The organism is Pseudomonas rhizophila, assembly GCF_003033885.1.
Classification (GTDB): Bacteria; Pseudomonadota; Gammaproteobacteria; order Pseudomonadales; family Pseudomonadaceae; genus Aquipseudomonas; species Aquipseudomonas rhizophila.
On record NZ_CP024081.1, the window covers coordinates 5,781,893 to 5,839,563 of the forward strand.

Consider the following 57,671-nt stretch of genomic DNA (forward strand, 5'->3'; position numbering starts at 1 on the left):
CCGAAGCCATCGATGGGGTTCTCAAAGCCCATGGGCTGGAAGCGGGCCGATATTTTCTGTGTGTCGGCACCCTGGAGCCACGCAAGAACCTGTCGCTGGCCCTGCGCGCCCACGCCAGGCTACCCGAATCCGTCCGTCAGACTTTCCCTTTGTTCATCGTAGGAATGAGCGGATGGCAGCGCGCACAACTCAGCGACGAGTTGAAAAATGCCCTGGCCGGAGGTCATGTTTGTCTCGCGGGCTACTTGCCCGACGAACAGGTTGCCCAGCTATTGGCAGGGGCACGTGCACTGATTTTTCCGTCGCGCTATGAAGGCTTTGGCCTGCCGGTGCTCGAAGCCATGGCCAGCGGCACCCCGGTGATTACCACCCGCTGCTCGGCGATGCCGGAAGTGGCCGGGGCGGCCGGCAATTATTGCGACCCCGACGATCCCCAAGGCATGCGCGAAGCCATGGGCCAGTTGATCGAAGATCGCCTGCATTGGCAGGCGTGTCGTGAAGCCGGGTTGCAACAAGCAGCGCTTTTTTCCTGGCAACGGTGTGCACAGGTGACCGCCCAGGCGTATCGCCAGGTTCTGGGAGGTTGAATGCGAGTCCTGCACTTTTACAAAACCTATCTGCCTGACTCCATGGGCGGCATCGAACAGGTTATTTTCCAGCTGTGCGACAGCAGTGACCGATTGGGCATCGATAACACCGTGCTGACGCTGAGCAACGATCCAGCGCCGGGTCCGATCAGCATCCGACAGCATAAGGTTCATCAGGCCCGGATGGACTTCCAACTGGCCTCCACCGGGTTTTCCTACAGTGTTTTCAAGAAATTCCGCGAGCTGGCTGCCGAAGCAGACGTAATCAACTACCACTTCCCCTGGCCATTCATGGACCTGGTGCATTTTTGCAGCGCCCTGAAAAAACCCTATGTGGTCACCTACCATTCGGACATCGTGCGTCAGCGGCACCTGCTGAAACTGTATCGCCCCCTGATGCGACGCTTCTTGAACGGCGCGGATCGCATCGTCGCGGCATCACCTAACTATGTGCATACCAGCGACGTGCTCAAGGAGTACCGCGATAAGACCCAGATCATTACCTATGGCTTGAACAAAGCCAGTTATCCACAGCGTGACGCTGAACGCATCGCGCAGTGGAAGGCGAAATTGGGCGAGCGCTTCTTTCTGTTCGTGGGGGTGATGCGTTATTACAAGGGCCTGCACATTCTGCTCGACGCCCTCAAAGGCGTGGATTATCCGGTGGTCATCGTCGGTGCAGGCCCGCTGGAGAAAGAACTTCATGCCCAGGCACAGGCGCTGGGCCTGCGCAACCTGCACTTCCTCGGACGCCTGGACGATGAAGACAAGGTGGCATTGCTGGAGCTGAGCTACGCCATCGTGTTCCCTTCACACCTGCGCTCTGAAGCGTTTGGCATCTCCCTGCTCGAAGGCGCGATGTATGGTAAACCGATGATTTCCAGCGAGATCGGCACCGGCACCAGCTACATCAATATCCACAATGAAACCGGCCTGGTGGTGCCCCCCAGCAACCCCGAAGCTTTCCGGGAAGCGATGCGTACCCTGTGGGACAACCCGGCACAGGCCAGGGAAATGGGCATCAGGGCCGAAGAGCGTTACCGGCAGTTGTTCACCTCCGAGGAGATGGGCCGCAAATGGCTGCAACTGTATGAGGCGTTGCTGGAGCAAAAGGCGCTTTCCTACGCGTAACACTCGCCGATGAGGCGAGTGGATAAATCCCCTCGCCTCAAGGCGGCTCAGTGCATTTCAGACGTGCTGTTGCAACCCGGCAACCGTACGCGGCATACCGACGAACCCGGGCAAGGCCTCGATCCGCCCCAGCCATGCACGTACGTGGGGGTAGTCTTCCAGAGACACATTGCCCTCCGGGGCATGGGCGATGTAGCTGTAGCCGGCAACATCGGCAATCGTCGCAACGTCACCTGTCAGATACGCGCTGCTGCTCAAGTGTTGATCAATGACCTTGAGCAGGCTGTGGGAACGGGCGATCACCTCCTCTGCGTTGTAAGGCGCGCCGAATACCGTAATCAATCGCGCCGCGGCCGGCCCCGCATGGAGCGGCCCGGCCGCCACCGACAACCAGCGCTGCACCCGGGCGACGCCGACCGGATCCGTTGGCAGCCAGTGGCCCTTGCCATACTTGCTTGCCAGGTACACCAGGATGGCGTTGGAATCGGCCAGCACCATACCGTCATCGTCAATGACCGGGACTTGGCCAAAGGCATTAATGGCCAGGAAATCTGCCTGTTTTTGTTCGCCTTTGGCCAGGTCAACAAAAACCACCTCGACGGGCAACCCGAGCAAGGAAAGCATCAACTGAACGCGATGCGCGTGGCCGGAAAGCGGAAAGTGATAAAGCTTGATGGGATTCATGGTCGACTCCGTTGCAAGTGACGCCATCAGCAGAACGGCGTCGATGGGGTCATCTTCCGCTTCGACTGAAGACTAGAGAATCACCCGAATATGCAATCCATTGTTTCAAACAGCGAAACAATGTCTCAGCCTTTCAAGGCCGGGTGCTCACGCAATGCACGGACGGTAAAGTCAACAAAACTGCGTACTCGCGCCGGCGCTTTGCGTCCACCTTGGTACACCACATGGATCGGCAGGGGCGGCAGTTCGAAGTCAGCCAGAACGATCTCCAGTTCCCCGTTGGCAACGTTGCCCGCCACCTGATAAGACAAGACCCGAGTCAACCCCAACCCCTGACAGGCCGCCGTGATTGCGGCCTGGTTGGCCGTGACCACCAGTCTCGGCGCGGGTCGCACAGAGAGCGGTTGCCCTGCGTCGATGAACGTCCAGTTTCTGATCTGACCGGTGGCCGATGAGGCGACTACCGGCATGTGCTCCAGATCCTGCGGGTGTGCGGGTCGGCCATGGCGAGCGAAGAGATCAGGGGAACCGCAAACCACCCGTCGTACTTCACCCACACGCACGGCGTGCTGACTGCTGTCGGGCAACTCGCCAATGCGTATGGCAATGTCGATGCCCTCCTCGACCATGCTGACGATACGGTCCAGCAATAAGGCATTGATGCCGACCTCGGGGAATTGCTGCAGGTAATCGACCAGCACCGGCGTGACAAACAACTGACCAAACAGCACCGGGGCGGTAATCGTCAATTGCCCGCGGGGCTGGGCGTGACTGCCGACCGCTGAATCCTCGGCTTCCTGCAAATCCGCCAGAATTCGGCGGCAGTCCTCGAGAAAGCGCTGGCCCGCTTCGCTCAGGTATACGTTGCGGGTGGTGCGCACCAGCAAGGGCGTACCGATACGCTGCTCCAACGCCGCCACGGCGCGTGTGACGCTGGCCGCCGACAGGCCCAGGCGTCGCGCAGCCGCCGAGAAACCGGAGTCCTGGGCCACGGCGACAAAAACCTGCATTTCCTGAAACCTGTCCATTCATCCCCCAATGAGAAACCTTGATACAAGTTGGCTGCGCACCTCAAATCAGCGCCGCACCGCCATTGTAGGGGGCTGCGCCAGCGAACCACAGCGCAACGCGATCGGGCATCGGCACATCGACCCGGTCAATTGCGACTATGCTTGGTACCATCGAGCATACTTTCATGACAACTTAATGACTCGAACCATGGCGTAGGTCTTGTGGACACGGGCTTGCTCGCAAGCCCGTGTCCACAAGATGCGTGCCTGACTGGCGTCCATCGGAAGGCCCCTTTTTGTGAATGTTTTTTACCGCGGCTTCACGCACCCCCTTGCCCCTCTCATCGCCCTGGCCGGATGTGTATTAATCATCCCCATGGGCCTGCGCCTCTCGCTGGGATGGTCCGATCCGCTGGGCTATCTGTCTGACCTAGGCATGGGCGGGTTGCTGGTCGTGCTGCTTTACCGTCGTCCCTGGTGGGTGGCATTACCCATTTTGCTGATCTGGAGCATGCTGACGCTGGCCAGCATCGAACTGGTCAGTGCTGTCGGGCGCATGCCCACCCCATCGGACCTGCATTACCTGACCGACCCGCAATTCGTCGAAAACTCCACCAGCGGCGGCTTCGCCCATCCCTGGCTGGCAGGGGTGCAACTGGCCGCGTTGATGGTCTGGCTGATCGTCCAATGGCCCCGCCGGTTGTATATGGCGCCTCGCTTGCCGCGCCACGCCTGGGCGCTGCCGGTAGTGCTTTTGCTGAGCCACAGTGTGGTGCAAACCTGGCGCCCCAGTGAGGCAGACCAATGGAACCTGTTCAATCTTCCCCACCAACTCGTCACGGCGGCCGTTGCCGCCGGGCAGGATCGAACCCAACTATGGCTTGAAGATGACACAGTGGTTCAAGCCCCGCCCATGGAGGGTCTTACCCGGCTCGATCTTGAAGGCCAGAAAATCCTGCCTGCACCGGGCCGGGCCCGCAACGTCCTGATCATCACCCTGGAAGGCGTTCCTGGCGCCTACGTGGGCGTCAACCGTCAGGCCCTGAAAAGCAGCTATCAGGAGGACCTGATGCCGCACCTCAGTGCCTGGGCCAAGCGCGGCATGAATACACCCGACTACGTCCTGCACAACCATCAGACCATTCGTGGTCTGTATTCGATGCTGTGTGGCGACTACGACAAATTCGACGACGGCACGCCCAAAGGCGTCGAGATGTTGAACCTGAGCCGGCGCAACCAGGCCTGCCTGCCGGCCCAGTTGCGCCGCAACGGGTTCTCCACGCACTTCCTGCAAGGTGCGGGCCTGCGGTTCATGGCCAAGGACCGGATCATGCCGCACATCGGCTTCGACACCACCCTGGGCATGGACTGGTTCACCAAACCTGCCTATCTGGAATTCCCTTGGGGCAAGGACGACAAGACATTCTTCGAGGGCGCGCTGGATTACGTCGGGCAACTGCAAAAGGCAAAGAAGCCCTGGATGCTTACGCTGCTGACGGTGGGCACGCACCAGCCCTACTCAGCGCCGGATGACTACCTGCAACGCTACGACACCACCAAGCAGGCGGCCGTCGGTTACCTGGATGACGCACTGGACAGCTTCATGTCGGGGCTGGAACGCCAAGGCGTGCTGAAAGACACCCTGGTGATCATCACCTCGGACGAATCCCACGGCATCGACGATGTACGCCTGGCGTCATCCTGGGGTTTCAACCTGACATTGGCGCCGGAGCCATTGCCCCGGGTCAAGTCGGGGGTCTACGGTCATGTGGACCTGAGCGCCTCGGTCCTCGATTACTTCGGTTTCAAAGTGCCCAAGTCATTGTCCGGTCGCTCGTTGTTCCGGGACTACGCAACGGGCCGGGAAATCATGTCGTTCACCAACGGCAAGCTGCGCTACCACGATGGCAAGAGCACTTTCACCGAATGCGATTTCCTGCAGCGCTGCCGCTATTACACCAGCGAAGGTTTCATCACGGAGCGCGCCACTTACGGCGGGCAATACAGCGGTCAACGGGCCAGGTTGATCAGCGCGCGGGCCACGGCCCTGGACCGCACCCTGCTCCATACACCGCTCAACCAGCATTATCAGTTTGGCAGCGCTGATCAAATCCCGCTTCCGGCCCAGATCACCAACGACTGGACCGACAATCTGATCGGCGCCCAGTACCTGGAGATGCCCAAGGGCTCACAGACCCGCGTCAGCCTGACCATCCGCGCCCTGGGTCCGGACAATGCGGCCTATATTTCCCTCAAGGCCAAAGAGTTCGAGCAGGATGTAGCGATCGACCTGCCGACGGAAGTGGCGGTGACGCCCGAACAGCCGCTGGTGATGAATATCCGTTTCGATAACCCGCAACCCCGCAAGGCCTTCTCTTTCCATCTGCTGGGGCACGGGGTGGGCGCCATCGAAATCAGTGACTTCAGTGTCGTGACCGAACTGCCGGAGCAGACAGAACCCTCGGATTACCTGAACCTCGTCCAGGAAGACAGTGACGCCCAGTCCAGTTGAATGAAATCGCGCAGCCAATGACCTACGCTGCGCCTTACATCGTCCTGGGCTGAATTGATCAATGAAGCAGGCTAATCCAGCAACCCATGCAGCTTGGCGTACTGCAACAGCATGATGGTCTTGCCGTCGCAGATATCCCCGGTTTCGATCATGCCCAGCGCCTTGTCGAGAGACATCTCCAACACTTCGATCTCCTCGCCCTCGGCTTCCAGCCCGCCGCCCTCATGCTGTTTATCTTCGTCGAAGTATTCGCCGACGAAAAAATGCAGGCGTTCTGTCACCGACCCTGGGCTCATGAATGCCTCGAACACCTTGCGTACATCCTGGACGATATAGCCGGTTTCCTCTTGGGTTTCCTTGCGGATGCAGGTGTGCGGGTCGTCGTTATCCAGCAGGCCGGCACAGGTTTCGATCAACAGACCATCGTGGTCATTGACGAAGGCCGGGAAGCGGAACTGCCGGGTCAGCACCACGGTTTGCTTGGCCTTGCTGTACAACAGGATGGTCGCGCCGTTGCCCCGATCGTAGGTCTCGCGGGCCAGTTCGCGCCACTGGCCATCGCGGCCGAGGTAGTCGTAGGTGGTTTTGCGCAGCACGTACCAGTTGTCCGAGAGCACTTCGACTTTCTTGATGCGCACGCGATCTTTGGTGTTTGCCTGTGTCATTCAGCCGTTCCATGTCCAGTGTCTGAAAGCGGCAGAGTGGCCCTAAAGGCCGACGGCCTGCCATGGTTGAGGCAGGCTAGCAGAGGCAGGATCGATCACTCCAGCCCGGTGGCAAACACCTTGCCGGGGTTCATCAACCCGGTCGGATCCAGCGTGCGCTTGATGGCACGCATCAACTCGATCTCCAGCGGATCCTTGAAATGGGCCGCCGCGTCCGGCTTGGCTTGCCCCAGACCATGTTCGGCACTGATGCTGCCATTGAAAGCGCTCGTCATCTGGTAGATGACCTGCATGATCGCTTGTTCCTGGGCCTTGAACGGGGCATCGGCATGCCCCAGCGGCTTGCTGATGTTGTAGTGCAGGTTGCCATCACCCATGTGACCGTAAGAAACAATGCGAACGCCGGGAAACGCCTGTTGCAAGGCGCTATCGGTACGCTCGATGAACGCCGGAATCTGGCTGACGGGCACGCTGATGTCATGCTTGAGGCTTGGACCTTCATGATTCTGCGCCTCGGAAATACCTTCGCGCAGAGCCCACAATGCCGCAGCCTGAGTCTGGTTGCTGGCGATCACGGCATCGATCACCCACCCGGTCTCAAATGCATGGCCCAGGCCGCTTTCCAGCAACAGGTCCAAAGGTGCGTCGGGCACCGTGTCGCGCAATTCGATCAGGGCGTACCACGGGTGCGGCCCTTGCAAGGGGTCACTGCAACCGGCCACATGATCCAGGACGAACTCCAGGCTCTGGCGCGACATCATCTCAAAGCCCGTCAGACGGTCGGCGCAGAGGCTGCGAACATGCCCGATCAAGTCCACCGCGGCCTGCGGCGTGGGCAGTGCGACCCAAGCGGTGGCCGTGCTATGGGTGGCCGGAAACAACTTGAGTACCGCCGCCGTGATAATCCCAAGCGTACCTTCCGAGCCAATGAATAGATGCTTGAGGTCGTAGCCGGTGTTGTCTTTGCGCAAACCTCGCAAGCCGTGCCAGACACGTCCATCCGGCAATACCACCTCAAGCCCAAGGGTCAGCTCGCGCATGTTGCCGTAACGCAGCACGGCCGTGCCGCCGGCATTGGTGGCCAGATTGCCGCCCACCGTGCAACTGCCTTCGGCCCCCAGTGACAGCGGGAACAAGCGACCGGCCTGGCTAGCGGCTTCTTGCAACTGCCGCAGAATCACCCCGGCCTCGACCGTTATGGTTTCATTGGCCAGGTCGATTTCGCGGATGCGCTTCATCCGAGTCAAGGACAGCACCACCTGACGACCAGACGAATCCGGGATCGAGCCGCCGCACAATCCGGTATTGCCGCCCTGCGGCACCAAGGCAACCCCGGCGTCATGGCAAAGCCGCACCACCGCCGCCACTTCTTCGGTTGTGGCCGGGCGCACCACCAGTGCGGCCCGGCCTTGGTAAGCGTTACGCCAGTCAGTCAGGTAGCTGTGCATAAGTTCAGGATCACGCACCAGCCCCGCCGCGCCGACCACTTGCTCGACGCTTTGGATCAACGTCTCCCAGGCCATCGGGTCGAGATCGGCCGAAGAGAGAGAATTGAGGTTTTGCATGACTGTCTCCGGCGTTTGAATTCGGCTGCTGCAGCGCACATCGTGCGTTGCAGCAGTGGAAGCGACCGATTGAGATGAACTAGCTGCGCATCAGCTCAATGGCGGCACTTTTCTTGTGACGGATCACCGTCACCAGGTGCCAGGAGACAGACGCCGCTGCGAGGGCCAGGAAGACCGCCGAGATCGGCGTGGTGAGGAAACCACTGAAGTTGCCATCCGAGAGCATCAGACCGCGCCGCAGGTTGGTTTCAGCCATAGGGCCGAGGATGAAGCCAATGATGAACGGCGCAATCGGCAGTCCACCTTTGACGAAGCCATAGCCCATCAGGCCGAACAGCAGCACCGCCCAGACGTCGAAGATGCGGCTGTTGAGGCCGAACGCACCGACTACGCAGAGCACCAGGATGATCGGCAACAGAATGTGCTTGGGCACCGCCAGCAACTTGATGAAGATGCGCAGTCCGTAGAACTCCAGCACCAACATCAGCAACGAAGCCAGAATCAGCGCGGCAAAGATGGTGTAGACCAGCGATCCCTGACTGATGAACAACAGCGGGCCAGGCTGGATGCCGTGAATCATGAAGCCGCCAAGCATCACCGCCGTGGTGGTGTCTCCGGGAATACCCAGGGTCAGAAGCGGGATCATCGCACCGCCAATACCGGCGTTGTTCGCGGTTTCACTGGCAACCACGCCCTCGATGGAGCCTTTACCGAATTCTTCCGGGTGCTTTGAGCGCTTTTTTGCCGCGATGTAGGAAACAATGTTCGAGGTACCAGCGCCGATGCCCGGCAGGATCCCGATGCCCAGGCCGATGAACGCCGAGCGGGTCGCGTTCGGCAATTGGCTGATGAACTCCTTTATGGAAAAACCAAACCCTTTCACGCCTTTCATGCTGATGTTCTGTGGCTTGGCACGGTGGCTTGAGCGGGCGCTCTCGGCGAATTTCAGCACTTCGGAGACCGCAAACATGCCGATCATGACGGTAAGCATGGCGAAGCCACCGTTAAGACTCGGCAGGTCGAACGTGAAACGCCGAATGGCGTCGACCGGGGCGATCCCGACGGTTGAAAAGGCAAAGCCCAAGGCGCCGGCGAACAGCCCTTTGACCAGCGAACCGGTGGACAGTGTGGCAATCAGGGTCAGCGAAAAAACGGCAATGGAGAAATATTCATGGGGACCGAAACTCAAGGCCACGTCCGCCAGGATCGGGGCGATAAACATCAACGCCGCAATGCTGAAAATCGTGCCCAGGAACGAGAACACCACGCCAATGCCCAGGGCTTTGACGCCCTGGCCCTTTTTCATCATCGGCGAACCATCGAACGTCGTGGCGATGGAGGCCGGCGTACCCGGTATGTTGAGCAATATCGCTGAAATCAGCCCCCCCGAGGTGGCGCCGACAAACAGAGCAACCAGCAGTGACAGACCCGTGGCCGGGCCCATCGAATAGGTCAGCGGCAAGCACAGGGCGATGGCCATGGTGGCCGAAAGGCCGGGCACCGCACCAAAGACGATCCCCACTGCAACGCCGAGGGTGATCAGGACAAATACGTAGGGCGAGAATACGGCACCGAAGCCTTGTTGCAGGAGCTCAATCATCACCGTCCCCTAGAAATCCAATAGACCGGTGGGCAGCATCAAATCGAAGCCCTCACGGAAGATCACAAAAATCAACGCTGCTGAAACGACCGCGATCACGGCATAAAGCCCGTGCTTGACCTTCTGATCCGCGGGGGTCAACACGATGAATTGGGCGTAGAGGTAAAGCGTGGTCATGATCACGAAACCGACAACTTCCAGCAGCGCGGTGAAGAGCGTCACCAGGGCGATGGATTTGATAACCGTCGGGTAATCGATCGATTCAGCGGCTTCGGCCGGCTCGACAGGCTCGGCACGTTGCTGGGGCAGTTTTCTCCAGGCCAGCAACTGCAACACGCCCAACAGGCACAGCGCGCCGGAAAGAATCCAGGGCACAAAAGCGGCGTCGACAAAACCGCGACGCGGCAGATTCGCGGTCAACAACATGTACGCCACACCAGCACCGAGCATCGCCAGGCCGGCGAACAATTCATTTCTTTTGTAGGTATCCATACAGGATCCTCTTTCACTTGAAGGGCCGAGCAAAGGGGCGCTGGCCAATTCGGTAAGCGCCCCATCCTGTTTCCCAGGATTTACTTGGCTTTACGCATTTCGTCCTTGAACTGCATGAAGTCGTCACGGGTCTTGGTCAGCGTAGCAATGGCTTCTTCGGTGCCCTGGAAGCTGACAGGCTGCTTGAAGGACTTCTTGAGCTCTTCAGCGTATTCAGGTTCTTCGGTGATTTTCTTCATGGTGTCAGCCATTTTCTTGACGATGGCCGGGTCTGTGCCTTTCGGGAAAGCGACGATGTAAGGCTTGTCCAGGACCAGGTCCACGCCTTGCTCCTTGAACGTCTTGACGTCACCCAGCAGCGGGTTGCGCTCTGCGTTAGGCTGCCCCAGAGCGGTCATCTTGCCGCTGGCAATGTAGTCCTGAACCGAACCATAGCTGATAGCACCCAGGTCAATGCGCTTGCCCAGCAAGGCCACCACTTTTTCCGAAACGGTGCCGCTGTCGACCATCTTCAGTTTGACGCCGGCGAGCTTCTCGAACATCAAGCCTTGCAGGTGCGAGAAGTTACCCATCTCGGTGCCGTAGGTGATGGTGCCTGGCTTGGCCTTGGCCTGTGAAATCAACTGATCGAGGGTGTCGATGCCCGAGCTTTTGGCAGAGACGAAAACAGCGCCTTTATCGACGCCCGCGATGCAGGAGACATCGAACGCATCGAAGCGATCTTCGGACAACCCTGCCACTTCGTTAACGATCATCTGACCGGTGTGGGTGAACAGAATGGTGTTGCCATCTGGCGCCGCGCTCTTGACCGCGTCGGCAGCGATGGTGCCGCCCCCGCCGGCCATGTTGGTGACGACCATGGACTTGCCGGTCAGCTTGGTGAAGTACTTGGCCATCATCCGTGCGTTGAAGTCGGTATCGCCGCCGGCGTTGGCAATGACCACCACCTGCACCGGACGTGTCGGCCAGTCGCTCGCATCAGCGGCAACGGCCGCTCCGGCGGTAAGGCTCAAGAAGGAAGCGACGAGAGAGGCGCATAGTGTTTTTCTCATTATTGTTCTCCAGAGATGCTGCCGTAGAAGGTGTTGGTAGGGAGTTGGGTATGGGTGTCGCGAGGATGAATCGGGCGTATTGCCAACCCGCGCGCAGTGGCAATGCCGTACTGGGGCGCAGCAGGAAGCGAACGATGCAAGGAATCTGGTTGAGTCGAACAAGTATGGCTGTCTGGAAAGCCATGGCCCGCTTGGCTGGGATGCATAAGCGAGAAGAGATGCGCCCTTCTACGGTTATGCAGAAAGGGCAGAGAGCGATGCTGATGAGCCGTCGGAGCGAATGGCATAGCAGGGCCTGCGTCGATTTTATTATTTTATGTCATACGTTGTCGTACGACTTGACCGATTATCGTCACCTAAAATAATTTTTGTCAACGCGGATATTCGTTGAATCGGTGAGAGAGGGAAGACGTGGCCTCATGTTTACGCTCATGAGGAGAAATGCGGGGGGTGACGATCAGACGAGCGGCGATCAGCGGTGCCGCTCAGGAGCCGGGGGGTGGAGGGCAGCAACCGGTGACGCCAGGGTGCAGAGGAGACGAAACCACCTCCGCGACCCCGGCTGCCAAGGCTTACTCCACTGTCACGGACTTGGCCAGGTTTCGTGGCTGGTCGACGTCAGTGCCCTTGAGTACGGCGACATAGTACGACAACAACTGCAGCGGGATCGTGTAGAGGATCGGCGACAGGATGTCGTGGATGTGCGGCATGTGCACCACGTGAGTACCTTCACCATTGGTCATGCCGGCCTTCTCATCAGCAAAGACAATCAGCTGGCCGCCACGGGCGCGCACTTCCTGCAGGTTGGACTTGAGCTTTTCCAGCAGCTCGTTGTTCGGCGCCACGGTGACCACGGGCATATCGTTATCCACCAGGGCCAGCGGGCCGTGCTTGAGTTCACCGGCCGGATAGGCTTCAGCGTGGATATAGGAAATTTCCTTGAGCTTCAGGGCGCCTTCCATCGCCACCGGGAATTGCGCGCCACGTCCCAGGAACAGGGTGTGGTTCTTCTCGGCGAACAACTCGGCGATTTTTTCCACGGTGCTGTCCATCGCCAGGGCTTCGCCCAGACGGGTCGGCAGGCGGCGCAGTTCTTCCACCAATGTTGCCTCAACACCCTCGCCCAAGGTCCCGCGCACCTGTCCCAGAGACAGGGTCAGCAACAGCAGGCCCACCAACTGCGTGGTGAACGCCTTGGTCGACGCCACACCGATTTCACGGCCAGCCTGGGTCAGCAGGGTCAGGTCGGATTCGCGCACCAACGAGCTGATGCCCACATTGCAGATCGCCAGGCTGGCGAGGAAACCCAGCTCCTTGGCGTTACGCAGGGCGGCCAAGGTGTCGGCGGTTTCACCGGACTGGGAAATGGTCACGAACAGGGTGTCGGGTTGCACCACCACTTTGCGGTAACGGAATTCGCTGGCGACTTCGACCTGGCACGGAATACCGGCCAACTCTTCCAGCCAGTAACGAGCCACCATACCGGCGTGGTAGCTGGTGCCACAGGCAACGATCTGCACGTTGCGAACCTTGGCGAACAGCTCGGCGGCCTGTGGCCCGAACGCCTGGACCAGCACCTGGCTCTGGCTCATGCGGCCTTCCAGGGTGCGTTGCACCACGGCCGGTTGTTCGTGGATCTCCTTGAGCATGAAGTGCCGGAACTCGCCCTTGTCGGCGGCTTCGGCGCCGTCACGGTATTGAACGGTCTCGCGCTCCACGGCTTTGCCGTCGATGTCCCAGATCTGCACGCTGTCGCGGCGAATTTCGGCGATATCGCCCTCTTCCAGGTACATGAAGCGGTCAGTGACCTGACGCAGCGCCAACTGATCGGAAGCCAGGAAATTTTCCCCCAGGCCCAGACCGATCACCAACGGGCTGCCGCTGCGGGCAGCAACCAGTCGATCCGGCTGTTCGGCACTGATCACCGCCAAGCCATAGGCACCGTGGAGCTCCTTGACGGTGGCCTTGAGCGCCGCAGTCAGGTCCATCAACTCCTTGAGCTTGTGATTGAGCAGGTGGGCAATGACTTCGGTGTCAGTGTCGGAGGTGAACACATAGCCGAGTGCCTTGAGTTGCTCACGTAGCGCTTCGTGATTCTCGATAATGCCGTTGTGCACAACCGCCAGGTTGTCGGAGAAATGCGGGTGGGCGTTACGCTCGCACGGCGCGCCGTGAGTGGCCCAGCGGGTGTGGGCGATGCCCAGGCGCCCCACCAGCGGCTCGGCGTCCAGCGCTTGCTCCAGCTCACTGACTTTGCCTGGGCGTCGCATGCGCTCAAGCTTCTCGTCGTTGGTAAACACCGCCACACCGGCACTGTCATAACCACGGTATTCGAGGCGCTTGAGGCCTTCGAGCAAGATTGCAGTGATGTTGCGCTCAGCAACGGCGCCGACAATTCCACACATGCTATTTCTCCTGGCTGGCAGACGCGCAGATCACATTGATTCCACGGGCCTGAATCTGATCGCGGGCCTCCACGGGCAGGCGATCATCGGTAATGAGGGTATGGACGCTGCTCCACGGCAGTTCCAGGTTGGGAATTTTTCGGCCGATCTTGTCGGCCTCCACCATCACGATCACTTCGCGGGCAACCTCAGCCATCACACGGCTCAGGCCCAACAGTTCGTTAAAGGTGGTGGTGCCTCGGACCAGATCGATGCCGTCGGCGCCGATAAACAACTGGTCGAAATCGTAGGAGCGCAGGACCTGCTCCGCGACTTGGCCCTGGAACGACTCGGAATGAGGATCCCAGGTACCGCCGGTCATCAACAGCACCGGTTCATGCTCCAGCTCGCTCAGGGCACTGGCGACATGCAGGGAATTGGTCATCACCACCAACCCCGGCTGCAGTCCGAGCTGAGGAATCATTGCCGCGGTGGTGCTGCCGCTGTCGATGATAATCCGCGCATGTTCGCGGACCCGCTTCACCGCGGCCCGGGCAATGGCTTGTTTGTATTTGGAGACGGCTTGCCCGTTATCGGCGACCAGTTCCTGCGGCATGGGGACCGCTCCACCGTAACGACGCAGCAGCAAACCATTGGTTTCCAACGCGGCGAGATCCTTGCGAATCGTAACTTCCGAGGTTTCGAAGCGCTTGGCCAACTCATCGACACTGACTTCGCCCTGCTCTTGAAGCAAGGCAAGGATGTTGTGGCGGCGCTGTGGTGTGTTGCGCTTGGACATAAGGATAAGTTTCGATTCGAAAGATAACGTAAGTAATCAAAACCTATTGGAAGCATGTCGTCAAGACAAGAGCAGAAAAATTCAGAAACTGGGTGAACATGAACGCCATCGCGAGCAGGCTCGCTCCCACATTGATTGCAGCGTCCACGGGGCCCGTGTCAGCCGAGAATTCAGTGTGGGAGCGAGCCTGCTCGCGATGGCGGCGACCGGAGTTGTGGATAACTCAGGTTTTCTGGATTTTGACTGGGCGCTTCCAGCCATCGATGTTGCGCTGCCGCGCACGGGCCACAGCCAGTTGAGACTTATCCACATCCTGATTGATGGTTGAACCTGCTGCGGTGTTTGATCCATCACCAATGGTCACCGGTGCAACCAGCGAATTATTGGAGCCGATGAACACGTCCTCACCAATAGTCGTCTGATACTTATTGGCGCCGTCGTAATTGCAGGTGATGGTACCGGCGCCAATGTTGGTGCGTGCACCGATTTCAGCGTCACCCAAATAGGTCAGGTGACCGGCCTTGGCGCCTTCGCCCATGTGGGCATTCTTGAGCTCGACGAAGTTACCCACATGGGCGTGGGCTTCCAGCACGGTACCCGGACGCAGGCGAGCAAATGGGCCCGCGTCGCTGCCTTCGCCCATGACGGCGCCATCGAGGTGACTGTTGGCTTTGATCACCACGCCTTTTCGCAGGGTGCTGTCCTTGATCACACAGTTCGGGCCGATGACCACGTCGTCTTCGATGATGACCTTGCCTTCAAGGATAACGTTGATGTCGATGACCACATCGCGGCCGACGCTGACTTCACCGCGCACATCGAAACGGGCCGGGTCGCGCAGGGTCACGCCCTGAGCCATCAGGCGGCGGGCGGCGCGCAATTGATAGTGACGCTCCAGTTCGGCCAGTTGCCGGCGATCGTTGGCGCCCTGCACTTCCATGGCATCCAGCGGCTGCTCAGTGGCGACCACCAGCCCGTCGCTGACCGCCATGGCAATCACGTCGGTCAGGTAGTACTCGCCCTGGGCATTGTTGTTCGACAAACGACTCATCCAGTCGCCCAGGCGTTCAGCCGGTACGGCAAGAATGCCGGTGTTGCCTTCGGTGATCGCGCGCTGGGCTTCGTTGGCGTCCTTTTGCTCGACAATCGCTGTCACCTGGCCGTCGGCGTTGCGCACAATGCGGCCGTAACCAGTGGGGTCATCCAGCTCGACGGTCAGCAGGCCCAATTGCTGTGGAGCAGCATGCTTGAGCAGGCGCTGCAAGGTATCGACTTCGATCAGCGGCACGTCGCCGTAGAGAATCAGTACCGTATCGGCAGTAATAAATGGCACCGCCTGGGCCACCGCGTGGCCGGTCCCCAGTTGTTTATCCTGCAGGACAAAATTAAGGTCATCCGCCGCCAAACGCTCACGCACAGCATCCGCCCCGTGGCCGATCACCACGTGAATGCGCTGTGGATCAAGTTGCCGGGCGCTGTGGATAACATGACCGAGCATGGAATTGCCGGCCACCGGGTGCAATACCTTGGGCAGCGCCGAACGCATGCGAGTGCCTTGACCCGCCGCGAGGATAACGATTTCGAGAGACATGACTGGCTACCAATCCTGGGTGGTCAGCGGCTGCGACCAGATGATGAGTGTCGGAAAAAGAAAAAAGGGTAGCCGAGGCTACCCTTTTTAATCAATCGCACAGAAAGCAGACGGCTTAACCGCCGAACTTCTTGCGGATCTGCTGGACGGTGCGCAGCTGAGCTGCGGCCTCGGCCAGACGTGCAGCAGCAGAGCCGTAATCGAACTCGGCGCCGCGCTCATGCAAGGCCTTCTCAGCAGCCTTGACGGCTTCCTGAGCGGAGGCTTCGTCCAGGTCGGCAGCACGTTGCACGGTGTCGGCAAGGACCTTGACCATGTTCGGCTGAACCTCGAGGAAACCACCGGAGATGTAATACACCTCGGATTCCCCGCCCTGCTTGATCAAGCGGATCGGACCTGGTTTCAGATTAGTGATCAGCGGTGCGTGACCCAGAGCGATACCAAGATCGCCCAGCTCACCATGCGCAACCACCATCTCGACCAGACCGGAGAAAATTTCCCCTTCCGCACTGACGATATCGCAATGGACTGTCATAGCCATCTGATTGCCTCAACCTAAATTAGCGCCCGTTGCCGGGCGCCGGGATTACAGTTTCTTGGCTTTCTCGATCGCTTCTTCGATGCCGCCGACCATGTAGAACGCTTGTTCTGGCAGGTGGTCGTAGTCACCGTTGAGGATGCCTTTGAAGCCAGCAATGGTGTCTTTCAGGGAAACGTATTTACCCGAGGCACCGGTGAAGACTTCAGCCACGAAGAACGGCTGCGACAAGAAGCGCTGGATCTTACGAGCGCGGGATACCAACTGCTTGTCGGTTTCCGACAGCTCGTCCATACCCAGGATCGCAATGATGTCCTTCAGCTCTTTGTAACGCTGCAGCACGTACTGAACGCCGCGAGCGGTGTCGTAGTGCTCCTGGCCGATCACGTTCGGGTCCAGCTGACGCGAAGTCGAGTCCAGTGGGTCTACCGCTGGGTAGATACCCAGGGAAGCGATGTCACGGGACAGAACGACGGTGGCGTCCAAGTGGGCGAAGGTGGTCGCTGGCGACGGGTCGGTCAAGTCGTCCGCCGGTACGTATACCGCCTGGATCGAGGTGATCGAACCTTCCTTGGTCGAAGTGATGCGCTCTTGCAGCACGCCCATCTCTTCAGCCAGGGTCGGCTGGTAACCTACTGCCGAAGGCATACGGCCCAGCAGTGCGGATACTTCAGTACCGGCCAGGGTGTAACGGTAGATGTTGTCGACGAACAACAGTACGTCGTTACCTTCGTCACGGAACTTCTCGGCCATGGTCAGGCCAGTCAGGGCTACGCGCAGACGGTTTCCCGGCGGCTCGTTCATCTGACCGTAAACCAGTGCCACTTTGTCCAGAACGTTGGAGTCCTTCATCTCGTGGTAGAAGTCGTTACCCTCACGAGTACGCTCACCCACACCGGCGAACACGGAATAACCGCTGTGCTCGATGGCGATGTTACGGATCAGTTCCATCATGTTTACGGTCTTGCCCACACCGGCACCACCGAACAGACCGACTTTACCGCCCTTGGCGAACGGGCAAACCAGGTCGATAACCTTGATGCCGGTTTCCAGCAGGTCGTTGCCGCCTGCCTGTTCAGCGAAGGATGGCGCAGGACGGTGAATGCCCCAGCGCTCTTCGGTGGCGATCGGACCTGCTTCGTCGATCGGGTTGCCCAGTACGTCCATGATCCGGCCCAGGGTCGCTTTACCGACCGGTACGGAGATGGCTGCGCCAGAGTCGACAACATCCAGACCGCGCTTCAAGCCTTCGGTGGAGCCCATCGCAATGGTACGTACCACGCCGTCGCCCAGCTGCTGCTGAACTTCCAGAGTGGTTTCCGCGCCTTGTACTTTCAGCGCGTTGTAGATGCTCGGTACGCTGTCGCGTGGAAATTCCACGTCGATAACGGCGCCGATGATTTGAACGATACGTCCGCTACTCATAGCTGGATCCTCTGAATATTTGAACCGTTAAACCGCGGCAGCGCCGCCGACGATTTCCGAGATCTCTTGGGTGATCGCAGCCTGACGCGCCTTGTTGTAGATCAGTTGCAAATCACTGATCAGATCACCGGCGTTGTCGGTAGCGTTCTTCATCGCGATCATCCGCGCCGCTTGTTCAGCTGCGTTGTTCTCGACCACCGCCTGGTAAACCTGCGATTCCACGTAGCGGACCATCAAGCCGTCAAGCAGCTCTTTGGCATCCGGTTCGTAGAGGTAGTCCCAGTGGTGCTTGAGTTCCTGTTCCGGGGTCGCCACCAGTGGAATCAACTGCTCCACGGTAGGCTGTTGCGTCATGGTGTTGATGAATTTGTTGGATACCACGGACAGGCGGTCAATACGGCCTTCCAGGTAAGCATCCAGCATCACCTTGACGCTGCCGATCAGATCATTGATCGACGGCTCTTCACCCAGGTGGCTGATAGCAGCGACGACGTTACCGCCGAAGTTGCGGAAAAAAGCCGCACCTTTGCTACCAATCACGCACAGATCGATCTCGACGCCTTGTTCACGGTTTACAGCCATGTCCTTGACCAGGGCCTTGAACAGGTTGGTGTTCAAGCCACCGCACAGACCACGGTCACTGCTCACCACAACGTAACCGACGCGCTTGATGGCGCGGTCGATCATGAACGGGTGGCGATATTCCGGGTTGGCGTTGGCCAGATGACCAATTACCTGGCGGATGCGCTCCGCGTAGGGACGGCTAGCAGCCATGCGCATTTGTGCCTTGCGCATTTTGCTGACCGCCACTTTTTCCATGGCGCTGGTAATCTTTTGCGTGCTTTTGATGCTCGCAATCTTACTGCGAATCTCTTTTGCGCCTGCCATGTAACACCTATCAGGTTAGCAAGCGGGAGCCTTGCGACTCCCGCTGCGGCTTACCAGGTTTGGGTGGCCTTGAACTTCTCGATACCGGCTTTCATGCCAGCGTCGATTTCGTCATTGAAGTCACCCTTCACGTTGATCTTCGCCATCAAATCGGCGTGATCGCGGTTGAAGTAAGCAATCAGCGCTTGTTCAAAGCTGCCGACCTTGGCGATTTCGACGTCAGTCAGGAACCCACGTTCAGCGGCATACAGCGACAACGCCATGTCAGCGATCGACATCGGAGCGTATTGCTTCTGCTTCATCAGCTCGGTAACGCGCTGACCATGCTCAAGTTGCTTACGGGTCGCTTCGTCCAGGTCAGACGCGAATTGGGCGAATGCCGCCAGTTCACGGTACTGAGCCAGAGCGGTACGGATACCACCGGAGAGCTTCTTGATGATCTTGGTCTGAGCGGCACCACCCACACGGGATACCGAAACACCGGCGTTCACAGCAGGACGGATCCCGGAGTTGAACATGGCCGATTCCAGGAAGATCTGACCGTCGGTGATGGAAATCACGTTGGTCGGAACGAACGCGGAAACGTCGCCAGCCTGGGTTTCGATGATCGGCAGTGCGGTCAGGGAACCGGTTTTGCCGGTCACTGCGCCGTTGGTGAACTTCTCTACGTACTCTTCCGAAACGCGGGATGCGCGCTCCAGCAGACGGGAGTGGAGATAGAACACGTCGCCTGGGTAAGCTTCACGGCCTGGTGGACGGCGCAGCAGCAGGGAGATCTGGCGGTAAGCCACTGCCTGCTTGGACAGATCGTCATAAACGATCAGCGCGTCTTCACCGCGGTCGCGGAAGTATTCGCCCATGGTGCAACCGGAGTACGGTGCCAGGAACTGCAACGCAGGAGATTCCGAAGCACTGGCAGCCACGATGATCGTGTTGGCCAGGGCGCCGTTTTCTTCCAGCTTGCGAACCACGTTGGCGATGGTCGATTGCTTCTGACCGATTGCCACGTAGACGCAGAAAATGCCGCTGTTCTTCTGGTTGATGATCGCGTCGATCGCCAGAGCGGTTTTACCGATCTGACGGTCACCGATGATCAGCTCACGCTGGCCACGGCCGACAGGGATCATGGCATCGACAGCCTTGTAGCCAGTCTGTACAGGCTGGTCTACCGACTTACGCCAGATCACGCCTGGAGCAACTTTCTCGACCGCATCGGTCTCGGTGTTGTTCAGCGGACCTTTGCCGTCAACTGGGTTACCCAGTGCGTCGACTACGCGACCCAGCAGTTCCTTACCAACCGGAACTTCGAGGATGCGGCCGGTGCACTTGGCGCTCATGCCTTCAGCCAGAGACGTGTACGCGCCCAATACCACGGCACCTACAGAGTCTTGCTCCAGGTTGAGGGCCATACCGTAGACGCCGCCCGGAAACTCGATCATCTCGCCGTACATGACGTCGGCCAGACCGTGAATCCGCACGATGCCGTCAGATACGCTGACGACAGTGCCTTCGTTACGGGCTTGGGAGGTCACATCGAGCTTGTCGATGCGGCCCTTGATAATTTCACTTATTTCGGAAGGATTGAGTTGCTGCATTGCTCTGCTGCCCCTTCAAACTCAAGATTTCAATGCTTCGGCAAGTTTCGCGATTTTGCCGCGAATCGAGCCATCGATAACCAGGTCACCGGCGCGGATAACGACACCACCAATCAAGGCAGGGTCTTCCGTAACGTCCAGACGCACTTCCCGGTTGAGTCGTGCACTGAGAACCTTGGCGAGTTTGTCTTGCTGTTCTTGGTTCAATGCAAAAGCACTGGTCACTTCCACGTCTACCGACTTCTCTTGCTCAGCCTTGTACAGGTCGAACAATGCGGCGATCTCCGGCAGAAGCGGGAGACGGTCGTTTTCGGCAACGACGTGAATGAAATTCTGTGCCTTGGCATCGAACTTGTCGCCGCACACGTCAATGAACGTGGCGGCCTTTTCTGCGCTCGTCAGTCGCGGGGCCTTGAGCACGCGCTGCATGGTGTCGTCTTGCGACACCGCTGCTGCCAGGCCGAGCATGGCTGACCAATTGGCCAGTTGCTGGTGGGCCTGAGCGTGCTCGAAGGCCGCCTTAGCGTAAGGTCGGGCCAACGTGGTCAGTTCTGCCATGATCGCCCTCGCTTAAATTTCAGCAGCCAGTTTGTTTACCAGCTCTGCGTGCGCGTTTTGATCGATTGTGGCACCCAGGATCTTCGAAGCACCGCCAACAGCCAGGGCACCCACTTGGGCACGCAGGGCGTCTTTGACACTGTTCAGTTCCTGTTCGATCTCGGCTTGAGCCTGAGCCTTCACACGGTCAGCTTCGACGCGAGCCTGTTCACGGGCTTCGTCGACAATCTGGGTACCGCGTTTCTTGGCTTGCTCGATGATTTCAGCTGCCTGAGCTTTCGCTTCGCGCAGTTGCTGACCCACTTTCTCATGGGCCAACTCCAGGTCGCGAGCTGCACGGCTGGCAGCGTCCAGACCATCCGCGATCTTCTTTTGACGTTCGTGCAATGCCGCAATGACCGGAGGCCATACGAACTTCATGCAGAACAGTACAAAAATCAGGAACGCAACGGACTGGCCAATCAGGGTCGCATTAATGTTCACGCCAACACCTCGCAGTTACGTTGTCCATCACACCAATCTACTCGAGACATCCGAGTAATTAGCCAGCGATTTGACCAACGAACGGGTTCGCAAAGGTGAAGAACAGAGCGATACCAACACCGATCATGGTCACGGCGTCGAGCAGACCAGCCACGATGAACATTTTAACTTGCAGCATTGGAACCATTTCTGGCTGACGCGCGGCGCCTTCCAGGAACTTGCCGCCCAGCAGGCCGAAACCAATTGCGGTACCCAGTGCGCCCAGGCCGATCAACAGTGCAACAGCGATAGCGGTTAGACCAACTACAGTTTCCATCTTTCCTCCCGACTTTTACGTCGTATGGTTTAGGTTTTTTAGATTAAAGCGGTAAAACAAATCGTTTCATCAAGCCCGTTCGGGCCCCTTCCCGTGTGACCGGGAAGGACATCAGACTAGTCGAGACTGGCCTTAATGGTTTTCTTCGTGCGCCATCGACAGGTAGACGATGGTCAGCATCATGAAGATGAACGCCTGCAGGGTGATGATCAGGATGTGGAACACAGCCCACGCCCACTGCAGAACTACACCCAGGCCGCTGAGCCAGAGCAGACCGCTGCCGAACATCACGGCGATCAGGATGAACACCAGCTCGCCGGCATACATGTTGCCGAACAGACGCAGGGCCAGGGAGATCGGTTTGGCGATCAGGGTCACGAACTCCAGAAGGAAGTTCACCGGGATCAGCAGGGCCTGAACGAGAATGTTCTTGCTGCCGAACGGGTGCAGGGTCAGTTCGCCGATGAAGCCGCCGATGCCCTTGACCTTGATGCTATAGAAAATGATCAGTGCGAAAACCGAGAACGCCATGCCCAGGGTCGCGTTCGGGTCGGTAGTCGACACGGCGCGGAACGGGATGTGCGAATCGCCGGAGATCAGGATGGCCAGCTGAGGAATCCAGTCGACCGGTACCAGGTCGATGGCGTTCATCAGGAACACCCAGACGAAGATGGTCAGTGCCAGCGGTGCGATCACCGGGCTACGGCCATGGAAGCTGTCTTTCACGCTGCCATCGACGAATTCGACCAATACTTCAACGAAGTTCTGCAGTGCACCAGGCTGACCGGAAGTCGCCTTCTTCGCCGCCATGCGGAAAAGAAGCACGAAGATCAGACCCAGTGCGACCGACCAGCCGAGCGTATCGACGTGGAAGGCCCAGAAGCCCATTTCCTTGGCTTCTGCTGCGGTGTGAGCAAAGCCCCAGCCGCCATTGGGTAGCTGCCCGAAGGTCAGGTTCTGCAAGTGGTGCTGGATATAGCCCGAAGCGGTTGTCTCTGCCATGGTTGCCTCAAACGCCCTAAGGTCTCGAAAGTCTTGTTCTCATTAGCAGGGGAGCGAACCAGCTAACCAGTTGGGTCAGCACGAAGACGCTGAATACAGCCAGCGGCGCCAGTGGCTTCACACCTGCGAACGTCAATGCAAACAGCACTGCCGTCAAAATCAGTTTCCCCGCCTCACCGGCATAAAAAGACCGGACGATGGCTTGGGCTGCTCGGGCGCCGGAAAACCGAAATGCCCTGTGAGCGAAATAAATATTGGGAAGCAAGGCTATCAGGCCTCCGCAAAGCCCTGAGTATCCGGCGACGACTCCCTTCCATTGCCAGAGCGCCAAAGCAGCGATCAGTACAACGACGAATTGGGTCATCAACACCGGGAAAACAGCCAGACGATGGAACGGCAAGCGGTTTGGCGTGCGTGTTTCCATCGCTTTTGCTCTCCAATGATCGGCCGCCATAATTCAATAACTTGGCATAATTTGTGCCGACAAAATGCGCGCAGAGTATAGGGGCGGTTCTGCCCCTATTCAACTGCCAGGTAGTGATTTCCGACTGCGCGCTACAAGAGCAATTGTTTCAGCGAATGTGCGCAAGGACACCTTGCAGCTCATCGAGGGAGTTATAACCGATCACCAATTGCCCTTTGCCCTTCTTGCCGTGGCGAATCTGCACCGCAGAGCCTAGGCGCTCGGCCAGGCGCTGTTCCAGGCGTGCGATATCCGGATCGGTTTTCGGTGCTTCGACAGGTGCCGGTTTACCACTGAGCCACTGACGAACCAGTGCCTCGGTTTGGCGCACAGTCAGGCCTCGTGCGACAACATGTCGCGCCCCTTCAACCTGTTGATTTTCCGGCAAACCGAGCAACGCCCGGGCATGCCCCATTTCCAGATCACCATGGGACAGCATGGTCTTGATGACTTCCGGCAACGCAATCAGGCGCAACAGGTTGGCCACGGTCACGCGGGACTTGCCCACCGCCTCGGCGACCTGCTGTTGAGTCAGCTGGAACTCCTGCTGCAAACGCTGCAGGGCCACAGCCTCTTCGATCGGGTTGAGGTCTTCGCGCTGGATATTCTCGATCAGCGCCATGGCGATGGCGGTTTCATCCGGTACATCGCGGACCATCGCCGGAATGGTTTCCTGACCCGCCTGCTGGCTGGCACGCCAGCGGCGTTCGCCGGCGATGATCTCGAAGCGCCCGTTGGCGATCGGCCGAACCACGATCGGCTGCATCACGCCCTGGCTCTTGATCGACTGGGCCAGCTCTTCCAGTGCCTGCGGATCCATGTCCCGACGCGGCTGATACTTGCCGCGCTGGATCAGGTCCAGGGGCAAGTGTTGCAGCTCGCGCTGATCGACTTGTACGGCCTGCTCTTCCAGCGAACTGACAGTGGGGCCACTGAGCAGTGCATCCAGTCCACGTCCGAGACCTCGTTTCTTGACGGCCATGGGGTTTCCTTAAGTTGGCTGGGCAGCAGCGGTGCGTGGGTTTCGGCGCTGGCGGCGAACCATCTCGCCCGCCAGGGCCAGGTAGGCCAGCGCGCCCCGGGATTGTTTGTCGTAGGCCAGGGCCGGCATGCCGTAGCTCGGCGCTTCGGCCAAACGGATGTTACGCGGAATGACCGTATCGTAGAGCTGCTCGCCGAAGTGTTCCTTGAGCTGGGCCGATACGTCGTTCATCAGGCTCAGGCGCGGGTCATACATGGTCCGCAGCAGGCCCTCGACTTTCAGCTCCGGGTTCAGCAGTTCGGCAATGCGCTTGATGTTATCCACAAGGTCGCTCAACCCTTCAAGGGCGAAGTACTCGCACTGCATGGGGATAATCACCCCATCAGCGGCCACCAGGGCGTTGAGGGTCAGCATCGAAAGCGACGGTGGGCAGTCGATCAGGATGTAATCGTAATTTTCCCGAATCGGCGCCAAGGCGCTGCGCAGGCGGCTTTCCTTCATCTGCATTTCCAGCAGAACCACTTCGGCCGCCGTCAGGTCACGGTTGGCCGGCAGCAGTTGATAACCGCCGTGTTCGGAGAAATGCATGGCCTGGCCCAGATCGCATTCGCCGATCAGGACATCGTAAATGGAGTTTTCCAAGCCATGTTTATCCACACCGCTACCCATGGTGGCGTTGCCCTGTGGATCGAGATCGATCAGCAACACCCGGCGCTTGGTCGCGACCAGGGATGCTGCGAGGTTGATGCAGGTGGTGGTTTTACCCACACCACCCTTCTGGTTCGCTATCGCGAATACCTTAGCCATTGTTGCTTGTATTCCCAATCATGCCGTGCGGCGCAGTATCAGCAGATGGCGTTGGCCTTGGCAACCGGGTACGGCCAGGGCGTATTCGCTATCGAGGTGGAAGTCTGCCGGCAATGCTACCAGCTCATCGGCCGGATGAACGCCCTTCATTGCCAGCCAGCGCGTATCGGCATCGCCCAGGTGGCGAGTCCAATTGCTGAAGTTTTCCATGCTGGTGAACGCCCGGGAGATGATCCCGTTGAAAGGCTGGGCAGGCTGGAACGCTTCGACGCGGCTGTGGATAACTTGCAGGTTATCCAGTTTGAGTTCGAGTTTGACCTGGGTCAGGAAGCGGGTTTTCTTGCCGTTGCTGTCCAGGCAGGTCACTTGCGAGCCAGGAAACAGGATCGCCAGCGGGATACCCGGCATGCCACCGCCACTGCCGACATCGAGCCAGCGGCCGTCTTCGATGAAGGACATGACGCTGAGGCTGTCGAGCAGATGCCGCGAGACCATTTCATCCGGATCGCGCACCGCGGTCAGGTTGTAGGCCTTGTTCCATTTGATCAACAGGGCCAGATAGCCCAGCAACTGCGCGTGCTGGGCTTCGGTCAGGCTGACGCCGAGCTGACGGGCACCTGTGGATAACTCTTCGGCGTGTTGCGAGGTGACCATCGAACTCAAGCGCTTTGCTCCAACTGGCGGCCCGCGCCGCGTTTTTTCAAATGAATCATCAACAGGGAAATGGCCGCCGGGGTCACACCGGGAATGCGCGAAGCCTGGCCCAGGGTCTCTGGACGAGTTGCACCGAGCTTGCTCTGGATTTCCTTCGACAACCCGGAAATGCCTGTGTAGTCGATATCCACAGGCAGTTTTGTGTCTTCACTGGCGCGCAGACGGGCGATTTCGTCTTGCTGACGGTCGATGTAACCGGCGTATTTGGTCTTGATCTCGACCTGCTCGGCCACCTGCGGATCTTCCGCACCCTGACCGGTCACTTCCACCAGCCCGGCATAATCGATTTCCGGGCGGCTCAACAAGTTGAGCAAGTTGTATTCGTGGGTCAGCGGTGTGCCGAATTTGGTCGCGATGGCATCGCCCTGCTCGGTACCAGGACGAACCCAAGTGCTTTTCAGGCGCTGTTCTTCCAGCTCGATACTCTCGCGTTTCTTGCAGAACGCGGCCCAGCGAACGTCATCGACCAGCCCCAGCTCGCGACCTTTCTCGGTCAGGCGCAGGTCAGCGTTGTCTTCACGCAGGATCAGACGATATTCGGCACGGGAGGTGAACATCCGATACGGTTCCTGAGTACCCAGGGTAATCAAATCATCCACAAGCACACCGATATACGCCTCATCGCGGCGCGGGCACCAGCTGCCTTTGCCCTGGGAGCGCAGCGCTGCGTTGGCGCCAGCCAGCAGGCCTTGGGCACCGGCCTCTTCGTAACCGGTGGTGCCGTTGATTTGTCCGGCAAAGAACAGGCCGCCGATGACTTTGGTTTCCAGGCTGTACTTGAGGTCCCGCGGGTCGAAGTAATCGTATTCGATGGCATAGCCCGGACGAACGATGTGGGCGTTTTCCATGCCGCGAATCGATTGGACGATCTGCAGTTGCACGTCGAACGGCAGGGAAGTGGAAATCCCGTTCGGGTACAGCTCGTGCGTCGTCAGGCCTTCGGGTTCGATGAAGACCTGATGGCTTTCCTTGTCGGCAAACCGATGGATCTTGTCTTCGATCGATGGGCAATAACGCGGGCCGATACCTTCGATCACGCCGGAATACATGGGCGAGCGATCCAGGTTGGCAGCAATGATTTCGTGAGTGCGGGCGTTGGTATGGGTGATCCAGCAGCTCACCTGTTTCGGGTGCTGCGCTTTGGAGCCCATGAACGACATGACCGGAATCGGCGTATCGCCCGGCTGCTCGGTCATCACCGAGAAATCCACAGAGCGGCCATCGATGCGCGGTGGCGTACCGGTTTTCAGGCGACCGACACGCAACGGCAACTCACGCAGGCGCTGGGCCAGTGCGATTGAGGGTGGATCACCTGCGCGACCGCCGGAATAGTTCTGCATGCCGATGTGGATAAGTCCACCGAGGAAGGTCCCGGTGGTCAGCACCACGGAATCAGCGAAGAAGCGCAGGCCCATCTGGGTCACAACACCACGCACCTGGTCCTGCTCGACGATCAGGTCATCGGCTGCCTGTTGAAATATCCACAGGTTCGGCTGGTTTTCCAGGATTTCGCGGACAGCGGCCTTGTACAGGACACGGTCGGCCTGGGCACGAGTAGCCCGCACGGCCGGGCCTTTACGGCTGTTCAATACACGAAACTGAATGCCACCTTTATCCGTGGCCATGGCCATCGCGCCACCGAGGGCATCGATTTCCTTGACCAGATGGCTTTTGCCAATCCCACCAATGGCGGGGTTGCAGCTCATGGCGCCGAGGGTTTCCACGTTATGCGTCAGCAACAGGGTTTTAGCCCCCATGCGTGCTGATGCAAGTGCTGCCTCGGTACCGGCATGACCGCCGCCGATGACGATCACTTCAAAACGGGAAGGGAAATCCACCACGCACCTCGTGCCTGCTTAATTCAGGTAATTCGGAAAATAGGTTTGAGCCTGGCTTTGGGCGTTTTTCGAGCCAGGTCGGCAAGTATAGGGACTTCCCCTTTCCTAAAGAACCCTTTGCACAAAATTTAACCAGCTGTGGAGAAGTCGAGGTAAAAGAAATTAAAAAGAAAGAAATTTATAAAACCTTTGTTTTTATGTTTATTCTTACTGAGCCTCACTTCTGTGGATAAAGCTCTGAAGGCCTTTATATTCAATATGTACAGAGATTCAAAACCCTGTGGTCAGGTGCGGCTGAGGGGCTTGGATAACCGGTGTAAGCCTGTGGATGAATGGGGTGGTTATCCACAGAGGGGGTTATCTTCAGTTTTGAAGGGGGTTTATCAACCGAGCTCAGGGCCAGTTATTCACAGGGCTTAATCCACAGGAAAACTGGCTTTTGATCCAGACACCGCCCACAGGCAAGCCGCCATGCAGGGCAATCGTTCCAGAAAAGGGAAAAAACCGGCTGCATGGACTCGTTGTAGGGTCGATAGCAGCCGGGTTCTTAAGGAATGGGTTATTTACCGATGCAGAAGCTGGAGAAGATTCGACCAAGCAGGTCATCAGAGCTGAAGGCCCCGGTAATTTCCCCGAGAGCTTGCTGGGCCTGACGTAAATCTTCGGCCAGTAGCTCACCGGCTCCGGCAAGGGTCAGTTGCGCGCGACCGTGCTCAAGCGCCGCGCTGGCATGGCGCAGCGCCTCAAGGTGCCGACGACGGGCGCTGAAGCTGCTTTCCGAAGTCTGCTCGTAACCCATGCAGGCCTTTAAATGTTCGCGCAGCAACTCCAGTCCCATATCCGCGGATTTCGCACTGAGGCTAATGGTGACGTGGCCATCAGCGCTGACCTCCAGGGTCACGGGTTCCCCGGTCAGGTCGGCCTTGTTTCGAATCAGCGTGACTTTCGAAGGGTCAGGCCGGGTTTCCAGAAACTCTGGCCACAAAGCGAAAGGATCATCCGCTTCCGGGGCCGTGGCATCGACCACCAACAACACGCGGTCAGCCTCGCCGATGGCTTTGAGCGCACGCTCCACGCCGATTTTTTCCACATGGTCGTCGGTATCCCGCAGGCCGGCCGTGTCGACCACATGCAGGGGCATACCATCGATGTGGATATGTTCGCGCAGAATATCCCGGGTGGTGCCGGCGATCTCGGTAACAATCGCGGCCTCACGGCCTGCCAAGGCGTTGAGGAGGCTGGATTTGCCGGCATTTGGCCTTCCGGCGATCACCACCGTCATCCCATCGCGCAACAAAGCACCCTGCCCGGCTTCGCGCAGTACTGTGGATAACTCATCGCGGACCTTGTCGAGCATGCTGAGCACGTGACCATCGGCGAGAAAGTCGATCTCTTCCTCGGGAAAGTCGATCGCGGCCTCGACGTAGATCCGCAGGCCGATCAGTTGCTCGGTGAGGTTATGCACACGCTGGGAAAAAGCGCCCTGCAGGGATCGCAAGGCATTGCGCGCGGCCTGTGCGGAACTGGCTTCGATCAGATCAGCAATGGCTTCGGCCTGGGCCAGGTCGAGCTTGTCATTGAGGAATGCACGTTCGCTGAACTCGCCTGGTCGCGCAAGACGACACCCCAGTTCGAGGCAACGCTTGAGCAACATGTCCAGGACGATCGGACCACCATGGCCTTGCAGTTCCAGCACATCTTCGCCGGTGAACGAGTTGGGACCAGGAAAATACAAAGCCAGGCCTTCATCGAGCACCTGCTGGTCATCACTGAAAAAAGGGCCGTAGTGAGCAAACCGAGGTTTGAGTTCTCGACCGCTGATGGCCTTTGCCGCGACGCTGGCCAACGGTCCCGAAATACGGACGATGCCGACTCCGCCGCGACCTTGGGCAGTAGCAACGGCGGCGATGGTTTCACGAGGTGCGCTCATAAACCGGTATCCAGACAAAAGTGGCAGATAGCAAAACGCCCCACTAGGGGGCGTTTTGTGTGGTTATCCACAGAGCAAGTTACGCCTCGGCTTTTTTCGTAGCCGCTTCGATCTTACGCGTGATGTACCACTGCTGGGTAATCGACAACACGTTGTTCACAACCCAGTACAGCACCAGGCCCGCAGGGAACCACAGGAAGAAGAAGGTGAAGATGATCGGCATCATCTTCATGACCTTCGCCTGCATAGGGTCCGGAGGCGTTGGGTTCAGCTGCTGCTGAATGAACATGGTCGCGCCCATGATGATCGGCAGGATGAAGAACGGATCCTTGATCGACAGGTCGGTAATCCACAGCATGAACGGTGCCTGGCGCATCTCGACGCTTTCCAGCAGCACCCAGTACAGCGCCAGGAACACAGGCATTTGGACAAGAATCGGCAAGCAACCACCCAACGGGTTGATCTTCTCTTTCTTGTACAGCTCCATCATGGCCTGGGACATTTTCTGCCGGTCATCGCCATGTTGTTCTTTCAGGGCGGCCAGTTTCGGTGCCACTGCGCGCATGCGAGCCATGGATTTGTAGCTGGCTGCCGACAATGGGAAGAAGATCCCCTTGATCAGCATGGTCAGGAAGATGATCGACCAGCCCCAGTTACCGACGATGCTGTGGATATGTTGCAGCAGCCAGAAGATTGGCTGGGCAATGAACCACAGGAACCCGTAGTCCACGGTCAGTTCCAGACCTGGGGACAACTCTTTCAACACCGCTTGGCTTTTTGGACCGGCATACAGAATCGCGCTGGTCTCGACTTTTGCACCTGGTGCAGCGGTCAATGCCGGGCCGGTATAACCGACGATGTAGTTGCCTTTGCTGTCTTTACGCGTCTGGACGACGTTGTTCTCGCCTTTCTGCGGGATCCAGGCGGTGACAAAATAGTGCTGCAACCAGGCAACCCAGCCACCTTGTACGGTTTCCTTGAGCTGCGCCTTGTCCATGTCTTTCATGGACACTTTCTTGTACGGCTCCGAACTTGTCCACAGGGCAGCGCCCAGGTAAGTCGCGGTACCGGTGGCGGTGCTGGAGGAAGGATCATCGCTGGCGTCACGCTTGAGCTGCGCGAACATCGCACCAGACCAGGGCTGTGCGCTCTGGTTGTCGATCAGATAGGAAACAGTCACGTCATACAGGCCACGTTTCAAAGTGAAACGCTTGATGTAATTGACGCCGTCCTTGCTGAACTTCAGGTCCACGACCAATTGGTCCTGACCGTCAGCCAGTTGATAAGTCTTCTTCTCGGAGGAGTAAACCGGGCGGCCGGCCGGGTTTGCATCCGGGCCGTTGGTGCCGATCAGACCACTTTGGGCCAGATAGGTCCGCTCATTGCCGTTATCGAACAACTGGAATGGAATTTCCGGATGGTCCTGGCGGCGCGGATACAACGGCAGCTTCAACTGAGCGACGTCACCACCTTGTGGATCGATTGCCAGCTCAAGCACGTCAGTCTTGATCTGGATCAGATCCTTGCTTGCAGCCACAGGGGCTTCGGCAGGAGCAGTGGTATCGTTTGCCGCGCGCGGGATGTCGTCATTACTGGCGGTGCTATTGCCAGTCGTGGTGTCCGGCAAGCTCGGTGCGGTATTGCTGGCTGCAACATTCTGAGTCGGCAGGGCAGCCTGGCCATAGTCCTGGTTCCATTTAAGAACCATTACGTAGGACACGATTGCCAGGGCGACGATCAGGATCGTGCGTTTGATATCCATGATTACTCGGCCATCGAAGAAGAACGGGAGGTAGGGATAGGCGGAACCGGGTCATAACCGCCGGGATTCCACGGATGACAGCGACCTAAACGACGAAAGGTCAGCCAGCCACCGCGCAGAAGGCCATGATTTTCTATGGCTTCATACGCGTAGCAAGAACAACTGGGGTAGAAACGACAGTGACTGGCCATCAGGGGACTAATGGCGTAGCGATAAAACTGGATCGGAACGAGTGCCAGTTTACGCATCGGGACTGTCTACCCCTACAGTTTCGGTGTTGACTGCTGGCGGTGCTGGCTTGTTACGAGCCAAGCGCTTCCAGAGTTTGCCGAAATGCTGAATCAATTCGGGGTTTTCTACGTCACCCAAACCTTTGCGCGCGACGATAACAATGTCCCAACCGACCAGAGAATCCTGGTTCAGGCGAAACGATTCGCGCATCAGACGTTTGAGGCGATTGCGCTGAACGGAGAGCTTGACGCTCTTTTTCCCGATAACCAGCCCTAGTCGGGGGTGATCAAGATCGTTGCTGCGCGCAAGGAGCAGGAGATTTTTCCCCGGAACCTTGCCGGTAGGGGAGTCAAAGACTGCCTTGAAATGCCGGGGTGTAAGCAGACGCTTTTCCCGACTGAAGTCCTGACTCACCTCCAGTGCCGGATTATCAAACTGCCAGACGCGCACGACCTTTGGCGCGACGACGCGACAGGACGGCACGACCGTTCTTGGTAGCCATGCGAGCACGGAAACCGTGGGTACGAGCGCGTTTGATAGTGCTTGGTTGGAAAGTACGTTTCATGTCGTGTTACCTGGGTTCGTCCACAACGGGCCGGAATGGCCCCCGTTTTAAGAGACCGGGGATTCTAGAGAAAGCAAGCCTCTAGGTCAATTTCCAACCAGCGTTTACTTCAAATAGATATCGCGCCTGGATAGCGGCTTCATCGCAGGACTCCAGATATAGAAATAAAAAGAAGGGAATTATTTAAAGCTTTTCTGTAAAGCTTATAAAAGCAAGGCTGGCACCTATCTGTGGATAACCATGCCTAGGCCTTGTAGTCCGCCATGTACAGAGAATGACAACTACAGGGGAAAGCGGTGTTCAGCCTGTGCTGCGCTGTCGGATAAGCTGTGTGTGGAATGGCTACTTATCCACAGGGAGGTTATCCACCGACTTCAACCCCCACTTGTGCAACGACCTCACGGGCGGTTATCCACAGAGCTTATCCACCGACCGCCTGTCGTCTTGCTCGTTGTTAAGGCATTGATAAATCATGGTGGATGAGCAACCTGCATGTGGATAAGTGGGCGTCCGCTCGCTACAATGGCCGCTTGTTTTTGCCTCACCGGCTTTCAACTTAGGGGATATCCGTGTCAGTGGAACTTTGGCAGCAGTGCGTGGAGCTTTTGCGCGATGAGCTGCCTGCCCAACAATTCAACACTTGGATCCGTCCGCTACAGGTCGAAGCCGAAGGCGACGAGTTGCGCGTCTATGCACCGAACCGTTTCGTTCTTGACTGGGTCAACGAAAAGTACCTGGGACGGGTCATGGAACTGCTCGATGAGCATGGCAATGGCATGGCGCCTGCGCTGTCCTTATTAATAGGCAGCAAACGCAGCTCTGCGCCGCGCGCCGCCCCCAACGCCCCGTTGGCCGCTGCGGCCTCCCAGGCCCAGGCTGTCGCGGCGCCGGTTAACCATGCCGCACCGGCCCCCACGCCGGCACCGAGCAAGCGTAATGCACAAAAAGTGGCCGAGGTCAGCGAAGAGCCCTCGCGGGACAGCTTCGACCCAATGGCCGGCGCCAGCTCCCAACAAGCTCCGGTACGCGCCGAACAGCGCACCGTCCAGGTCGAAGGCGCGCTCAAGCACACCAGTTACCTGAACCGCACCTTTACCTTCGAGAACTTCGTTGAGGGCAAGTCCAACCAACTGGCGCGAGCGGCAGCCTGGCAGGTCGCGGACAACCCCAAGCATGGCTACAACCCGCTCTTCCTTTATGGTGGCGTAGGCTTGGGTAAAACCCACTTGATGCACGCGGTGGGTAACCACCTATTAAAGAAGAACCCGAATGCCAAGGTCGTGTACCTGCATTCCGAGCGTTTCGTGGCCGACATGGTCAAGGCGCTGCAGCTGAACGCGATCAATGAGTTCAAGCGCTTCTACCGTTCGGTGGACGCCTTGCTGATCGACGATATTCAGTTCTTCGCCCGCAAGGAGCGTTCCCAGGAAGAGTTTTTCCACACCTTCAACGCATTGCTTGAAGGCGGGCAGCAGGTCATTCTTACCAGTGACCGCTACCCGAAAGAAATCGAAGGTCTGGAAGAACGTCTCAAGTCGCGTTTTGGCTGGGGCCTGACGGTTGCCGTCGAGCCGCCGGAGCTGGAAACCCGGGTGGCGATCCTGATGAAGAAGGCTGATCAGGCCAAGGTCGAACTGCCTCACGATGCCGCATTCTTCATTGCCCAGCGTATCCGCTCGAACGTCCGTGAGCTCGAAGGCGCCCTTAAGCGGGTCATCGCTCATTCCCACTTCATGGGCCGCGACATCACCATCGAGTTGATTCGCGAGTCCTTGAAGGATTTGTTAGCGCTCCAGGACAAGCTGGTTTCTGTGGATAACATTCAGCGCACTGTCGCTGAATACTACAAAATCAAGATATCCGACCTGCTGTCCAAACGCCGATCGCGTTCGGTGGCTCGCCCGCGTCAGGTGGCGATGGCCTTGTCCAAGGAGCTGACCAACCACAGTCTGCCGGAAATTGGCGATGTGTTTGGCGGACGCGACCACACCACGGTGTTGCACGCCTGTCGTAAGATCAACGAACTTAAGGAATCCGACGCGGACATCCGCGAGGACTACAAGAACCTGCTGCGAACACTGACCACTTGATGACCACCAGCGCAGCTTATTAAGGCAAGGGACTAGACCATGCATTTCACCATTCAACGCGAAGCCCTGTTGAAACCCCTGCAACTGGTCGCAGGCGTCGTCGAACGCCGCCAGACCTTGCCGGTACTTTCCAACGTGCTGCTGGTTGTCGAAGGCCAGCAATTGTCGCTGACCGGTACCGACCTGGAAGTCGAGCTGGTCGGTCGTGTACAGCTTGAGGAACCGGCCGATCCAGGTTCCATCACCGTGCCGGCGCGCAAGCTGATGGACATCTGCAAAAGCCTGCCCAACGATGCGCTGATCGACATCAAGGTCGATGAGCAGAAGCTCGTGGTCAAGGCCGGTCGCAGCCGTTTCACCTTGTCGACGCTGCCGGCCAACGACTTCCCGACGGTGGAAGAAGGCCCAGGCTCGCTGACCTGCAGCCTCGAGCAAAGCAAATTGCGCCGTTTGATCGAACGCACCAGCTTCGCCATGGCGCAGCAGGACGTGCGTTACTACCTCAACGGCATGCTCCTGGAAGTGTCCGCCGGTATCATCCGCGCCGTCGCCACCGACGGTCACCGTCTGGCCATGTGCTCGATGCAGGCCGATATCGGTCAGCCAGACCGCCACCAAGTCATCGTCCCGCGCAAAGGTATCCTGGAGCTCGCGCGCCTACTGACCGAGCCGGACGGCAATGTCAGTATCGTGTTGGGCCAGCACCATATCCGCGCCACCACGGGTGAGTTCACCTTCACCTCGAAGCTGGTCGATGGCAAGTTCCCCGACTACGAGCGCGTGCTGCCAAAAGGTGGCGACAAGCTGGTCCTGGGTGACCGCCAAGCCTTGCGCGAGGCGTTCAGCCGTACCGCGATCCTGTCCAACGAGAAGTACCGCGGCATTCGTCTGCAATTGGCCAACGGTCAGCTGAAAATCCAGGCGAACAACCCGGAGCAGGAAGAGGCGGAAGAAGAAGTGGGCGTTGAATACAACGGCGGCTCTCTGGAAATCGGCTTCAACGTCAGCTACCTGCTCGACGTACTGGGCGTGATGACCACTGAGCAAGTGCGTCTGATCCTGTCGGACTCCAACAGCAGTGCGCTGGTGCAGGAATCCGATAACGACGACTCGGCCTACGTTGTCATGCCGATGCGTCTGTAATCAGCTAGATGTCCTTAAGTCGCGTCTCGGTCACCGCGGTGCGCAATCTGCACCCGGTGACCTTCTCCCCTTCCCCCTGCATCAATATCCTTTACGGCGCTAACGGCAGCGGCAAAACCAGTGTTCTGGAAGCTGTTCACCTGCTGGGGCTTGCTCGTTCGTTTCGTAGCACCCGTCTGTTACCGGTCATCCAATACGATCAGTTGGCCTGCACCGTGTTCGGACAGGTGGAGTTGGCGCAAGGTGGTCACAGTGCCTTGGGGATATCACGGGACCGGCAAGGCGAATTCCAGATCCGCATCGATGGGCAGAATGCCCGCAGCGCCGCGCAACTGGCGGAGATCCTGCCGTTGCAGTTGATCAACCCGGACAGTTTCCGTTTGCTGGAGGGCGCCCCGAAGATTCGTCGACAGTTTCTCGACTGGGGCGTGTTCCACGTGGAACCGCGGTTCATGGCCACTTGGCAGCGCTTGCAGAAGGCGCTGCGCCAGCGAAATTCCTGGCTGCGGCATGGTACACTTGACGCCGTTTCGCAAGCGGTTTGGGACAGGGAACTGTGCCAGGCCAGCGCTGAAATAGATGAATACCGCCGCGCTTACATCAAAGCCTTGAAACCGGTCTTCGAGCAGACCTTGAGCGAACTGGTTGAGCTTGAGGGCCTGACGCTCAGCTATTACCGAGGCTGGGACAAGGACCGGGAACTGAGCACCGTACTGGCTGGCTCGCTGCAGCGGGACCAGCAGATGGGCCATACCCAGGCTGGACCGCAACGCGCTGACTTGCGCCTTAGATTGGGCGCACATAATGCCGCGGACATCTTGTCCCGGGGGCAGCAGAAGTTGGTGGTGTGTGCATTGCGGATTGCCCAAGGCCATTTGGTCAGCCAGGCTCGACGCGGTCAGTGTATTTATCTGGTGGATGACTTGCCGTCCGAATTGGACGAAGCCCACCGCCGCGCACTCTGCCGCTTGCTGGAAGACTTACGCTGCCAGGTTTTTATCACCTGTGTAGATCACGAATTATTGAGGGAAGGCTGGCAGACGGAAACGCCAGTCGCTCTGTTCCACGTGGAACAGGGCCGTATCACCCAGACCCACGACCATCGGGAGTGAAGGCATTGAGCGAAGAAAATACGTACGACTCAACGAGCATTAAAGTGCTGAAAGGCCTGGATGCCGTACGCAAACGTCCCGGTATGTACATTGGTGACACCGACGATGGCAGCGGTCTGCACCACATGGTGTTCGAGGTGGTCGACAACTCCATCGACGAAGCCCTCGCCGGTCATTGCGATGACATCAGCATCATCATCCACCCGGATGAGTCCATCACTGTTCGTGACAACGGTCGTGGCATCCCGGTAGACGTACACAAGGAAGAAGGCGTTTCCGCAGCCGAGGTCATCATGACCGTGCTGCACGCCGGCGGTAAGTTCGATGACAACTCCTACAAGGTTTCCGGCGGTCTGCACGGCGTAGGTGTATCGGTCGTGAACGCACTGTCCGAAGAGCTTGTTCTTACCGTTCGCCGCAGTGGCAAGATCTGGGAACAAACCTACGTCCACGGTGTGCCTCAGGCGCCAATGGCGATCGTAGGCGACAGCGAAACCACCGGCACCCAGATTCACTTCAAGGCTTCCAGCGAAACCTTCAAGAACATCCACTTCAGCTGGGACATCCTGGCCAAGCGGATTCGTGAACTGTCCTTCCTCAACTCCGGTGTCGGTATCGTCCTCAAGGACGAGCGCAGCGGCAAGGAAGAGCTGTTCAAGTACGAAGGGGGCCTGCGTGCATTCGTTGAATACCTGAACACCAACAAGACTGCGGTCAACCAGGTGTTCCACTTCAACGTCCAGCGCGAAGATGGCATCGGCGTGGAAATCGCCCTGCAGTGGAACGACAGCTTCAACGAGAACCTGTTGTGCTTCACCAACAACATTCCACAGCGCGATGGCGGTACTCACCTGGTGGGTTTCCGTTCGGCGCTGACCCGTAACCTGAACAACTACATCGAACAGGAAGGTCTGGCGAAGAAGCATAAAGTCGCCACCACCGGTGACGATGCCCGTGAAGGCCTGACGGCGATCATTTCGGTGAAAGTGCCGGATCCGAAGTTCAGTTCCCAGACCAAGGACAAGCTGGTTTCTTCCGAAGTGAAGACCGCAGTCGAACAGGAAATGGGCAAATACTTCTCCGACTTCCTGCTGGAAAACCCCAACGAAGCCAAGCTGGTGGTCGGCAAGATGATCGACGCCGCCCGTGCCCGTGAAGCAGCGCGCAAGGCCCGTGAGATGACCCGCCGCAAAGGCGCGCTGGACATCGCCGGTTTGCCGGGCAAACTGGCCGACTGCCAGGAAAAAGACCCTGCCTTGTCCGAACTGTACCTCGTGGAAGGTGACTCTGCTGGCGGTTCCGCCAAGCAGGGCCGCAACCGCCGCACCCAGGCCATCCTGCCGCTCAAGGGCAAGATCCTGAACGTCGAGAAGGCGCGCTTCGACAAGATGATCTCCTCCCAGGAAGTCGGCACGCTCATCACTGCGCTGGGCTGTGGCATCGGCCGCGATGAGTACAACATCGACAAGCTGCGTTATCACAACATCATCATCATGACCGACGCCGACGTCGACGGTTCGCACATCCGCACCCTGTTGCTGACGTTCTTCTTCCGTCAGTTGCCGGAGCTGATCGAGCGCGGCTACATCTATATCGCCCAGCCTCCGCTGTACAAGGTCAAGAAAGGCAAGCAAGAGCAATACATCAAAGACGACGACGCCATGGAAGAGTACATGACGCAGTCGGCCCTGGAAGATGCGAGCCTGCACCTGAACGAAGAGGCCCCAGGCATTTCCGGCGAAGCCCTTGAGCGCCTGGTCAACGACTTCCGCCTGGTGATGAAGACTCTCAAGCGCCTGTCGCGCCTGTACCCACAGGAGCTGACCGAGCACTTCATCTACCTGCCGGCTGTCAGCATGGAACAGCTCTCCGATCACGCTGCAATGCAGGATTGGCTGGCCCAGTACGAAGTTCGTCTGCGCACCGTAGAGAAGTCTGGCCTGGTGTACAAAGCCAGCCTGCGTGAAGACCGTGAGCGTAACGTCTGGCTGCCAGAGGTCGAACTGATCTCCCACGGCCTGTCCAACTACGTCACTTTCAACCGCGACTTCTTCGGCAGCAACGACTACAAGACTGTCGTCTCCCTGGGCGCGCAACTGAGCACCCTGCTGGACGAAGGCGCGTACATCCAGCGTGGTGAGCGCAAGAAAGCCGTTACCGAGTTCAAGGAAGCCCTTGAGTGGCTGATGGCCGAAAGCACCAAGCGCCACACCATCCAGCGCTATAAAGGTCTGGGTGAAATGAACCCGGACCAGCTGTGGGAAACCACCATGGACCCAGGCTCGCGCCGGATGCTGAAAGTCACCATCGAAGACGCCATCGGCGCGGACCAGATCTTCAACACCCTGATGGGTGATGCGGTCGAGCCTCGTCGTGACTTCATCGAAAGCAATGCGTTGGCGGTGTCTAACCTGGATTTCTGATCCACAGCCACCCTGCCCCAACGAAAAAGGCCAACGCATATGCGTTGGCCTTTTTTCGCCCGTTGGCCCTAACTCGCCACCGAAGCCTCACTCCCCGCCGCCACACTCTCCAACCGATACCCATACCCATAAATCGTCAGCAACTGCCAACCTCGATCCGCCGTCAGCCCGAGTTTGTTGCGCAGACGGTAGATGTGGGTGTCGAGCGGGCGCGACGAGGTCATTTCCTCGTGGGTCCAGAAGCGCTCGTAGAAATACTCCCGGGACAGTGGACGGCCCAGGTTGGCGAACAGGCAGCGGGCCAGGCGGTATTCCCGTTCGGTCAGGCTGATGGGGATACCGGCGCGGGTGACGGTCAGTTCGGCGTCGTCGAATTCCAGGTCGTTGAATACCAGCACGTCGCTGGCTGGAGCACGTTGCAGGTTATGGCGTCGCAATACGGCTGTGACCCGGGCCTTGAGTTCGTTAGGCCTGAAGGGCTTGCTCACGTAGTCGTCGGCCCCGGCGTTGAGGGCCTGGACCACATCGTGCTCGCCGTCGCGGCTGGTGAGCATGATGGCGGCGGGGGGCGAGTCCATGTGCTCCCGCGTCCAGCGCAGCAGCGACAACCCGCTGATGTCGGGCAATTGCCAGTCGAGGATCAAGAGGTCGAAGGTTTCCCGGCGCAGCTGCCGCAACAGGTCTTCGCCGCGCTCAAAACTGTGCAAGGTCCAGGCTTGCTCGCCCCTGCCGGGGATTTGTTGCAGTGTCTGTTCCACCCGGCGCAGCTCGGCCGGTTCGTCATCCAGTATGGCGACACGCATGGGATGCGATTCCTTGATCTCGAGAGTAACGGACATCATCAGGGTGGCCTGCAATCTGAACAAATATTCCACTTGCCCGATGTAACCTCGGCGGGCCGATAAGTTGTCGGGTTGCAGGTCCCCTGTCGCTGGCAGTGACAATACCGGCTCATGACGCGCAGGGAAAGGTAGCAGCGCGCCACCTATCGAGTCCGCTATAGTCTTTGGTCTTCAGCCTGCTGGTGCGACACGCGACCCCCCATGAAAAAAATCCCCCGTTCCTATGTTCTGTCAGGGTGCTTATGAGCAACCAGCGTCGTCGTGAAAGCCGTGAACCGACCCAAGTCCAACGCATGTTTCGCCAATTGGTACGGGAATGGTTGTGGATAAGTCTTCTTCTATTACCGCTCACCGCGTTGTTGTCGTTCAGTACCCAGCCAACACGCCACGGGCCAGAAGCGGCGTTGTTGTCGGTGTTTGTGGTCGCTGTTGTGCTGGGGTTGCTATTGCTGCGCCCTCGCCTGGCGCTGTGGACGACAGTGGGTGGCATGAGCATGGCCCTGCTGATCAGTGTCGTACTTGCGGCTGAAGGTTGGTGGTGGTCGCCCATGGCGAGCGTGCTGGGCATCGTGTTTGGCTATCTGATCTGGAATTGGCGGCGGCTGAGCGTGGTGCTGGCCTACTTTGGCTGGGAACTGGCGCGCCTGGATGCGGAGCCCAAGGTGTTCCCCGAACGGCGTCGTGCGCCCTACACGGGCAGCGACCGCTTGCAGGGCCAGATCATGGCCCTGGAGCAAGCCATGGGGAGAACCCGGGACACCCGTCGCTTTATTGCCGATGGCCTCGAATACCTGCCGGTGGCAACAATGATCAGCGATCCCCAAGGCAAGATATTGCTGGGTAACCGCAAAGCGCGTGATCTCTTCGGCCATGGCTTGGCGGGGGGCGATGTATTGGAGCATCTCGCGCAGCTGGGTTACCCAGGACTGGAGCGCGGGGTGCCTCACCGATTATCCACATTGCCCCTGGTGGAGTTTCGCGACAGCCGGGAGCGCAGCCTGCGTCTGGAACGAGCCCCGCTATTGCCGGTTGATGGTGAGGCGCCGATAGGCTGGTTACTGAGCCTCATCGACCTGAGCGCGGAGCGCGAAGCCGAAGAGCAGCGCAGCGTCATGCTGCGTTTTTTGTCCCATGATTTGCGCGCGCCCCACTCGGCGATCCTGGCCCTGCTGGATGTGCAGCGGCATCAGAACGGAGCGAATAATCCGCTCTTCGATCAGATCGAGCGGCAGGTGCGTCGCGCCTTGGAATTGACCGACGGCTTTGTGCAACTGGCCAAGGCCGAGTCTGAGGCGTATCAATTCCAACCGACGCTGTTCGCCATGTTGGTCCTGGATGTACTTGACCAGGCGCTGCCCATCGCCCAGGCAAAACGCATCCAGTTGATTCATGAAATAGAGGATGAAGAGGCGATGGTGAGCGCGGATCAATCATTGCTGACCCGTGCCCTGTTCAATCTGCTGGAAAATGCCATCAAGTACAGCCCGCCCGACGCCTGCATTTCCCTGCAGGTTCATTGCACGTCGGGTTGGTTGACCTGCAACGTCGCCGACCAGGGCAAGGGCATCAGCGCCGAAGAACTACCGGACCTGTTCAGCCAGTATCGACGGTTTTCCTCGGCTCACGGTGTGGATGGCATTGGCTTGGGACTGTCGATGGTCAAGGCCGTGGTGGACCATCATGAGGGGAAAATCGAATGCCATAGCGTGGTAGGCAAAGGCACGACGTTCAGCCTGCGATTCCCGTTGTTGGCGGAGTAAAGATCGTCCGAACGGGGCCCGAGCCTTCGGACGATCTTGGTGCTATAAAAAACTTATGCACCTGTCGGCGGCTTTTATGTTTTTATGAAATATGTATTAAAAACAAAGACATAAAACAGAAAAGTTACGAATTTCGAAAAAACGGTGCACAGGTTATCCACAGATATCAAACAGCGGCTTGTTCCGTGGGCACTTCCGCGACAGGACCGGGTGGAAGCGAACCCATCTCCCGTTGGGTCTGTTCGTTCCAGGTTTGTACGCGTTCATTGAGCTCGGCAATGGCGCGGGGCCCGCTACCTTCGGCATACATGGGCTTGCCGATCACCACGGTGATGACGCCCGGTGTCCGGAGCCAGCCACCCTTGGGCCAGAACTTGCCGGCATTGTGTGCAATCGGCAGCACCGGCAGGTCAGCGTTTACCGCCAATGCGCTGCCACTGCGGGAGAATTTGCCGATCGTCCCGTAGGGAACACGGGTACCTTCTGGAAAGATCAAAACCCAAACCTTGTCCTTGAGTAGCTCATCACCTTTTTTCGCCACTTGCTTGAGAGCAACCTTGGGGTTGTCCCGGTCAATGGCGATGGGGCGCAGCATTGCCATGGCCCAGCCGAAGAAAGGTACGAACAGCAGCTCACGTTTGAGCACTTGGCTCAGGGGCTCGAAGTAAGCCGAAAGGAAGAAAGTCTCCCAGGTGCTCTGGTGGTTGGACTGGATCACGCACGGCCGCTCAGGCACGTTTTCGGCGCCTTTTACTTCATACCGTATCCCCAGAAAAACCTTGCTCAGCCACAGCGCGCAACGGCACCAGTACACATTGATAAAACGGTAGCGCGTCCTGAACGACATGAAAGGCGCTACAAAAAAACTCAACGTGCACCACAACAACGAACTGGTGCCCAGCAGCAGGTAAAAGAGAAAGGTTCTGATGGCCTGCAATATCGACATAGCGGCATTTACCGTTGCGGGCAGTGCCCGACTGTTTAAGCGCTTCCCGAACAGTCCTTGATCAGGATGTCTTGGGAGCTCTAATTGTGGATAAGTTCAGCGGCAATCGCCGCCAAGTCTTCAAAAATCAAGGTGCCCACCGGCAGGGTCTTGCCCAGAGTCTTTTCGCCTTTGCCGGTCTTTACCAAAACGGGCTGACAATCGACGGCCTTGGCCGCCTCCAGGTCACCCAGGCTGTCGCCGACGAACCACACTCCCGCCAGCGTTACATCGTAGTGAGCGGCAATGGTTTTCAACATGCCCGGCTTGGGCTTGCGGCAATCACAACCTTCGTCCGGCCCGTGCGGGCAGTAGACGATCAGCCCGACTTCACCGCCCTGCTCGGCCACCAATGCGCGCAAGCGCTCATGCATGGCCTCAAGGACCGCGAGGTCGTAGTAACCGCGGGCAATGCCCGACTGGTTGGTGGCAACCGCCACCGTCCAGCCGGCCTTGCTCAACTGCGCGATGGCTTCGATCGAACCGGGGAGCGGCAACCACTCCTCCACCGATTTGATATAAGCGTCGGAGTCGTGGTTGATCACTCCGTCCCGATCGAGAATCAGCAGTTTCAACAGCAGCCCCTCAACCCAGCATGGAAATGTCGGCAATATTGAGGAACAGGCCCCGCAGGCGCGCCAGCAGTGCATAGCGATTCTTGCGAACATCTTCGTTGTCCGCATTCACCATCACGGCTTCAAAGAACGCATCGACAGGATCGCGCAGTGCTGCCAGGCGTGCCAGCGCTTCGGCATACTCGCGCTTTTCCATCAGCGGTTGCACGGACGTAGACGCCTGCTGGATAGCCGAGTTTAGTGAGAACTCCACGGCGTTATCAAAGTACCGCGCCTCAGGTACGGCGAAAATTGTAGGCTCGGCCTTGCTCAGCAGATTCGACACCCGCTTGTTCACCGCCGCCAGCGCTGCTGCTTCCGGCAGTTGGCGGAAAGCCTGCACCGCTTGGACGCGCTGGTCGAAGTCCAGGGCCGAACCGGGCTTGAGGGCACGCACCGACAGATAGGTGGCGACATCGACGCCTTCGTCTTCATAACGCGCACGCAGGCGGTCGAAGATGAATTCCAGCACCGCATCGGACAGACCGGCAGACTTGACCTTGCTGCCGAACGCATTGACGGCGAACGCCACGGCGTCGTTCAGGTCCAGGTCCAGTTGCTTGTCGATCAGGATCCGCAGCACACCCAGTGCCGCGCGACGCAGGGCGTACGGGTCTTTGCTGCCGGTAGGCAACATGCCGATGCCGAAAATACCGACGAGGGTGTCGAGCTTGTCGGCGATGGCCACGGCCGCACCGGTCAGGGTGGTCGGCAGTTCAGCGCCGGCACCGCGGGGCATGTACTGCTCGTTCAGCGCCAGGGCCACGTCTTGCGGCTCGCCGTCGTTGAGGGCGTAGTAGTAACCGGCAACGCCTTGCATCTCCGGGAACTCACCGACCATTTCGGTGGACAGGTCGCACTTGGACAGGATGCCGGCACGGGCCGCGCGCTGGGCGTCGCCGCCAATGCGTGGAGCGATGAAAGCAGCCAGTTTCGAAACGCGCTCGGCCTTGTCATAGACGCTGCCGAGTTTTTCCTGGAACACCACGTTCTGCAGTCGTTCGTTGAAGCTTTCCAGCGGTTGCTTCTTGTCCTGCTTGAAGAAGAACTCGGCGTCCGTCAGGCGCGGGCGAACGACTTTCTCGTTACCGGCGATGATCTGCTGCGGGTCCTTGCTTTCGATGTTGGCGACGGTGATGAAGCGCGGCAGCAACTTGCCTTCAGCGTCCAGCAGGCAGAAATACTTCTGGTTGTCCTGCATGGTGGTGATAAGCGCTTCCTGCGGCACTTCAAGGAAACGTTCCTCGAACGAGCACACCAGCGGCACTGGCCATTCCACCAGCGCGGTCACTTCGTCCAGCAGACTTGGCGGCACGATGGCGGTGCCTTCCTGCTGGGTGGCCAACTCTTCGGTGCGCTTGCTGATCAGTTCGCGACGCTCGTTGGCGTCAGCCAATACGTAGGCGGAACGCAGGTCGGCCAGGTAATTGGCCGGCGAGGTGATGCGCACGCTCTGCGGATGATGGAAGCGGTGACCGCGGGAATCGCGACCGGCCTTCTGGGCCAGGATCGTGCAGTCGATGACTTGGTCACCGAGCAGCATCACCAGCCATTGGGTCGGACGCACGAACTCTTCCTTGCGCGCGGCCCAGCGCATGCGCTTGGGAATCGGCAGGTCGTTCAGGGAATCTTCGACGATGGTCGGCAACAGGCTGGCGGTCGGCTTGCCCTTGATGCTCTGGCTATAGCGCAGCTTCGGACCGCTCTGGTCGATTTCGCTCAGGTCCACGCCACACTTCTTGGCGAAACCGAGGGCGGCTTGGGTTGGGTTGCCGTCGGCATCGAACGCGGCCTGGCGTGGCGGGCCGTCGAGGTTGATGCTGCGGTCCGGCTGCTGGGTCGCCAGGGCGGTGATCAGCACGGCCAAACGACGCGGCGCGGCGTAGACATGCTTGGCTTCGAAGTTCAGGCCAGCGGCTTGCAGGCCCTTCTCGATACCGGCCAGGAACGCATCGGCCAGGGTGTTCAGGGCTTTGGGTGGCAGTTCTTCGGTGCCCAGTTCAACCAGAAAATCTTGAGCACTCATTGTGCAGCCTCCAGCTTAGCCAACACTTCATCACGCAAATCCGGGGTCGCCATCGGGAAGCCCAGCTTGGCACGGGCCAGCAGGTAGGCTTGCGCAACGGAACGCGCCAGAGTGCGTACACGCAGGATGTATTGCTGGCGCGCAGTCACGGAAATCGCCCGGCGTGCGTCCAGCAGGTTGAAGGTATGGGACGCCTTCAACACCATTTCGTAGCTCGGCAACGGCAGCGGCTGGTACAGCTCGATCAGGCGCTTGGCTTCGCTTTCATAGAAATCGAACAGCTCGAACAGCTTGTCGACGTTGGCGTGTTCGAAGTTGTAGGTCGATTGCTCCACTTCGTTCTGGTGGAACACGTCGCCGTAGGTCACTTTGCCGAACGGGCCGTCGGCCCATACCAGGTCGTAGACCGAGTCCACGCCTTGCAGGTACATGGCCAGGCGTTCCAGGCCATAGGTGATTTCGCCGGTCACCGGGTAGCATTCGATGCCACCCGCTTGCTGGAAGTAAGTGAACTGGGTCACTTCCATGCCGTTGAGCCAGACTTCCCAGCCCAGGCCCCAGGCGCCCAGGGTTGGCGATTCCCAGTTGTCTTCAACGAAACGAATGTCGTGCACCAGCGGGTCGAGGCCGACGTGCTTGAGCGAGCCCAAGTACAGCTCCTGGAAGTTTTCCGGGTTCGGTTTCAGGACCACCTGGAACTGGTAGTAGTGCTGCAGACGGTTCGGGTTTTCGCCGTAGCGGCCGTCAGTCGGGCGGCGGCTGGGCTGCACATAAGCGGCGTTCCAGGTTTCCGGGCCGATGGCACGCAGAAACGTGGCAGTGTGGAAAGTGCCGGCGCCTACTTCCATATCGTAGGGCTGAAGTACCACGCAACCTTGCTCGGCCCAGTATTGCTGGAGGGCGAGGATCAAGTCTTGGAAGGTACGCACGGCTGGCGTAGGCTGGCTCACGAAATTCACCTGTTTCTTGGGCTGCGATTTAAAGAGCGGGAGTATACCCGATTCGTTCGTGCGCACGCCCCCTGGAGCCTTATGCCACGCTGCTTTTGGTGTTCTGACGATCCTTTGTACATGGCTTATCACGATCAGGAGTGGGGCACGCCGCTGCGCGATGCGCAGGGTTTGTTCGAGTTGCTTTTGCTCGAAGGGTTCCAGGCCGGGCTGTCCTGGATCACCGTTTTGCGCAAACGCGAGCGCTACCGGCAGGTGCTGTTCGGCTTTGACGTGCAGCGCGTGGCGCAGATGAGCGATGCAGAAATCGACGAGCTGATGCTCGACCCCGGCATCATCCGCAACCGCCTCAAGCTCAATGCGGCCCGGCGCAATGCCCAAGCCTGGCTGGCCCTGGAGGATCCGGTGGCGTTCCTCTGGTCGTTCGTGGACGGCAAGCCGGTCATCAACCACTTCAAGGACCGCTCCGAAGTGCCGGCCATCACGCCCCAGGCCGTGCAGATGAGCAAGGGCCTGGAAAAAGCCGGCTTCACCTTTGTCGGGCCGACCATTTGTTACGCCTTGATGCAGGCCTCGGGAATGGTCATGGACCACACCCAGGACTGCGACCGCTACGCGGAGCTGGCAAACGGCGGTTAGAATAGCCGGCTCGCAACACGCCCATGAATTCAGGAGTGACCTGTGGATAAGTTGAAAGGCGCCTTGCTGGTCGGCGCTCTGCGGTTGTTTGCGATGCTGCCTTGGCGCGCGGTGCAGGCGTCGGGTTCGGCCATCGGCTGGCTCATGTGGAAGCTGCCCAATCGTTCCCGCGACGTGGTGCGGATCAACCTCGCCAAGTGTTTCCCCGAGATGGACCCGGCCGAGCGCGAACGCCTGGTGGGCCAAAGCCTCAAGGACATCGGCAAATCCCTGACCGAAAGCGCCTGCGCTTGGATCTGGCCGGCCCAGCGCTCCATCGACCTGGTGCGGGAAGTCGAAGGCCTGGACGTATTAAAAGAAGCGCTCGCTTCCGGCAAAGGCGTGGTGGGCATCACCAGCCACCTGGGCAACTGGGAAGTGCTCAACCACTTCTATTGCAGCCAGTGCAAACCGATCATTTTCTACCGTCCGCCCAAGCTTAAAGCGGTGGATGAATTGCTGCGCAAACAGCGCGTGCAACTGGGCAACAAAGTCGCGGCGTCGACTAAGGAAGGTATCCTCAGCGTCATCAAAGAGGTCCGAAAGGGCGGTCAAGTGGGCATTCCCGCCGACCCGGAACCGGCCGAGTCTGCCGGCATCTTCGTCCCCTTCTTTGCCACCCAGGCCCTGACCAGCAAGTTCGTACCGAACATGCTCGCCGGTGGCAAGGCCGTCGGCGTATTCCTCCACGCCCTGCGCCTGCCGGACGGCTCCGGCTACAAAGTCATCCTCGAAGCCGCCCCAGACGCCATGTACAGCACCGACACCGAAACCGCCTGCGCCGCCATGAGCCAGGTTGTGGAGCGTTATGTACGCGCCTACCCGAGCCAGTACATGTGGAGCATGAAACGCTTCAAAAAACGCCCGCCAGGTGAGGCGCGGTGGTACTGAAGGCCTGTTGCTGCATATGAGTGACACAGGGATTTGTGGTGAATGCAGGATATGCGAACACCCAAGAACCCATGTGGGAGTCGAGCTTGCTCGCGATGACGGCGGCCCATTCAACATCAGTGCAAGCTGACCCACCGCTATCGCGAGCAAGCTCAGCTCCCACGGGGATTTGTGATGGATGCGATATCTGTGAACAACCCGGAAAAACTGTGGGAGCGAGCCTGACAGACAACACATATCCAACCGAACGGCTCACCCTGTGGCGAGGGAGCTAGCTCCCGCTGGGCTGCGCAGCAGCCCCAACCAAGCTGACACATTCTTTCAGGCACAGAGGTCTATTTTTCCAAGCACAGTGCGGGCTGAATGTCCTAATCTCGCCTAGCCCCAATCAGCCAAGGACGCGTCAATGGGCATTCGAGGTAATGACCGCCAGATCGACAACATCGAGCTCAATGTCAGCGACATCGCCCGAAGCAAAGCCTTCTATGCGAGCGCATTCGGCTGGAGTTTCGTCGACTACGGCCCGACCTACACCGAATTCAGCGACGGTCGTCTGACCGGTGGCTTCACGACCGGTGAACCTGTGCGCCCAGGCGGCCCGTTAATCATCCTGTACGCGGATGACCTTGAAGGCACCCAACTCAGACTCAAGGCCGCTGGGGCGATCATCAGCCGTGAAGTGTTCGATTTCCCCGGTGGCCGACGTTTTCACTTTATCGATCCGGATGGCTATGAGCTGGCGGTGTGGTCGGCTTCCTGATGGCTGATTGATCACGAGGAGGCGCAAAGCCTCAATCGTGTCCATGATTAAGGACCTGCGATATCGGTGACGTTGGAATGGCAAAGCCATCTCTAAATCCGTCGGATTACCGTCCGTTCAGAAATATCGCACTTCCTCTGGTTCATTAATCAAGGAGTCCCCTCATGAAAATCGACTTCACCGGACGCCACGTCTTAGTCACCGGCTCCTCCAGCGGCATTGGTTTCGCCACAGTCAAAGGCTTCCTCGAGTCCGGCGCCCACGTGGTCATCAATGGTCGCAGCGAGAGCAGCGTGGAGGACGCGTTGCAGCGGTTGGGCGACCTTGCTTCAAATGCCGCTGGCTTTGTGGGTGACCTTAGTCATGAGGCTGGCTGCCAGGCACTGATCGCCAAGCACCCAAGCTTCGATATCGTCATCAACAACCTGGGCATTTTCAAACAGGAAGACTTTTTCGAAACGCCGGACAGCGAATGGCAGCGCTTTTTCGAAACCAACGTGATGTCGGGCGTGCGGGTTTCCAGGGCCTACGCGCCGGGCATGGTCGAGCGCGGTTGGGGGCGGATTGTGTTTGTCTCGTCGGAATCGGGTCTGAACATCCCCGCCGACATGATCCACTACGGCTTTACCAAAACCGCCCAACTGTCCATTGCTCGCGGCCTGGCCAAGCGCCTCGCCGGCACCGGCGTTACGGTGAATTCGGTACTGCCTGGGCCGACGCTTTCCGAAGGAGTTGCCCAGATGCTCCAGGCAGACGTCGAGCGCAGCGGGGAAAGCCTGGAAAAAGTCGCGGCGGATTTCGTCAACCAGCACCGTAGCACCTCGATCATCCAGCGTGCGGCGCGCGTCGAGGAAGTCGCCAACATGATCATCTATGCCAGCTCGGAACAGGCCTCGGCCACCACCGGTGCGGCGTTGCGTGTGGATGGTGGGGTGGTGGATAGCATCGTTTAGGGCCCTATGACACGTTGCAAAAAAACGCCGCTTCCTCATGAGAGATAAGCGGCGTTTTTTCTTTTGGAAGCAACATGGGTTGATTTGACCCGTTTTCGGAGCGTTGAAGGGTTTGTTCAGCCTACCCGGTTTTCGATCAAGCGATCCGAGCCGCCTTCGGCTAAACGTTTTTCGATCAGTCGATCCGAACCACCTTCAGCGACACGTTTTTCGATCAGCCGATCTGAACCACCTTCAGCGACACGTTTATCGATCAGCCGATCCGAACCGCCTTCGGCTACACGTTTTTCGATCAGCCGATCCGAACCACCTTCGGCGACACGTTTATCGATCAGCCGATCCGAACCACCTTCAGCGACACGTTTATCGATCAGCCGATCCGAACCGCCTTCAGCGACACGTTTTTCGATCAGCCGATCCGAACCACCTTCGGCGACACGTTTATCGATCAGCCGATCCGAACCACCTTCAGCGACACGTTTATCGATCAGCCGGTCCGAGCCGCCTTCGGCGACACGTTTATCGATCAGCCGGTCCGAGCCGCCTTCGGCGACACGTTTATCGATCAGTCGATCCGAACCGCCTTCGGCGACACGTTTATCGATCAGCCGATCCGAACCACCTTCAGCGACACGTTTTTCGATCAGCCGGTCCGAGCCGCCCTCAGCGACCGTAGGTTGAACAAAAGAAGTTGCGAATGCATTGCCGAGCGCCAGTGCGAGAAGCGAGCCAACAAGCGTTTTGTTGAAAGTGTTCATGTCCTGATCCTTTTTATTCGTAGATGAAGTGAGTTAGACGGTGACGTGCAAACGGACGTCGACGTTGCCGCGTGTCGCGTTGGAGTACGGGCAGACCTGGTGAGCCGCGTCGACCAGCGCTTGAGCATCGGCTTGATCCAGACCCGGCAGATTGATGTGCAGGTCAATGTCCAGACCGAAACCGCCAGGGATCTGGCCGATGCCGACGTGTGCCGTGATTGAGGCGTCAGCAGGGATGCTGCGTTTGCTTTGGCTGGCGACAAACTTCAATGCGCCGATGAAGCAGGCCGAGTAACCGGCGGCGAACAACTGCTCAGGGTTGGTGGCTTCACCACCGGCGCCGCCCAGGGCTTTTGGTGTGGCCAGTTTCACGTCGAGAATCTTGTCGCTGGAAACAGCACGGCCATCACGGCCACCAGTGGAGGTTGCGACTGCGGTATAGAGAACGTTCATGGTGTTTCCTCGCTTGCTGATTGGTTTGACCGATTTTGTTTGCGCTAAATGTTTGTGCGCTAACCAGTTGAGATAAAATTAACGGACAAATAGTTTGCGCGCAATATAAATTTTTGAAAATTTGCCGAATTTGAATTAACCAGTTGATCCGAAAGGAAATTTATTTTTAAGCGCCGCCGTGTCGACAGAGCGTGTGGGCCGCGAAGTGATTCAAGGGGAAGGAGGTGCTAGGGGGTATCAGCAGGGCCAGCGCAATTGCAGACCTTCGGAGAAAGGGCGTTCAAAGTAGAATGATGGGCTTCTCGATCATTCCCACGCTCCTGCGTGGGAATGCCGCCAGGGACGCTCCGCGTTCCGCTTTTGGAAGGTGATGCAGAGCGTGGACACGATCAAATTCCAACTGATGATGTAAGCCAATCCGACTAAGCAACAGCCACTCGATTACGCCCCAAGGCCTTTGCTCGATACAGAGCTTTGTCCGCATCGTTCATCAGGCTGTGAAGGTCCTTATTACAAGCCTCCGTCGACGCGACGCCGAGGCTGGCTGATATGCAGTGAACAGGCTCGATCATCAAACCCGCAATCGTATCGATGAGCTGTTCTGCAATTTGGGTAGCGACTTCGATGGAAGTGTCCGGAAGCAGGATGGCGAACTCTTCCCCGCCTAGCCGACCATGAATATCCGTTCCCCGAAACGACGAACTGATGACCGCCCCCATCTGGCGCAGAACCTGATCCCCCACCTGATGGCCGTAGGTGTCGTTGATGTGCTTGAAGTGATCCATGTCCAGCATGACGGCGCACAACCCTACCCGCTTGGCCTTGCATTCGTCGTAGAGCTGTTGGGCATGCTCGAAAAAAGCCCGACGGCTCTTCAGGCCGGTCAATTCATCGGTTTGGGCTGCGCGAGTTGAAATGCTGTTGGCCTGTTCCATTTCGCGGGTGAGTCGAAAAGCGGTTTCCAGTGCCTGGGACATTTTGTGTGTAGCGCGGGCGGCAAATGCTGCGAACACCAAAATCGAGAGTGCGATGCCCACTTGAATCGGCGACGGTTGAAACAGCAGCCAGGCGGTGCACGGCAACAGCACCAGGCCAATGGAGACGAGGGTCATATCACGGTAGGCGGAGTAGCAGGACACCGCGCTGACGGACATGCCGACAGTAAAAAGCATGACCAATGCCTGGGACAACAGATCGTCCGCCGGCATGACCGCTAATGCGCCTCCTCCCCAGATGCTGGCGGACAATACCAGTGTGATCCAGTATTTGCGCTCCCAGCGTTGGGGGGTGCGCTCGCTTTCGTCGCTGCGAACATAGGCAACGAACAACGAAATGCGCAACAGCGTCGAGCCAGTCAAGATGGCCAACCACCAAAAGATGACGCTGTGTTCAAAGCGATCCCAGCACAGCCAACACAGCATGATGGCAGCGAGGTAGCTCCCGAACACCGCAGAAACCGATTGGCGAAACAGTTGCTGCAGTCGGTCAGTTCGCACCTGCTCGGCTATGAAGAAAGCCTGGTCATTCCGAGATCCTGGGCAATCCATGTGATCCACCTGATCGTGACGCAACTGAAAGAGAGCGATTGTGGCACCCTGCCAGTAAGGCGAACAACTGAATTACACCCACAGTCCCGATATCCCGATTAAACCGAACCCCGTGGCGAGGGAGCTTGTTCCCGCTGGGCGGCGAAGCAGCGCCAACCATTCCTACAGACAAATCGCATCGTCTGCTTTACCGGATCAGGCAGGCATCAATCCCGCCTCCTGATAGCTCGATATCAAATCATCGAACAGGCTCACATCCGCCCGAGTTCGCGCGATTAACTGAGCACCCGCCACAGCGGTGTAAATAGCGAGGGCTCGGCGTTCACATTCTTGCGTGCCGCCAGTTCCGGCATCTGCCAATACCTGGGCAAGCCACGTTACGTTACCGTCCACAAAGGTCCTGATCTCTCGTGACACCTCATCGGGAAGGTCTTCGTATTCGGCTGCCATGAAGCTGGAAAGACAAAGTTTGTTGCCGTCCTGAAGCGACGTTCGAAAAATGGCGGCGTACAGCTGCACGCACTCCTTAGGATCGGTATTGCCGGCCCGGATCCCTTCAAGCACCCGCCGCGTGTCCTGCCAGTAGCGTTCAGCAACCGCCGCGGCCAGGCCGGCCTTGCTCGGGAAGTGGTAATAAATGCTGGCGTTCTTGATGCCCACCTCTTCGGCAATGTTACGGAAATTTATCCCATTGTAACCGTGCAGTTGTGCAGCGGATTTCGCTGCCGCCAAGATGGCTTCTCGAGCATTTTCGTTCACGTTTTGGCCTCGTTTCGAAATTCGATTCACTCATGTCGTCGCGATTCTACGCCCGGATTTGCTTACCTGCCAATTGTCAGGTAGGGGATTGACAGCGCCCGATCTCCAGCTCAATCTTTTACCTACCAATTGACAGGCAGGTAACCGAATCATGACTTCTTCACAACAGAGCGCTGATGTTTACACCGTTCCTACGATGAAAATTTACGATTGGTTCAACGGCCCTTACCCCGCCCGAGTGCGCATAGCGCTGGCGGAGAAGGGATTGCTCTCGAAAATCGAATTCGTGTCGGTGAATCTCTGGAGCGGCGAACATAAGCAACCCGAGTTCCTGGCCCTCAATTACTCCGGGACACTGCCCGTGCTGGAGCTGAGCGATGGGACGCTGATTGCCGAGTGCACGGCGATTACCCAATACCTGGATAGCCTGGTCGGCGAACCGACGCTGACGGGCGAAACACCTGTTGAAAAAGGCCTCATCCACATGATGACCAAGCGCGCCGAGATCGAGTTTCTCGATGCGGTCAGCATGTACTTCCACCATGCAACGCCGGGCCTGGGCCCAAAGGTCGAGCTGTACCAGAATGCAGAATGGGGCGGCCGAATGGGCGATAAGGCGATCAGAGGCATGCGCTATTTCGACAACCTGCTCAAAGACCGGCCTTTTGTAGCGGGTGACAAGTTCTCGATGGCCGATATTGCGGTGCTGGGCGGCATGATCTTCGCCTCGCTGGTGCAGCTCTCCGTTCCTGAAGAATGTGTCGCATTGCGCGCATGGCATGCCAGGATGCAGGAACGTCCCAGCGTGCAGACATGGCGTGCCATGGTCGAGCGTGGCGTTGAGCCGCGATAGTGGGTAAACCCGCCAAAGAAAAACCCGACGCTTTAGGTCGGGTTTTTCCTGGATATTCCGACCCGCAAGTGAGTCACGGGTGGAAAAGGGGTGGAGCGTAATCTTGAAAGAGCACGAGCAAGCCTTGTTTACGGGTCACTCGACTTGCGACAGCTTAGCGTCGTCGCAACCGGCAGCACGGCACTCGCGCTCGACAGCCTTGAGTATGACGATACGCGCCTCGGTCTTCTCATTGGCACAGTCCAGGTAGAGCAGGCCATCGTTGGAACAGGCGTTGTCACGGATTTTGATCCACTGGATTTGAGCGGCTTTCACTTTTTTCTTTTGCTCCGGGTTCAGAGCACTCATCGTCTTCTTGTATTGCTCGTTGATTTCCTGATCCGACTGAACCATTTTCAGCGACGCGCAATAGGTCCTGTCATAGGCGTTTCTAGGGTTATCGCAACTCATCGCAGATGCCGATGCCGATGCCATTGCCAGCAATGTCCCAACCAACAAAGACTTGATCACTCACTTCACTCCCTGAATGCCCTCTATTCATTAGAGGTCGCGGCGGGGAATTTATCATGAGGGTTGTAGAACAATGAAGCAGATCCTAGGGCGTATTCGGCCTGAACAACGGGCAAATGCTGCTAGGCGGTCGGGAGCAAGTGATTTCTGAAAAAGGCTGCGTAGCTCTCGCCGCCCTCACCGATGCGACTGTCCCGACCAAAGTCGGCGCGCCCGTAGCCCCCTCCACCCCTGCGACTGCAAAGCGGACCCGAAAGACAAGCAACCACCACTCCCCGTCCGCCAGGCTACCCAACCTTGCGCCTTTGCCTACAACTACGCCAGCATCCGCCCGTTTATGCGCCTTGTCCTCGGGGGTCTACGTTCCGCTTCGGGCCGGCAACTAGCGCACTGTAACTTTCCTAAAGTTGCCGAGGCTCAGCCGCGCAGCCTCGATAATCTCAGGACTGTTTACTTCTTCTAAGATCCGTAGAGCATTATTTTAATACCGAGGATGACTACCAAATTCGAAGACCATCATGTTTGCAAAGTACTTGTCCAAATCAAGTAAGTCCCGACAGGTACTACCTTCATAATAAAGTAAGCCGGAGCCGCGATGGTTTGTGTTGTTAAGTTTATCGCACTTTTTGGTGTTTCGGACTAAAGCTATACACAAAGCAGCCGATATTTTGCGTGAGCTTTATATAGTTGCATAACGAACGAAAAATCACATAGGGAGTACAAAATGTCGTGGGGTTCAGTCAATGCATTTCATATATATGCAACTGTTGGTGTGGGCATCTGCTCCGTATCCTTAATGTTTCTTATACGTGATCCAAAAACACCGAAGTGGTTAGATGTTGCAGTTGCAATTACCCTACTGCTATTGGCGGCACTTTTTTTAGGCTTGGTACAGTCTATTTTTAATATTTTGCCAGAGGACACAATTAGCGATAGAGATTTAAAAAGTGAGTATCAAGTAGCGCTTTATGTTATTCCGTTCTTCACGGCTGGTCTTGCGACTAATCTGTTATCAAATATTATTTTGAACCAGCGCGACTACACAGATACGATGAGCTTCTATGAGGCTGCACGAAGGACAGCTTGGTTTATCTGGATTGCTTTTCTCACTTCGACCTTTGTGGGGCTACTTATGTATGTGGGGTACAAGCAAATAGAGAAATGGTCTATAAGCCGATAATTAAATAAGTTGGAAAAATGTTGCCTGTCCGATTTCTGATTATCGATGAAAATGGAACAGGTAGATTGTGGTGGGGGAATTGTATTTATGCTTTGCCTCATTCGAACTGCAATAAACGATGTCGCAAGGATCGCTTATGAGAAACTCAAAAAAAGTAGCGTTGCTTTCAATTGCTTTATCTTCTTTTGCTTTAACTTGGGTCTGTTTTAAATCATTTCCTCTCTCAAGTGTAACCGCTGCTTGGTTAAATCTCGGGGCAGGCTTATTGGCTATACTTGCTATTATGTGTGTCGCTAGTGAGTATTTTTCACCTCCAAAGCCAGGAGATAATATACGAGCGCCGGATAAATTCACCCGAGTAACAGCTGGACTAACGGGTCTTGCATCAGGCGTATTTTGGGTTGCAAGTGCCTGGTATGGAATTTTTCCACCACCCGCGTAACTACTTGATCTATTCCTCTCACTGAGTGGAAGTAAACTTCCTGCCCATCGTCCCATCGACATTCCAAACCAAAAAACGGGCCTGCATTCCCACGCAGCCCCGTTTTTTTTACCACCCGATCAGATCAAAACGCCGGCAAAACCGCCCCTTTGTACTTCTCAAGAATAAAAGCCTTCACTTCCGGCGTATGCAGCGCCGCCGCCAGCTTCTTCATCGCCTCACTGTTCTTGTCGTCCTCACGGGCAACCAGAATATTCACATACGGCGAGTCGTTCCCTTCAATCACCAACGCATCCTTGGACGGATCAAGCTTGGCCTCCAACGCATAGTTGGTATTGATCAACGCCAGATCCACCTGAGTCAGCACCCGCGGAATGGTCGCGGCTTCCAGCTCACGGAACTTCAAATCCTTCTGGTTCTCAACAATGTCCTTGGTCGTCGACAGGATGTTGTTGGAATCCTTCAGCGTGATCACCCCGTGCTTCGCCAGCAGCAACAGCGCACGGCCGCCGTTGGTGGCGTCGTTAGGGATGACCACGTTGGCACCGCCTGGCACTTCTGCCAGTGTCTTGAACTTGCTGGAGTACGCGCCCAAAGGTTCCAGGTGCACGCCGGTCACGCTCACCAGGTGGGTGCCCTTGGCTTTGTTGAACTCATCCAGGTACGGCTGGTGCTGGAAGAAGTTGGCGTCCAGGCGCTTTTCGGCGACTTGGACGTTCGGCTGGATGTAGTCGGTGAAGACTTTGACCTTGAGGTCCACGCCTTCTTTGGCCAGGGCCGGTTTGACGAATTCGAGGATTTCCGCGTGCGGCACCGGCGTCGCCGCGACGGTCAGGGTCTCGGCGGCGTGGACGGAAAATGCTGCGGCGGCAGCGAAGGCAACCAGTAGTTTTTTCATTCAGCTAACTCCTTGTGGGGCGCCCGCTCTCGGCGCCTGCCAGCGAATGGCCGGCTCATGGTTTATTGGCCGCGAGGCCTTACTTTCTAGAGAAATGCACAACCAGTTTGTCGCCCACGGTTTGCAGGACCTGGACCAGCACCAGCAGCAACACCACCGTGACCACCATCACATCGGTCTGGAAGCGCTGGTAACCGAAACGGATCGCCAGGTCACCCAAACCACCGGCACCGACCACACCGGCCATGGCCGTGTAGGACACCAGCGTAATCGCTGTCACCGTAATCGCGGCAAAAATGCCTGGACGGGCTTCCGGCAGCAAGGCGTTGACGATGATCTGCCGCGTGGTCGCGCCCATGGCCTGGGTCGCTTCGATGATGCCGCGATCGACTTCGCGCAAGGCGGTTTCCACCAGGCGGGCGAAGAACGGTGTTGCGCCGACCACCAGTGGCGGAATCGCGCCGGCCACGCCCAGGGAGGTGCCGGTGATCAATACCGTGAACGGGATCATCACGATCAACAGGATGATGAACGGCAGCGAGCGCAAGATGTTGACGATCAGCGACAGCAGCGCATAAACGCCGCGGGCTTCGAGCAACTGGCGCGGGCTGCAGAGGAATAACAACACGCCCAGCGGCAGGCCGAGTAGCACGGTGAAAAGCAGCGAGCCAAAGAGCATCAGCAGGGTGTCGCCGGTCGCCAGCCAGATTTCCAGCCAATCGATGTTGGCGAAGAATGAATTCAACAGTTCCATCAGCGCAGCACCTCCATGTGGACGTCAGCCGCGGTGAAGCGGGCGAATGCCGCCTCCATGTCACCGCCGGTGACGGCGAGGGTCAGTTGCCCGTAGGGGGTGTCTTTGATGCGGTCGATAC

Annotated in this window: 55 protein-coding genes and 1 pseudogene (2 of these 56 running past the window's edge); 15 read left to right on the plus strand and 41 right to left on the minus strand. The window is 58.0% G+C overall.

Annotated features, from left to right (window positions below):
• Together CRX69_RS26735 and CRX69_RS26740 are read left to right on the plus strand one after the other, a co-directional pair.
• A protein-coding gene (locus tag CRX69_RS26735) for a glycosyltransferase family 4 protein (protein WP_107323167.1) crosses the window boundary here: on the plus strand, positions 1-587 show its 3' portion. It extends 544 nt beyond the left edge of the window; 587 of the gene's 1,131 nt are visible here — the last part of the coding sequence; the start codon falls outside the window, past its left edge; the stop codon is at positions 585-587.
• Positions 588-1,718 carry a glycosyltransferase family 4 protein gene (locus tag CRX69_RS26740; protein WP_047226659.1) on the plus strand — a complete coding sequence of 377 codons (1,131 nt, stop codon included), beginning with the start codon at positions 588-590 and terminating at the stop codon, positions 1,716-1,718. It begins immediately after the preceding gene.
• 57 nt (positions 1,719-1,775) lie between these two features.
• On the opposite strand, the gene CRX69_RS26745 is transcribed toward CRX69_RS26740, so the two are convergent.
• Positions 1,776-2,402 carry a glutathione S-transferase family protein gene (locus CRX69_RS26745; RefSeq protein ID WP_076383171.1) on the minus strand — a complete coding sequence of 209 codons (627 nt, stop codon included), beginning with the start codon at positions 2,400-2,402 and terminating at the stop codon, positions 1,776-1,778.
• 125 nt (positions 2,403-2,527) lie between these two features.
• Entirely contained in the window at positions 2,528-3,430 is a 903-nt protein-coding gene (locus CRX69_RS26750) for a LysR family transcriptional regulator (RefSeq protein ID WP_047226657.1), read from the minus strand.
• A 280-nt stretch (positions 3,431-3,710) separates the two neighbouring features.
• On the opposite strand from CRX69_RS26750, the gene CRX69_RS26755 reads away from it, so the two are divergent.
• A complete protein-coding gene (locus tag CRX69_RS26755) occupies positions 3,711-5,924 on the plus strand; it encodes an LTA synthase family protein (RefSeq protein WP_177513930.1) in 2,214 nt (737 codons plus the stop codon).
• Between the two features lie 71 nt (positions 5,925-5,995).
• Here CRX69_RS26755 and nudK read toward each other — a convergent pair whose 3' ends face one another.
• From nudK to rpmH, 26 genes are all read right to left on the minus strand, one after another.
• Positions 5,996-6,589, minus strand: a complete 594-nt coding sequence (nudK, locus tag CRX69_RS26760; protein ID WP_076383168.1) for a GDP-mannose pyrophosphatase NudK — start codon at positions 6,587-6,589, stop codon at positions 5,996-5,998.
• Between the two features lie 95 nt (positions 6,590-6,684).
• A complete protein-coding gene (locus tag CRX69_RS26765) occupies positions 6,685-8,112 on the minus strand; it encodes an FAD-binding oxidoreductase (RefSeq protein ID WP_107323307.1) in 1,428 nt (475 codons plus the stop codon).
• Positions 8,113-8,233: 121 nt separating this feature from the next.
• Positions 8,234-9,754 carry a tripartite tricarboxylate transporter permease gene (locus CRX69_RS26770; protein WP_076383167.1) on the minus strand — a complete coding sequence of 507 codons (1,521 nt, stop codon included), beginning with the start codon at positions 9,752-9,754 and terminating at the stop codon, positions 8,234-8,236.
• 9 nt (positions 9,755-9,763) lie between these two features.
• The gene (locus CRX69_RS26775) at positions 9,764-10,246 is read right to left on the minus strand and encodes a tripartite tricarboxylate transporter TctB family protein (RefSeq protein ID WP_107323169.1); all 483 of its coding nucleotides are present in this window, start codon (positions 10,244-10,246) and stop codon (positions 9,764-9,766) included.
• A gap of 80 nt (positions 10,247-10,326) precedes the next feature.
• On the minus strand, positions 10,327-11,298 hold the full coding sequence (locus tag CRX69_RS26780; protein ID WP_076383165.1) for a tripartite tricarboxylate transporter substrate binding protein: 972 nt from the start codon (positions 11,296-11,298) through the stop codon (positions 10,327-10,329).
• Between the two features lie 572 nt (positions 11,299-11,870).
• Complete coding sequence (gene glmS / locus CRX69_RS26790) at positions 11,871-13,703, minus strand: glutamine--fructose-6-phosphate transaminase (isomerizing) (RefSeq protein ID WP_107323171.1); 1,833 nt, start codon at positions 13,701-13,703, stop codon at positions 11,871-11,873.
• Between the two features lies 1 nt (position 13,704).
• Positions 13,705-14,481 carry a DeoR/GlpR family DNA-binding transcription regulator gene (locus tag CRX69_RS26795; protein ID WP_107323172.1) on the minus strand — a complete coding sequence of 259 codons (777 nt, stop codon included), beginning with the start codon at positions 14,479-14,481 and terminating at the stop codon, positions 13,705-13,707.
• Positions 14,482-14,704: 223 nt separating this feature from the next.
• Positions 14,705-16,072, minus strand: a complete 1,368-nt coding sequence (glmU, locus tag CRX69_RS26800; RefSeq protein ID WP_107323173.1) for a bifunctional UDP-N-acetylglucosamine diphosphorylase/glucosamine-1-phosphate N-acetyltransferase GlmU — start codon at positions 16,070-16,072, stop codon at positions 14,705-14,707.
• Between the two features lie 115 nt (positions 16,073-16,187).
• On the minus strand, positions 16,188-16,613 hold the full coding sequence (locus CRX69_RS26805) for a F0F1 ATP synthase subunit epsilon (protein WP_047230094.1): 426 nt from the start codon (positions 16,611-16,613) through the stop codon (positions 16,188-16,190).
• 45 nt (positions 16,614-16,658) lie between these two features.
• Positions 16,659-18,035: a F0F1 ATP synthase subunit beta gene (atpD, locus tag CRX69_RS26810; protein WP_047230095.1), complete on the minus strand. Its 1,377-nt coding sequence runs from the start codon at positions 18,033-18,035 to the stop codon at positions 16,659-16,661.
• A gap of 27 nt (positions 18,036-18,062) precedes the next feature.
• A complete protein-coding gene (gene atpG / locus CRX69_RS26815) occupies positions 18,063-18,923 on the minus strand; it encodes a F0F1 ATP synthase subunit gamma (protein ID WP_003207090.1) in 861 nt (286 codons plus the stop codon).
• A gap of 50 nt (positions 18,924-18,973) precedes the next feature.
• The gene (gene atpA, locus CRX69_RS26820; RefSeq protein WP_025216279.1) at positions 18,974-20,518 is read right to left on the minus strand and encodes a F0F1 ATP synthase subunit alpha; all 1,545 of its coding nucleotides are present in this window, start codon (positions 20,516-20,518) and stop codon (positions 18,974-18,976) included.
• A gap of 21 nt (positions 20,519-20,539) precedes the next feature.
• The gene (locus CRX69_RS26825) at positions 20,540-21,076 is read right to left on the minus strand and encodes a F0F1 ATP synthase subunit delta (RefSeq protein ID WP_047230096.1); all 537 of its coding nucleotides are present in this window, start codon (positions 21,074-21,076) and stop codon (positions 20,540-20,542) included.
• 12 nt (positions 21,077-21,088) lie between these two features.
• Positions 21,089-21,559, minus strand: coding sequence for a F0F1 ATP synthase subunit B (locus CRX69_RS26830; protein WP_047230097.1), 471 nt, complete (start codon positions 21,557-21,559; stop codon positions 21,089-21,091).
• A 58-nt stretch (positions 21,560-21,617) separates the two neighbouring features.
• Complete coding sequence (gene atpE / locus CRX69_RS26835; protein ID WP_003097235.1) at positions 21,618-21,875, minus strand: F0F1 ATP synthase subunit C; 258 nt, start codon at positions 21,873-21,875, stop codon at positions 21,618-21,620.
• Positions 21,876-22,007: 132 nt separating this feature from the next.
• Positions 22,008-22,877 (minus strand): F0F1 ATP synthase subunit A, encoded by an 870-nt coding sequence (atpB, locus tag CRX69_RS26840; protein WP_047230098.1) that lies wholly within the window; start codon positions 22,875-22,877, stop codon positions 22,008-22,010.
• Positions 22,878-22,893: 16 nt separating this feature from the next.
• Complete coding sequence (locus CRX69_RS26845) at positions 22,894-23,301, minus strand: F0F1 ATP synthase subunit I (RefSeq protein WP_047230099.1); 408 nt, start codon at positions 23,299-23,301, stop codon at positions 22,894-22,896.
• Positions 23,302-23,449: 148 nt separating this feature from the next.
• Entirely contained in the window at positions 23,450-24,322 is an 873-nt protein-coding gene (locus tag CRX69_RS26850; RefSeq protein ID WP_003207098.1) for a ParB/RepB/Spo0J family partition protein, read from the minus strand.
• A gap of 9 nt (positions 24,323-24,331) precedes the next feature.
• Positions 24,332-25,129, minus strand: a complete 798-nt coding sequence (locus tag CRX69_RS26855; RefSeq protein ID WP_003187199.1) for a ParA family protein — start codon at positions 25,127-25,129, stop codon at positions 24,332-24,334.
• An 18-nt stretch (positions 25,130-25,147) separates the two neighbouring features.
• A complete protein-coding gene (gene rsmG, locus CRX69_RS26860; protein WP_107323174.1) occupies positions 25,148-25,792 on the minus strand; it encodes a 16S rRNA (guanine(527)-N(7))-methyltransferase RsmG in 645 nt (214 codons plus the stop codon).
• Positions 25,789-27,681 (minus strand): tRNA uridine-5-carboxymethylaminomethyl(34) synthesis enzyme MnmG, encoded by a 1,893-nt coding sequence (gene mnmG / locus CRX69_RS26865; protein WP_107323175.1) that lies wholly within the window; start codon positions 27,679-27,681, stop codon positions 25,789-25,791. The genes rsmG and mnmG overlap by 4 nt, the downstream gene beginning before the upstream one ends.
• 559 nt (positions 27,682-28,240) lie before the next feature.
• A complete protein-coding gene (gene mnmE / locus CRX69_RS26875) occupies positions 28,241-29,611 on the minus strand; it encodes a tRNA uridine-5-carboxymethylaminomethyl(34) synthesis GTPase MnmE (RefSeq protein ID WP_107323176.1) in 1,371 nt (456 codons plus the stop codon).
• A gap of 79 nt (positions 29,612-29,690) precedes the next feature.
• Positions 29,691-31,373, minus strand: a complete 1,683-nt coding sequence (gene yidC / locus CRX69_RS26880) for a membrane protein insertase YidC (RefSeq protein ID WP_047230103.1) — start codon at positions 31,371-31,373, stop codon at positions 29,691-29,693.
• Between the two features lie 2 nt (positions 31,374-31,375).
• Complete coding sequence (yidD, locus tag CRX69_RS26885; protein WP_010465488.1) at positions 31,376-31,621, minus strand: membrane protein insertion efficiency factor YidD; 246 nt, start codon at positions 31,619-31,621, stop codon at positions 31,376-31,378.
• Positions 31,614-32,018, minus strand: a complete 405-nt coding sequence (rnpA, locus tag CRX69_RS26890; protein WP_047230119.1) for a ribonuclease P protein component — start codon at positions 32,016-32,018, stop codon at positions 31,614-31,616. The genes yidD and rnpA overlap by 8 nt, the downstream gene beginning before the upstream one ends.
• A 16-nt stretch (positions 32,019-32,034) precedes the next feature.
• Complete coding sequence (gene rpmH, locus CRX69_RS26895; protein WP_003213577.1) at positions 32,035-32,169, minus strand: 50S ribosomal protein L34; 135 nt, start codon at positions 32,167-32,169, stop codon at positions 32,035-32,037.
• 569 nt (positions 32,170-32,738) lie between these two features.
• Here rpmH and dnaA point away from each other — a divergent pair.
• Genes dnaA through gyrB form a run of 4 tightly spaced genes read left to right on the plus strand, consistent with a single transcriptional unit; the run spans position 32,739 to position 38,937 of the window.
• Positions 32,739-34,259, plus strand: coding sequence for a chromosomal replication initiator protein DnaA (gene dnaA / locus CRX69_RS26900; RefSeq protein WP_047230104.1), 1,521 nt, complete (start codon positions 32,739-32,741; stop codon positions 34,257-34,259).
• Positions 34,260-34,298: 39 nt separating this feature from the next.
• Positions 34,299-35,402, plus strand: coding sequence for a DNA polymerase III subunit beta (dnaN, locus tag CRX69_RS26905; protein WP_007903001.1), 1,104 nt, complete (start codon positions 34,299-34,301; stop codon positions 35,400-35,402).
• 8 nt (positions 35,403-35,410) lie between these two features.
• Positions 35,411-36,514 carry a DNA replication/repair protein RecF gene (recF, locus tag CRX69_RS26910; protein ID WP_107323177.1) on the plus strand — a complete coding sequence of 368 codons (1,104 nt, stop codon included), beginning with the start codon at positions 35,411-35,413 and terminating at the stop codon, positions 36,512-36,514.
• Positions 36,515-36,519: 5 nt separating this feature from the next.
• Positions 36,520-38,937, plus strand: a complete 2,418-nt coding sequence (gene gyrB / locus CRX69_RS26915) for a DNA topoisomerase (ATP-hydrolyzing) subunit B (RefSeq protein ID WP_047230120.1) — start codon at positions 36,520-36,522, stop codon at positions 38,935-38,937.
• A 68-nt stretch (positions 38,938-39,005) separates the two neighbouring features.
• On the opposite strand, the gene CRX69_RS26920 is transcribed toward gyrB, so the two are convergent.
• A complete protein-coding gene (locus CRX69_RS26920) occupies positions 39,006-39,740 on the minus strand; it encodes a response regulator transcription factor (RefSeq protein WP_076386511.1) in 735 nt (244 codons plus the stop codon).
• Between the two features lie 281 nt (positions 39,741-40,021).
• Between CRX69_RS26920 and CRX69_RS26925 the strand changes: the two genes are divergently transcribed.
• Positions 40,022-41,539, plus strand: a complete 1,518-nt coding sequence (locus CRX69_RS26925; protein ID WP_107323178.1) for a sensor histidine kinase — start codon at positions 40,022-40,024, stop codon at positions 41,537-41,539.
• A gap of 166 nt (positions 41,540-41,705) precedes the next feature.
• Here CRX69_RS26925 and CRX69_RS26930 read toward each other — a convergent pair whose 3' ends face one another.
• The 4 genes from CRX69_RS26930 to glyQ all read right to left on the minus strand — a co-directional run bounded on the left by CRX69_RS26930 (position 41,706) and on the right by glyQ (position 46,114).
• On the minus strand, positions 41,706-42,485 hold the full coding sequence (locus CRX69_RS26930; protein WP_047230107.1) for a lysophospholipid acyltransferase family protein: 780 nt from the start codon (positions 42,483-42,485) through the stop codon (positions 41,706-41,708).
• Between the two features lie 80 nt (positions 42,486-42,565).
• On the minus strand, positions 42,566-43,105 hold the full coding sequence (gmhB, locus tag CRX69_RS26935) for a D-glycero-beta-D-manno-heptose 1,7-bisphosphate 7-phosphatase (protein WP_171061292.1): 540 nt from the start codon (positions 43,103-43,105) through the stop codon (positions 42,566-42,568).
• Between the two features lie 4 nt (positions 43,106-43,109).
• A complete protein-coding gene (gene glyS / locus CRX69_RS26940) occupies positions 43,110-45,164 on the minus strand; it encodes a glycine--tRNA ligase subunit beta (protein WP_107323179.1) in 2,055 nt (684 codons plus the stop codon).
• A complete protein-coding gene (gene glyQ, locus CRX69_RS26945) occupies positions 45,161-46,114 on the minus strand; it encodes a glycine--tRNA ligase subunit alpha (protein ID WP_107323308.1) in 954 nt (317 codons plus the stop codon). The genes glyS and glyQ overlap by 4 nt, the downstream gene beginning before the upstream one ends.
• A gap of 81 nt (positions 46,115-46,195) precedes the next feature.
• Between glyQ and tag the strand changes: the two genes are divergently transcribed.
• The 4 genes from tag (at position 46,196) to CRX69_RS26965 (ending at position 49,396) form a co-directional block, all read left to right on the plus strand.
• Positions 46,196-46,753, plus strand: a complete 558-nt coding sequence (gene tag / locus CRX69_RS26950; protein ID WP_047230110.1) for a DNA-3-methyladenine glycosylase I — start codon at positions 46,196-46,198, stop codon at positions 46,751-46,753.
• 42 nt (positions 46,754-46,795) lie between these two features.
• Positions 46,796-47,683 carry a lysophospholipid acyltransferase gene (locus tag CRX69_RS26955; protein WP_047230111.1) on the plus strand — a complete coding sequence of 296 codons (888 nt, stop codon included), beginning with the start codon at positions 46,796-46,798 and terminating at the stop codon, positions 47,681-47,683.
• Positions 47,684-48,089: 406 nt separating this feature from the next.
• A complete protein-coding gene (locus CRX69_RS26960) occupies positions 48,090-48,443 on the plus strand; it encodes a VOC family protein (RefSeq protein ID WP_076383158.1) in 354 nt (117 codons plus the stop codon).
• A 164-nt stretch (positions 48,444-48,607) separates the two neighbouring features.
• Positions 48,608-49,396, plus strand: a complete 789-nt coding sequence (locus CRX69_RS26965) for an SDR family NAD(P)-dependent oxidoreductase (protein WP_107323180.1) — start codon at positions 48,608-48,610, stop codon at positions 49,394-49,396.
• Positions 49,397-49,599: 203 nt separating this feature from the next.
• On the opposite strand, the pseudogene CRX69_RS26970 reads toward CRX69_RS26965, so the two are convergent.
• The 4 genes and pseudogenes from CRX69_RS26970 to CRX69_RS26985 all read right to left on the minus strand — a co-directional run.
• Positions 49,600-50,154: pseudogene (locus CRX69_RS26970) on the minus strand (phage infection protein); the annotation flags it as partial.
• Between the two features lie 33 nt (positions 50,155-50,187).
• Positions 50,188-50,607 (minus strand): organic hydroperoxide resistance protein, encoded by a 420-nt coding sequence (locus CRX69_RS26975; RefSeq protein ID WP_003196182.1) that lies wholly within the window; start codon positions 50,605-50,607, stop codon positions 50,188-50,190.
• Positions 50,608-51,029: 422 nt separating this feature from the next.
• Positions 51,030-52,154 carry a GGDEF domain-containing protein gene (locus tag CRX69_RS26980; RefSeq protein ID WP_047230115.1) on the minus strand — a complete coding sequence of 375 codons (1,125 nt, stop codon included), beginning with the start codon at positions 52,152-52,154 and terminating at the stop codon, positions 51,030-51,032.
• Between the two features lie 195 nt (positions 52,155-52,349).
• Positions 52,350-52,913, minus strand: a complete 564-nt coding sequence (locus CRX69_RS26985; RefSeq protein ID WP_047230116.1) for a TetR/AcrR family transcriptional regulator — start codon at positions 52,911-52,913, stop codon at positions 52,350-52,352.
• Between the two features lie 151 nt (positions 52,914-53,064).
• Between CRX69_RS26985 and CRX69_RS26990 the strand changes: the two genes are divergently transcribed.
• A complete protein-coding gene (locus CRX69_RS26990; protein WP_076383155.1) occupies positions 53,065-53,766 on the plus strand; it encodes a glutathione S-transferase in 702 nt (233 codons plus the stop codon).
• Between the two features lie 135 nt (positions 53,767-53,901).
• Here the strand turns inward: CRX69_RS26990 and CRX69_RS26995 are convergent, their stop codons facing one another.
• Positions 53,902-54,276: a lysozyme inhibitor LprI family protein gene (locus tag CRX69_RS26995; protein ID WP_080962942.1), complete on the minus strand. Its 375-nt coding sequence runs from the start codon at positions 54,274-54,276 to the stop codon at positions 53,902-53,904.
• Between the two features lie 724 nt (positions 54,277-55,000).
• Here CRX69_RS26995 and CRX69_RS27000 point away from each other — a divergent pair.
• Positions 55,001-55,456 (plus strand): hypothetical protein, encoded by a 456-nt coding sequence (locus CRX69_RS27000; protein ID WP_076383154.1) that lies wholly within the window; start codon positions 55,001-55,003, stop codon positions 55,454-55,456.
• A gap of 136 nt (positions 55,457-55,592) precedes the next feature.
• Positions 55,593-55,898, plus strand: a complete 306-nt coding sequence (locus tag CRX69_RS27630; protein WP_156893483.1) for a hypothetical protein — start codon at positions 55,593-55,595, stop codon at positions 55,896-55,898.
• A 124-nt stretch (positions 55,899-56,022) separates the two neighbouring features.
• Here the strand turns inward: CRX69_RS27630 and CRX69_RS27005 are convergent, their stop codons facing one another.
• The 3 genes from CRX69_RS27005 to CRX69_RS27015 form a co-directional block, all read right to left on the minus strand.
• Positions 56,023-56,796, minus strand: a complete 774-nt coding sequence (locus tag CRX69_RS27005; RefSeq protein ID WP_107323182.1) for a MetQ/NlpA family ABC transporter substrate-binding protein — start codon at positions 56,794-56,796, stop codon at positions 56,023-56,025.
• Positions 56,797-56,875: 79 nt separating this feature from the next.
• On the minus strand, positions 56,876-57,550 hold the full coding sequence (locus CRX69_RS27010) for a methionine ABC transporter permease (protein WP_047229776.1): 675 nt from the start codon (positions 57,548-57,550) through the stop codon (positions 56,876-56,878).
• Positions 57,550-57,671: the 3' portion of a methionine ABC transporter ATP-binding protein gene (locus CRX69_RS27015; protein ID WP_047229777.1), read on the minus strand. Its footprint extends 886 nt past the window's final position; the window shows 122 of its 1,008 coding nt (coding positions 887-1,008); its start codon lies off the right edge, out of view; it ends in the stop codon at positions 57,550-57,552. The genes CRX69_RS27010 and CRX69_RS27015 overlap by 1 nt, the downstream gene beginning before the upstream one ends.

Coding starts and splice junctions, on each gene's coding strand:
- CRX69_RS26740 (WP_047226659.1), top strand. CDS start 588: ATGCGAGTCCTGCACTTTTACAAAACCTATCTGCCTGACTCCATGGGC.
- CRX69_RS26745 (WP_076383171.1), bottom strand. CDS start 2,402: ATGAATCCCATCAAGCTTTATCACTTTCCGCTTTCCGGCCACGCGCAT.
- CRX69_RS26750 (WP_047226657.1), bottom strand. CDS start 3,430: ATGGACAGGTTTCAGGAAATGCAGGTTTTTGTCGCCGTGGCCCAGGAC.
- nudK (WP_076383168.1), bottom strand. CDS start 6,589: ATGACACAGGCAAACACCAAAGATCGCGTGCGCATCAAGAAAGTCGAA.
- CRX69_RS26765 (WP_107323307.1), bottom strand. CDS start 8,112: ATGGCCTGGGAGACGTTGATCCAAAGCGTCGAGCAAGTGGTCGGCGCG.
- CRX69_RS26770 (WP_076383167.1), bottom strand. CDS start 9,754: ATGATTGAGCTCCTGCAACAAGGCTTCGGTGCCGTATTCTCGCCCTAC.
- CRX69_RS26775 (WP_107323169.1), bottom strand. CDS start 10,246: ATGGATACCTACAAAAGAAATGAATTGTTCGCCGGCCTGGCGATGCTC.
- CRX69_RS26780 (WP_076383165.1), bottom strand. CDS start 11,298: ATGAGAAAAACACTATGCGCCTCTCTCGTCGCTTCCTTCTTGAGCCTT.
- glmS (WP_107323171.1), bottom strand. CDS start 13,703: ATGTGTGGAATTGTCGGCGCCGTTGCTGAGCGCAACATCACTGCAATC.
- CRX69_RS26795 (WP_107323172.1), bottom strand. CDS start 14,481: ATGTCCAAGCGCAACACACCACAGCGCCGCCACAACATCCTTGCCTTG.
- glmU (WP_107323173.1), bottom strand. CDS start 16,072: ATGTCTCTCGAAATCGTTATCCTCGCGGCGGGTCAAGGCACTCGCATG.
- CRX69_RS26805 (WP_047230094.1), bottom strand. CDS start 16,613: ATGGCTATGACAGTCCATTGCGATATCGTCAGTGCGGAAGGGGAAATT.
- atpD (WP_047230095.1), bottom strand. CDS start 18,035: ATGAGTAGCGGACGTATCGTTCAAATCATCGGCGCCGTTATCGACGTG.
- atpG (WP_003207090.1), bottom strand. CDS start 18,923: ATGGCAGGCGCAAAAGAGATTCGCAGTAAGATTGCGAGCATCAAAAGC.
- atpA (WP_025216279.1), bottom strand. CDS start 20,518: ATGCAGCAACTCAATCCTTCCGAAATAAGTGAAATTATCAAGGGCCGC.
- CRX69_RS26825 (WP_047230096.1), bottom strand. CDS start 21,076: ATGGCAGAACTGACCACGTTGGCCCGACCTTACGCTAAGGCGGCCTTC.
- atpE (WP_003097235.1), bottom strand. CDS start 21,875: ATGGAAACTGTAGTTGGTCTAACCGCTATCGCTGTTGCACTGTTGATC.
- atpB (WP_047230098.1), bottom strand. CDS start 22,877: ATGGCAGAGACAACCGCTTCGGGCTATATCCAGCACCACTTGCAGAAC.
- CRX69_RS26845 (WP_047230099.1), bottom strand. CDS start 23,301: ATGGAAACACGCACGCCAAACCGCTTGCCGTTCCATCGTCTGGCTGTT.
- CRX69_RS26850 (WP_003207098.1), bottom strand. CDS start 24,322: ATGGCCGTCAAGAAACGAGGTCTCGGACGTGGACTGGATGCACTGCTC.
- CRX69_RS26855 (WP_003187199.1), bottom strand. CDS start 25,129: ATGGCTAAGGTATTCGCGATAGCGAACCAGAAGGGTGGTGTGGGTAAA.
- mnmE (WP_107323176.1), bottom strand. CDS start 29,611: ATGAGCGCACCTCGTGAAACCATCGCCGCCGTTGCTACTGCCCAAGGT.
- yidC (WP_047230103.1), bottom strand. CDS start 31,373: ATGGATATCAAACGCACGATCCTGATCGTCGCCCTGGCAATCGTGTCC.
- yidD (WP_010465488.1), bottom strand. CDS start 31,621: ATGCGTAAACTGGCACTCGTTCCGATCCAGTTTTATCGCTACGCCATT.
- rpmH (WP_003213577.1), bottom strand. CDS start 32,169: ATGAAACGTACTTTCCAACCAAGCACTATCAAACGCGCTCGTACCCAC.
- dnaN (WP_007903001.1), top strand. CDS start 34,299: ATGCATTTCACCATTCAACGCGAAGCCCTGTTGAAACCCCTGCAACTG.
- recF (WP_107323177.1), top strand. CDS start 35,411: ATGTCCTTAAGTCGCGTCTCGGTCACCGCGGTGCGCAATCTGCACCCG.
- CRX69_RS26920 (WP_076386511.1), bottom strand. CDS start 39,740: ATGCGTGTCGCCATACTGGATGACGAACCGGCCGAGCTGCGCCGGGTG.
- CRX69_RS26925 (WP_107323178.1), top strand. CDS start 40,022: ATGAGCAACCAGCGTCGTCGTGAAAGCCGTGAACCGACCCAAGTCCAA.
- CRX69_RS26930 (WP_047230107.1), bottom strand. CDS start 42,485: ATGTCGATATTGCAGGCCATCAGAACCTTTCTCTTTTACCTGCTGCTG.
- glyS (WP_107323179.1), bottom strand. CDS start 45,164: ATGAGTGCTCAAGATTTTCTGGTTGAACTGGGCACCGAAGAACTGCCA.
- tag (WP_047230110.1), top strand. CDS start 46,196: ATGCCACGCTGCTTTTGGTGTTCTGACGATCCTTTGTACATGGCTTAT.
- CRX69_RS26960 (WP_076383158.1), top strand. CDS start 48,090: ATGGGCATTCGAGGTAATGACCGCCAGATCGACAACATCGAGCTCAAT.
- CRX69_RS26965 (WP_107323180.1), top strand. CDS start 48,608: ATGAAAATCGACTTCACCGGACGCCACGTCTTAGTCACCGGCTCCTCC.
- CRX69_RS26975 (WP_003196182.1), bottom strand. CDS start 50,607: ATGAACGTTCTCTATACCGCAGTCGCAACCTCCACTGGTGGCCGTGAT.
- CRX69_RS26980 (WP_047230115.1), bottom strand. CDS start 52,154: ATGGATTGCCCAGGATCTCGGAATGACCAGGCTTTCTTCATAGCCGAG.
- CRX69_RS26990 (WP_076383155.1), top strand. CDS start 53,065: ATGACTTCTTCACAACAGAGCGCTGATGTTTACACCGTTCCTACGATG.
- CRX69_RS27000 (WP_076383154.1), top strand. CDS start 55,001: ATGTCGTGGGGTTCAGTCAATGCATTTCATATATATGCAACTGTTGGT.
- CRX69_RS27630 (WP_156893483.1), top strand. CDS start 55,593: ATGAGAAACTCAAAAAAAGTAGCGTTGCTTTCAATTGCTTTATCTTCT.
- CRX69_RS27005 (WP_107323182.1), bottom strand. CDS start 56,796: ATGAAAAAACTACTGGTTGCCTTCGCTGCCGCCGCAGCATTTTCCGTC.
- CRX69_RS27010 (WP_047229776.1), bottom strand. CDS start 57,550: ATGGAACTGTTGAATTCATTCTTCGCCAACATCGATTGGCTGGAAATC.